General features: G+C 66.7%; 51 protein-coding genes and 2 tRNA genes (2 of these 53 running past the window's edge). 21 read left to right on the top strand and 32 right to left on the bottom strand.

Annotated features, from left to right (window positions below; genetic code table 11):
* The 9 genes from pgaC to H3005_RS08090 form a co-directional block, all read right to left on the bottom strand.
* Positions 1-353, bottom strand: partial view of a poly-beta-1,6-N-acetyl-D-glucosamine synthase gene (pgaC, locus tag H3005_RS08130; protein WP_100460680.1) — the 5' end (the start) only. It extends 901 nt beyond the left edge of the window; 353 of the gene's 1,254 nt are visible here — the first part of the coding sequence; it begins with the start codon at positions 351-353; its stop codon lies beyond the left edge, outside the window.
* Between the two features lies 1 nt (position 354).
* Positions 355-2,262, bottom strand: a complete 1,908-nt coding sequence (pgaB, locus tag H3005_RS08125) for a poly-beta-1,6-N-acetyl-D-glucosamine N-deacetylase PgaB (protein ID WP_191077884.1) — start codon at positions 2,260-2,262, stop codon at positions 355-357.
* A gap of 1 nt (position 2,263) precedes the next feature.
* Positions 2,264-4,303 carry a poly-beta-1,6 N-acetyl-D-glucosamine export porin PgaA gene (gene pgaA, locus H3005_RS08120; RefSeq protein ID WP_100553030.1) on the bottom strand — a complete coding sequence of 680 codons (2,040 nt, stop codon included), beginning with the start codon at positions 4,301-4,303 and terminating at the stop codon, positions 2,264-2,266.
* A 374-nt stretch (positions 4,304-4,677) separates the two neighbouring features.
* Entirely contained in the window at positions 4,678-5,883 is a 1,206-nt protein-coding gene (locus H3005_RS08115; RefSeq protein WP_100553029.1) for an MFS transporter, read from the bottom strand.
* 239 nt (positions 5,884-6,122) lie between these two features.
* Positions 6,123-6,199: transfer RNA gene (locus H3005_RS08110), tRNA-Pro, on the bottom strand.
* 138 nt (positions 6,200-6,337) lie between these two features.
* Positions 6,338-6,414 (bottom strand) — tRNA-Pro (locus tag H3005_RS08105).
* A gap of 56 nt (positions 6,415-6,470) precedes the next feature.
* Complete coding sequence (gene cydX, locus H3005_RS08100; protein WP_025876452.1) at positions 6,471-6,584, bottom strand: cytochrome bd-I oxidase subunit CydX; 114 nt, start codon at positions 6,582-6,584, stop codon at positions 6,471-6,473.
* Positions 6,585-6,638: 54 nt separating this feature from the next.
* Complete coding sequence (gene cydB / locus H3005_RS08095; protein ID WP_088101726.1) at positions 6,639-7,793, bottom strand: cytochrome d ubiquinol oxidase subunit II; 1,155 nt, start codon at positions 7,791-7,793, stop codon at positions 6,639-6,641.
* A 15-nt stretch (positions 7,794-7,808) separates the two neighbouring features.
* Positions 7,809-9,392: a cytochrome ubiquinol oxidase subunit I gene (locus H3005_RS08090; protein ID WP_099821188.1), complete on the bottom strand. Its 1,584-nt coding sequence runs from the start codon at positions 9,390-9,392 to the stop codon at positions 7,809-7,811.
* A gap of 285 nt (positions 9,393-9,677) precedes the next feature.
* On the opposite strand from H3005_RS08090, the gene cydD reads away from it, so the two are divergent.
* Together cydD and cydC are read left to right on the top strand one after the other, a co-directional pair.
* A complete protein-coding gene (cydD, locus tag H3005_RS08085; protein WP_223880143.1) occupies positions 9,678-11,366 on the top strand; it encodes a thiol reductant ABC exporter subunit CydD in 1,689 nt (562 codons plus the stop codon).
* Positions 11,363-13,042, top strand: coding sequence for a thiol reductant ABC exporter subunit CydC (gene cydC / locus H3005_RS08080; RefSeq protein ID WP_191077882.1), 1,680 nt, complete (start codon positions 11,363-11,365; stop codon positions 13,040-13,042). Before cydD ends, cydC begins: the two co-directional genes overlap by 4 nt.
* A gap of 50 nt (positions 13,043-13,092) precedes the next feature.
* Here cydC and H3005_RS08075 read toward each other — a convergent pair whose 3' ends face one another.
* The 11 genes from H3005_RS08075 to ccmA all read right to left on the bottom strand — a co-directional run bounded on the left by H3005_RS08075 (position 13,093) and on the right by ccmA (position 21,438).
* Positions 13,093-13,437 carry a DUF1294 domain-containing protein gene (locus H3005_RS08075; RefSeq protein ID WP_191077881.1) on the bottom strand — a complete coding sequence of 115 codons (345 nt, stop codon included), beginning with the start codon at positions 13,435-13,437 and terminating at the stop codon, positions 13,093-13,095.
* A complete protein-coding gene (locus H3005_RS08070) occupies positions 13,437-14,549 on the bottom strand; it encodes a homoserine O-acetyltransferase (protein WP_191077880.1) in 1,113 nt (370 codons plus the stop codon). Before H3005_RS08070 ends, H3005_RS08075 begins: the two co-directional genes overlap by 1 nt.
* 111 nt (positions 14,550-14,660) lie before the next feature.
* Positions 14,661-15,650, bottom strand: coding sequence for a tetratricopeptide repeat protein (locus H3005_RS08065; RefSeq protein WP_191077889.1), 990 nt, complete (start codon positions 15,648-15,650; stop codon positions 14,661-14,663).
* Complete coding sequence (locus H3005_RS08060) at positions 15,644-16,072, bottom strand: cytochrome c-type biogenesis protein (RefSeq protein ID WP_223880142.1); 429 nt, start codon at positions 16,070-16,072, stop codon at positions 15,644-15,646. Before H3005_RS08060 ends, H3005_RS08065 begins: the two co-directional genes overlap by 7 nt.
* Positions 16,073-16,106: 34 nt before the next feature.
* The gene (locus H3005_RS08055; RefSeq protein WP_025876469.1) at positions 16,107-16,724 is read right to left on the bottom strand and encodes a DsbE family thiol:disulfide interchange protein; all 618 of its coding nucleotides are present in this window, start codon (positions 16,722-16,724) and stop codon (positions 16,107-16,109) included.
* 9 nt (positions 16,725-16,733) lie between these two features.
* On the bottom strand, positions 16,734-18,653 hold the full coding sequence (locus tag H3005_RS08050) for a heme lyase CcmF/NrfE family subunit (protein ID WP_191077878.1): 1,920 nt from the start codon (positions 18,651-18,653) through the stop codon (positions 16,734-16,736).
* Positions 18,654-19,115, bottom strand: a complete 462-nt coding sequence (ccmE, locus tag H3005_RS08045; RefSeq protein ID WP_191077877.1) for a cytochrome c maturation protein CcmE — start codon at positions 19,113-19,115, stop codon at positions 18,654-18,656. It abuts the gene before it with no gap.
* On the bottom strand, positions 19,112-19,303 hold the full coding sequence (gene ccmD / locus H3005_RS08040; protein ID WP_100553022.1) for a heme exporter protein CcmD: 192 nt from the start codon (positions 19,301-19,303) through the stop codon (positions 19,112-19,114). The genes ccmE and ccmD overlap by 4 nt, the downstream gene beginning before the upstream one ends.
* Entirely contained in the window at positions 19,300-20,073 is a 774-nt protein-coding gene (ccmC, locus tag H3005_RS08035) for a heme ABC transporter permease CcmC (RefSeq protein WP_100460624.1), read from the bottom strand. The genes ccmD and ccmC overlap by 4 nt, the downstream gene beginning before the upstream one ends.
* A 43-nt stretch (positions 20,074-20,116) precedes the next feature.
* Positions 20,117-20,812 (bottom strand): heme exporter protein CcmB, encoded by a 696-nt coding sequence (ccmB, locus tag H3005_RS08030; RefSeq protein WP_100553021.1) that lies wholly within the window; start codon positions 20,810-20,812, stop codon positions 20,117-20,119.
* A complete protein-coding gene (gene ccmA, locus H3005_RS08025; RefSeq protein WP_191077876.1) occupies positions 20,809-21,438 on the bottom strand; it encodes a heme ABC exporter ATP-binding protein CcmA in 630 nt (209 codons plus the stop codon). Before ccmA ends, ccmB begins: the two co-directional genes overlap by 4 nt.
* Positions 21,439-21,646: 208 nt before the next feature.
* Here ccmA and H3005_RS08020 point away from each other — a divergent pair, with 208 nt between their 5' ends.
* The 3 genes from H3005_RS08020 to H3005_RS08010 all read left to right on the top strand — a co-directional run bounded on the left by H3005_RS08020 (position 21,647) and on the right by H3005_RS08010 (position 24,159).
* A complete protein-coding gene (locus H3005_RS08020) occupies positions 21,647-22,795 on the top strand; it encodes a pyridoxal phosphate-dependent aminotransferase (RefSeq protein WP_165377632.1) in 1,149 nt (382 codons plus the stop codon).
* Positions 22,796-22,809: 14 nt separating this feature from the next.
* Entirely contained in the window at positions 22,810-23,616 is an 807-nt protein-coding gene (locus H3005_RS08015; protein ID WP_100553018.1) for an amidohydrolase, read from the top strand.
* Between the two features lie 105 nt (positions 23,617-23,721).
* Positions 23,722-24,159 carry a hypothetical protein gene (locus H3005_RS08010; RefSeq protein WP_180166407.1) on the top strand — a complete coding sequence of 146 codons (438 nt, stop codon included), beginning with the start codon at positions 23,722-23,724 and terminating at the stop codon, positions 24,157-24,159.
* Here the strand turns inward: H3005_RS08010 and H3005_RS08005 are convergent.
* Positions 24,146-24,439: a hypothetical protein gene (locus H3005_RS08005; protein ID WP_100460594.1), complete on the bottom strand. Its 294-nt coding sequence runs from the start codon at positions 24,437-24,439 to the stop codon at positions 24,146-24,148. The genes H3005_RS08010 and H3005_RS08005 overlap by 14 nt on opposite strands.
* 95 nt (positions 24,440-24,534) lie before the next feature.
* The gene (locus tag H3005_RS08000) at positions 24,535-25,662 is read right to left on the bottom strand and encodes an MFS transporter (RefSeq protein ID WP_165377629.1); all 1,128 of its coding nucleotides are present in this window, start codon (positions 25,660-25,662) and stop codon (positions 24,535-24,537) included.
* A 90-nt stretch (positions 25,663-25,752) separates the two neighbouring features.
* Between H3005_RS08000 and H3005_RS07995 the strand changes: the two genes are divergently transcribed.
* On the top strand, positions 25,753-26,541 hold the full coding sequence (locus H3005_RS07995) for a helix-turn-helix transcriptional regulator (protein ID WP_100460585.1): 789 nt from the start codon (positions 25,753-25,755) through the stop codon (positions 26,539-26,541).
* 118 nt (positions 26,542-26,659) lie between these two features.
* On the opposite strand, the gene H3005_RS07990 is transcribed toward H3005_RS07995, so the two are convergent.
* From H3005_RS07990 to H3005_RS07980, 3 genes are read right to left on the bottom strand one after another with little or no spacing between them, the layout of a single operon-like run.
* Entirely contained in the window at positions 26,660-28,387 is a 1,728-nt protein-coding gene (locus H3005_RS07990) for a pseudouridine synthase (RefSeq protein WP_191077875.1), read from the bottom strand.
* Positions 28,380-29,264, bottom strand: coding sequence for an SMC-Scp complex subunit ScpB (scpB, locus tag H3005_RS07985; RefSeq protein WP_191077874.1), 885 nt, complete (start codon positions 29,262-29,264; stop codon positions 28,380-28,382). Before scpB ends, H3005_RS07990 begins: the two co-directional genes overlap by 8 nt.
* A 13-nt stretch (positions 29,265-29,277) precedes the next feature.
* The gene (locus H3005_RS07980; protein ID WP_089236191.1) at positions 29,278-30,183 is read right to left on the bottom strand and encodes a ScpA family protein; all 906 of its coding nucleotides are present in this window, start codon (positions 30,181-30,183) and stop codon (positions 29,278-29,280) included.
* Positions 30,184-30,555: 372 nt separating this feature from the next.
* Between H3005_RS07980 and H3005_RS07975 the strand changes: the two genes are divergently transcribed.
* The 10 genes from H3005_RS07975 (at position 30,556) to H3005_RS07930 (ending at position 44,402) form a co-directional block, all read left to right on the top strand.
* Positions 30,556-30,855, top strand: a complete 300-nt coding sequence (locus tag H3005_RS07975; protein WP_191077873.1) for a YciI family protein — start codon at positions 30,556-30,558, stop codon at positions 30,853-30,855.
* Complete coding sequence (locus H3005_RS07970; RefSeq protein ID WP_100460571.1) at positions 30,852-31,127, top strand: BolA family protein; 276 nt, start codon at positions 30,852-30,854, stop codon at positions 31,125-31,127. The genes H3005_RS07975 and H3005_RS07970 overlap by 4 nt, the downstream gene beginning before the upstream one ends.
* A gap of 149 nt (positions 31,128-31,276) precedes the next feature.
* Positions 31,277-32,314 (top strand): LacI family DNA-binding transcriptional regulator, encoded by a 1,038-nt coding sequence (locus H3005_RS07965; RefSeq protein ID WP_191077872.1) that lies wholly within the window; start codon positions 31,277-31,279, stop codon positions 32,312-32,314.
* A gap of 76 nt (positions 32,315-32,390) precedes the next feature.
* The gene (locus H3005_RS07960; RefSeq protein WP_191077871.1) at positions 32,391-35,447 is read left to right on the top strand and encodes a TonB-dependent receptor; all 3,057 of its coding nucleotides are present in this window, start codon (positions 32,391-32,393) and stop codon (positions 35,445-35,447) included.
* A 246-nt stretch (positions 35,448-35,693) separates the two neighbouring features.
* The gene (locus tag H3005_RS07955; protein ID WP_089236188.1) at positions 35,694-37,298 is read left to right on the top strand and encodes a glucoamylase family protein; all 1,605 of its coding nucleotides are present in this window, start codon (positions 35,694-35,696) and stop codon (positions 37,296-37,298) included.
* A gap of 4 nt (positions 37,299-37,302) precedes the next feature.
* Positions 37,303-38,643, top strand: coding sequence for a sugar ABC transporter substrate-binding protein (locus H3005_RS07950; protein WP_191077888.1), 1,341 nt, complete (start codon positions 37,303-37,305; stop codon positions 38,641-38,643).
* Complete coding sequence (locus H3005_RS07945; protein ID WP_089236186.1) at positions 38,640-39,521, top strand: sugar ABC transporter permease; 882 nt, start codon at positions 38,640-38,642, stop codon at positions 39,519-39,521. The genes H3005_RS07950 and H3005_RS07945 overlap by 4 nt, the downstream gene beginning before the upstream one ends.
* Positions 39,518-40,354 (top strand): carbohydrate ABC transporter permease, encoded by an 837-nt coding sequence (locus tag H3005_RS07940; RefSeq protein ID WP_089236185.1) that lies wholly within the window; start codon positions 39,518-39,520, stop codon positions 40,352-40,354. Before H3005_RS07945 ends, H3005_RS07940 begins: the two co-directional genes overlap by 4 nt.
* Entirely contained in the window at positions 40,351-43,518 is a 3,168-nt protein-coding gene (locus H3005_RS07935; protein ID WP_191077870.1) for a discoidin domain-containing protein, read from the top strand. The genes H3005_RS07940 and H3005_RS07935 overlap by 4 nt, the downstream gene beginning before the upstream one ends.
* A 2-nt stretch (positions 43,519-43,520) precedes the next feature.
* Positions 43,521-44,402: an endonuclease/exonuclease/phosphatase family protein gene (locus H3005_RS07930; protein WP_100553010.1), complete on the top strand. Its 882-nt coding sequence runs from the start codon at positions 43,521-43,523 to the stop codon at positions 44,400-44,402.
* A gap of 192 nt (positions 44,403-44,594) precedes the next feature.
* Here H3005_RS07930 and H3005_RS07925 read toward each other — a convergent pair whose 3' ends face one another.
* Complete coding sequence (locus H3005_RS07925; RefSeq protein ID WP_191077869.1) at positions 44,595-47,852, bottom strand: Rne/Rng family ribonuclease; 3,258 nt, start codon at positions 47,850-47,852, stop codon at positions 44,595-44,597.
* 406 nt (positions 47,853-48,258) lie between these two features.
* Between H3005_RS07925 and H3005_RS07920 the strand changes: the two genes are divergently transcribed.
* Positions 48,259-49,233, top strand: coding sequence for an RluA family pseudouridine synthase (locus tag H3005_RS07920; protein WP_100460541.1), 975 nt, complete (start codon positions 48,259-48,261; stop codon positions 49,231-49,233).
* A 548-nt stretch (positions 49,234-49,781) separates the two neighbouring features.
* Here H3005_RS07920 and zupT read toward each other — a convergent pair.
* The 3 genes from zupT to H3005_RS07905 all read right to left on the bottom strand — a co-directional run bounded on the left by zupT (position 49,782) and on the right by H3005_RS07905 (position 51,453).
* A complete protein-coding gene (gene zupT / locus H3005_RS07915; protein ID WP_191077868.1) occupies positions 49,782-50,591 on the bottom strand; it encodes a zinc transporter ZupT in 810 nt (269 codons plus the stop codon).
* A gap of 98 nt (positions 50,592-50,689) precedes the next feature.
* Positions 50,690-51,106 (bottom strand): energy transducer TonB, encoded by a 417-nt coding sequence (locus H3005_RS07910; RefSeq protein ID WP_100460537.1) that lies wholly within the window; start codon positions 51,104-51,106, stop codon positions 50,690-50,692.
* On the bottom strand, positions 51,103-51,453 hold the full coding sequence (locus H3005_RS07905; protein WP_089236179.1) for a 4a-hydroxytetrahydrobiopterin dehydratase: 351 nt from the start codon (positions 51,451-51,453) through the stop codon (positions 51,103-51,105). Before H3005_RS07905 ends, H3005_RS07910 begins: the two co-directional genes overlap by 4 nt.
* 90 nt (positions 51,454-51,543) lie before the next feature.
* Here H3005_RS07905 and H3005_RS07900 point away from each other — a divergent pair, with 90 nt between their 5' ends.
* Both H3005_RS07900 and H3005_RS07895 read left to right on the top strand, forming a co-directional pair.
* On the top strand, positions 51,544-52,143 hold the full coding sequence (locus H3005_RS07900) for an NfuA family Fe-S biogenesis protein (RefSeq protein ID WP_165377620.1): 600 nt from the start codon (positions 51,544-51,546) through the stop codon (positions 52,141-52,143).
* Positions 52,144-52,153: 10 nt separating this feature from the next.
* A complete protein-coding gene (locus H3005_RS07895; protein WP_191077867.1) occupies positions 52,154-53,908 on the top strand; it encodes a hypothetical protein in 1,755 nt (584 codons plus the stop codon).
* Positions 53,909-54,031: 123 nt separating this feature from the next.
* Here the strand turns inward: H3005_RS07895 and H3005_RS07890 are convergent, their stop codons facing one another.
* Entirely contained in the window at positions 54,032-54,445 is a 414-nt protein-coding gene (locus tag H3005_RS07890; protein ID WP_191077866.1) for a barstar family protein, read from the bottom strand.
* The gene (locus H3005_RS07885) at positions 54,442-54,897 is read right to left on the bottom strand and encodes a ribonuclease domain-containing protein (RefSeq protein ID WP_191077865.1); all 456 of its coding nucleotides are present in this window, start codon (positions 54,895-54,897) and stop codon (positions 54,442-54,444) included. The genes H3005_RS07890 and H3005_RS07885 overlap by 4 nt, the downstream gene beginning before the upstream one ends.
* A 223-nt stretch (positions 54,898-55,120) precedes the next feature.
* Here H3005_RS07885 and H3005_RS07880 point away from each other — a divergent pair, with 223 nt between their 5' ends.
* Positions 55,121-55,732, top strand: a complete 612-nt coding sequence (locus tag H3005_RS07880) for a superoxide dismutase (RefSeq protein WP_089236174.1) — start codon at positions 55,121-55,123, stop codon at positions 55,730-55,732.
* A gap of 142 nt (positions 55,733-55,874) precedes the next feature.
* On the opposite strand, the gene H3005_RS07875 is transcribed toward H3005_RS07880, so the two are convergent.
* Complete coding sequence (locus H3005_RS07875) at positions 55,875-56,711, bottom strand: endonuclease/exonuclease/phosphatase family protein (protein ID WP_100553004.1); 837 nt, start codon at positions 56,709-56,711, stop codon at positions 55,875-55,877.
* Positions 56,712-56,873: 162 nt separating this feature from the next.
* On the opposite strand from H3005_RS07875, the gene H3005_RS07870 reads away from it, so the two are divergent.
* Positions 56,874-57,158, top strand: partial view of an oligopeptide:H+ symporter gene (locus tag H3005_RS07870; protein ID WP_191077864.1) — the 5' end (the start) only. It continues 1,281 nt past the right edge of the window; the window shows 285 of its 1,566 coding nt (coding positions 1-285); its start codon is at positions 56,874-56,876; the stop codon falls past the right edge of the window.

Here is a 57,158-nt window from a genome sequence, read left to right as displayed (position 1 = left end):
TTGCGGTCCAGATGGACCACCCGCAGGCGTGGGTGCAGGGCCGCAAGCGCGTCCAGGCGGGCGCCGGTGTCGTCGCTGCTGCCATCGTTGATGGCGATCACTTCGAAGTCCGGATAGCGCTGGGCCAATGCCGCACCGAGGGTGTCGTCCAGGTTCGCCGATTCGTTGTGGCACGGAATCAACAGGCTGGCGAACGGATACTCCGCCATCGGGGGGGGATCGTTGCGCGGGCGCGACTTCCGCTCACGGCGGAAGAAATAGTACAGGCCACCGGACATCCAGAAGAACGCCATCACCATGGGGTAGAAGAAGGCGAACTGGAACATGGCGTTGAGCCACGGGTTCATGTCCACGTCACTTCTCCGGATACGGGAAGTTGCGCGCGGACATCGCCGCGCGTGCATCCTGGGTCGACGGCTTGTCGGCGATGAAATCGTCCGGGTACCACGCGAAATGACGCACGCCCTGCGCCTGCAGGCGGCGGATCTGCGCGCGCAGCTGTTCGCCGCTGATCGGCGTCTGCGTGCGCCAGTCCACGGTCTGCAGCTCGAACATCGTGTGCTTCAGGTCCGGGTCGTGCTCGCGCACTGCCACGACCAGGCGGTCCATCCAGCGCTGGGGACGGCGGCTGCCTTCCATCCACGGCATCGCCATCAGCGCGGTGCGGTCGTAGGCCTGATTGAAAAGGTCCAGGCGCTGGGCGAACCACGCTGCGCTCTGCGGTTCCAGCACCGGCTGCGCGTACAGGTTGCGCACGGTGCCCAGCTTGGGGCGCCAGCGTTGTGCGCTGTCACGCAGTTCCAGGGTGAAATCGATCAGCGCCTGGGTGCGGCCACCGTCGCTGCCTTCCTGTGGCAACTGCGTCAGTTCGGTATCGCGTACGTAGCCGTCATCGTGGAACAGCAGGCCTTCGAAGTACGAATTGATCGCCAGGTCTTCGTAGATGTCCTTGATGATCTGCCGTGCCTGCGGCTTGGTGAAATCCAGGCGGTACATGCCATCGCGTTCCGGGCTCTGGATGCCCAGCGCCGCACGCTGCGCGGCATCGGGCAGTTCATAGCCCAGCACCGGCAGCCACGCGTAGACCTTCACCCCGGCACGGGTTTTCAGCTGCCAGGCGACACGGTTGAACAGGTCCGCGCGCATCGGCAGGTGCCGGTTCGGGAAGTACAGGGCATCGGCGGTGTTGTTGCCGTCCGGGTCGGCGAAGGCCTGCAGGTAGACATGGGTCGGGCCGATCCGCTTCACGCGCTCGATCAGGGCGTCCAGGTTGCGCGCCTGCTGGGCAGGGACGCTGTCGTAGACCGAATCCAGGTCGATCTGCAGGGCACGGGTACCGTCCAGGTTGACGTTGCGACGCAGCTCGAAGGCCAGCGAGGTGACGTTCGGATTGCTGGTCACCAGCAGGCGTGCCAGGCCGTGCAGGTCGGCGGTTACCGGCGTGCTGCGTCCTTCCAGGTCGAAGGACACCGGCATGCCCAGCTGCTCGGCGATGTCGTTGCTCAACTGGTTGTAGGCGGCATACGGCCAGACGATCGCTTTCGGACGTACGCCCAGTTCCTTTTCGATGCGCTGCACGCTGCGGCCGAGATCGTCGCGCAGGCGCTTCTCGTACTCCTGCGCGCTTTCATAGCGCTGCGCCTTCGGGTCGTAGATGCGGGTGATCACCGCCGGGGTCTGGTTGCCCTGCGGGTTGGACTGCACGCCGTGGTGCAGGTTGTCGGTATGGCTGGCCAGTTCGATCAGGCCGCTGGCCTGCATCTCGCGCAGCTGGTCCCAGGTCAGGAAATCGTCGTGGCCGAACGGACGGTAGCCGTAGTCGATGGTGCGGCCCGGTGCCATGTCCACGTAGTCGGTGATCACCGCCACCAGCGCCGGATAGTTGTACGCGCGCAGCAGTGGATAGACACGGCTGTACACGCTGCGCAGGCCGTCGTCGAAGGTCAGCAGCACCGGCCGCGGTGGCAGCTTTGCTTCTCCGCGCGAGGCCTTGATCAGCTGCGACAGCGAGACCGGGTGATAGCCATGGGCGGACAGCCAGTCCAGGTGTGCGGCGAAGTTCTGCGTGCTGACCGCGTAGGCGTCGGCATCGGACTTCTCCAGCACATCATCGCGTACGTCGTGATAGCTGAGGACCAGCAGGCCGTTGTCGGCCGCGTCCAGTTCCGCGGCCGAGCGGGCGCGCTGGGCGGCGGCGGGCAGGGCCAGGAACAGCAGCGCCAGCAGCAGTACGGTCGTCAGGTTGCGAAGCATCCGTTCCATCTCATTCTCCCCAGCGCAGCGCGGCATCGAAGCCGATATGTCGTTCACGTTGGCCGTCGTAGACCGGCCGCGACCAACTCACGCCGTACTCGAGGATCCGCCCCTGATCGAACTGCCATTCGTGGCGATAGGCCACGGTCGGAATGATTGAACTGCCAAATCCTTCCTGCCAGTAGTTGCCAACGGACACCGTCAGGCGATGGCGGAAGTGGCGCTCATAGTGGCGCCACAACTGCTGGTCGATGCGCAGGCCCACTTCCACCGAGCGATCCCGCGAGGGGTTGAAGTACGGCGCATCGTCGCGGCTGCCACGGCTGGTGTAGACACTGCCCAGGCCATCGATCAACAGGCGGGGGCGGGTCAACAGCCGTTGTTCGATCGCGCTGTTCAGCGTGTCGCGGCGGTTGCCATCGTCGTAACGGAACTGGCTGCCACCGATGCTCCAGTGCGTGCGTTCGTTGCGCGTGTAATCCACGGCAACGGCGACGCTGTCGGCGGTGATGCCGGCCACGCGTGCCTGCATCGAGGCTTCCGGGTCATTGCGGGCGGCCGTTACGCCAGCGTGCCAGCGGTCGTTGAACTGCCAGCCGAAGCCGCCCCGCAAACCGGTGTCGCCGATGCTGTCGTTGGGGCGCAGCACCGCCGCCTCGGCATCGACGCGGTCGAAGCGGTAGCGCACGCCGGCACCGATCCACAGCGGATCGATATCCTGATCCTGGAAGGTGACCGAACGGCGGTCGGCGAAGGCGAACAGGCGCCAGCGGTCGTTGAGCACCGGCGAGGCGACTTCCATGCCGTAGTGCAGGTCGTCGTTGCCCAGCGGCGAGGTGCCGCCACCGCCGGAACTGCGGCCGCCCTCGACCTTGGCCAACAGCTGCCAGCCGCGATGGGCGCGCCAGTCGCGGTCCATGCGCTGCACCGACGGCTGGCTTGGATAGCGGGCCAGAAGATCGTCATGCAGCGGTCGCGCCAGGTCGTCGCGTTGCAGCTGCACGTAGGATTCGTACATGCCCAGCCGCGGCGCGATGTCACGCGGGTCCAGGGTGTAGGCCATCTGGTGACGTTCCAGTGCGCGCCGTGGCCAGCCGCGCATCTGGTAGACGCTGCCCAGCGAGGTCTGCAGGCTGCCATTGCCCGGGCCGACGTCGACCAGCGCTTCCAGCTCGCGCTGGGCCGTGGGCAGATCGCCGCTGTAGGCCCGCACCATCGCCAGGTTCAGGTCGGCTTCGTAGCGTGCCCAGTTCTGGAAGGGTGTCTTGCCACCGCCCCAGCGCCATGCCGGTTCATCCTTCTGCCACGCCTGAAGGTAGCCCACCGCCTTCTCCGCCTGCTCGGTTTCCAGGTAGGCATAGGCCAGCTCCGAGCGCGACTGGAAGCGCGAGGGATCGTTCTTCGCGGCGGCCTCCAGCAACGGGATGGCTTCTTCCGGATTCTGGGTGGACATCAGCGAGTCGCCCACCGCTGGCAGCACGTAGTCGGGCAGGGCATGGCCCTCGCGCTGCAGCGCCCGGGCTTCGTCGCGCACCTGCGCGTGACGGGCCAGGCGGTTGAGCAGGATCAGCCGGTCCATGCGGATCCGCAGCGGCGCCTGCGCCTGCGCGGTGCCATCGCGCTCGACGTACTGCTCCATTTCCGCCAGCGACGCCTCGGCCTCGTCCAGCCGGGTGTCTTCGGTTTCCCCGTAGGCCAGGCTCCAGTTGACCAGCTTGGCCACGTAGTTGGCTTCCAGCCGCGCCTTCTGGTCCTGGTCGAACAGGTTGGGCCGGGCCTGGTAAAGCCGCCAGGCGCGATGGGCATTGCCGATGTCGCCCAGGGTCAATACCTGCAGCTTGTACAGCAGGTCGTCGTTGGGCTCGCGCAGCTGCGCCCGCTCGATTGCCGCCAGGGCATCGACCCAGCGCGCCTGGTCACGGTAGTGGCCGATTTCGGCGAGCCGTTCGGCGCGCGTGGTCGCGGTGGGCGGCGGCGCTGCATCAGCCCAGGACGCCAGAGTGGCGCAGGCCAGGCCGACGCAGAACGCCAGCGGACGGTAGACAACCATGAGACCCCCTAAGCATCCATACCTGAACGATGCGCTCAAAGTGTGACGCACATCACATGCCAACTGTAGCTGACGCTTTGCCGATGCGGGCAGTTGCGGTCCGTACCAGATTGACGGAAAGTCCGTGACGGATCGGCCAACCCTTCTGCAACGCATTGTTGAAAAAGGTATTTTTTTATTGCTCCGGCGGCAAGGGGGCGGCAGCACGGCACGTCCCCGGGCTGTCCGGCACCCCAAGCCGCGCCCGGCTCTGGACGCGAACCGGGTCATCTTTGGACACGCTACGTCACCCGCTGCGGTGGCGGTGTGTAGGTCGCGGTAGTGGGGTGTGTGGGTCCAGCTTCACGGCGGCGGGCGTCAGGCAGCCGGGGCGGTCACCACAGGTCTTCCAGCTTGCGCGGCTTGCAGGCGACCCACGAGGCGCACAGCATCAGCACCGCGCAGCCGAACAGGAATGCGAAGGGCAGGGTCCAGCCCTCGCTGACGGTATGCAGCCAGCCGACCAGGAACGGGCCCAGGCAGCTGAAGCTGTAGCCCACGCCCTGCATGAAGCCGGACAAGGCGGCCGAGCCGGTGGGGGTGCGCGTACGTAGATTGATCAGGGTCAGCGCCAGCGGGAACGTGGACGGCCCGACGCCCAGCAGGCAGGCCCACAGCAACGGCGCCTTCATCGGCGCGAACAGCAGGCCAGCGAAGGCGATGACGAAAGCGGAAAAGCCGATCAGCACCAGCGGGAACGGGTTCTGCAGGCGGACCGCCAGCGATGGGATCACCAGCGAAGGCAGCAGGCCCAATGCCGAAAACACCGCCACCATCACCCCACCGAAGGCGGGCGTGGCACCGGCTTCGACCACGATGCGCGGCAGCCAGGTGAACATCGAGTAGGTCATCAGCGAAGTCATGCCGAACATCAGCGTCATGCTCCAGCCCAGTGACGTGCGCCAGACCCTGCCGTGCGGCTGCACGGTGGGGTCGTTGCTGTCCAGCACCGGTTTCGGTGCACGGCGCGCCAGCAACAGCCACGGCAGGGTCGCCGCCAGCGCCAGCAGGGCCCACATGCCCAGCGACACCCGCCAGCCTGCGGCGTTGGCCACCGGCACCGCCAGCAGTGCCGGCATCATCGTGCCCAGCTGCAGCACGCTGATGTACAGCGTGCTCATGGTGCCGACCTTGTTGGCGAAGTAGCGCTTCACCAGCGGCGGCACCACCACGTTGCCGATGCCCATGCCGGCCAGTGCGATCACCGAGCCCAGCAGCAGGGTGCCGACATTGCCGGCGCTGGAGCGCAGCAGCAGGCCGGTGGCGGCCATCAGCATGGCCAGCAGGGTGGTGCGCTCAAGGCCCAGGCGTCGTGCCAGTGCAGGGGTGGCGACGCCGAACAGTGCGAACGAGGCGGTCGGCAGCATGCCCAGCACGCCGGTCATGGTGGTGCCGAAGCCGAACTGCTGGCCCAGCACGTCCAGCAGCGGAGTGATCGAGGTGACCGCGGTACGCAGGTTGACCGCTGCCAGCAGGATCGCGGCGAACGCCAGCAGGCGACCGTGCAGCAACGATGGCGAAGGAGAGGTGGGGGACGTCATGCGGTGTTCCTTGCAGGTGGCGCACGCCGCGCAGATGGCGTGCAGCGCCCGCACCGGACGGAGCCGGTGTGGCAGGTGGGGGAGTGGCGGCCATTGTACGTGGCCGGCCGCGTCAGGTCCTCGACCCCGGTGCGGGGCGGCACGTTGCTGACGACGGCGTAGCCGGGTGTCCCGGAGTGCAGGCACAAAAAAACCCGGAGGACAGTGATGTCTTCCAGGCTTCTTGGTGACCACCGAAGTGGTCGGGGAGACAGGATTCGAACCTGCGACCTCTACGTCCCGAACGTAGCGCTCTACCAGACTGAGCTACACCCCGAAGGGAGCCGCCTATTCTAGCCATTTCCCCCGATGGCGGCAAGGGGGAAGACCGTTCTGCTTCGCTGCCGTGACAGCGACTCCTGCGGGAACAAAAAAGCCTGGAAGACTTCACCAGGCTTCAATGCGACCACCGAAGTGGTCGGGGAGACAGGATTCGAACCTGCGACCTCTACGTCCCGAACGTAGCGCTCTACCAGACTGAGCTACACCCCGAAGGAGCCGCCAAGAATACGGTGTGAAGGCCGTATCGGCAACCCTTTTTTACAGTTTCAACGCACTTCCTTGTCGGCGCGGGCGCTTTCGCGCGCTTCGAACCACATCCCGTTGAGGATGGCCACGACCGAAGCCAGGCCAGCGCCGAGAATCCAAGCGAAATACCACATGGTCAATCTCCTGTGTGCGAGGGGTGTGCCGACCCTGGGCCGGCACACGGGCAATCAGTACGCGTTGGGGTTGTCGTCCATGTCCTCGACCGTCGTCTTGCCCTTCAGCACGCGGTACACCCAGGTGGTGTAGGCGAGGATGATCGGCAGGAAGATGGCCGTGGCCAGCAGCATGACCCACAGCGTGAGGTGGCTGGACGAACTGTCCCAGACGGTCAGGCTGGAGGTGGGCTGGCTGGAGGACGGCAGCAGGAACGGGAAGATCGCAAAACCGACGGTGAGGATGATGCCGGCAATGGACGCGCCCGAGGCGATGAAGGCCAGGCCGCCACGACGCGCGCGCAGCAGCACCGCACTGGCAAGCGCACCCAGCAGGCCCAGCACCGGGAACACCAGCGTTGCCGGCATGCTGCTGTAGTTGCGCAGCCAGCCACCTGCGGCGGTGCCCAGTTCGGCGGTCTTCAACAGCGGATTGGTCGGCCCGTCGGTCACCACCTGCGAGGTGATCTGGTAGCCCGGCAGGCCGAAGGCCACCCAGGCGCCGGCAGCGGCGAACAACACGAAGCTGATGATGGCGGCGATGCTGCCGTAGCGCGCTGCACGTTCGGCCACCGGGCCGTCGGTCTTGAGCACCAGCATGGCCGCACCGTGCGACACCAGCATGGCCACGCTGATCAGGCCGGCGATGAGCGCGAACGGCGTGAGCAGGCCGAAGAACGAACCGGTGTAGGTCACGCGCAGCGTGTCATCGAAGTGGAACGGCACACCCAGCAGTACGTTGCCCACCGCGACGCCGGCAATCAGGCCCGGCAGCAGGCCACCAACGAACAGCACGCGGTCCCAGTTGTCGCGCCAGCGCTTGGACGGCAGCTTGCTGCGGTACTTGAAGCCGACCGGGCGCAGGATCAGCCCGAACAGCATCGCAAACACCGCCAGGTAGAAGCCGGAGAAGCTGACCGCATACAGCGGCGGCCATGCGGCGAAGATCGCGCCGCCACCCAGCACCAACCAGACCTGGTTGCCTTCCCACACCGGGCCGACGGTGTTGATCACCAGCCGGCGTTCTTCATCGGTCTTTGCCACGAATGGCAGCAGGGTGCCGACGCCCAGGTCGAAACCATCCATGACGGCCCAGCCGACCAGCAGGATGCCGAGCAGCAGCCACCAGATCACGCGGAGCGTGGTGTAATCAAGTGCAATGAATTCCATCTGGATTCTCCTGCCTCAGGCCTGGCCGGGGGCAACGGCATTGGGGGAAACAGGGCGGATGTCGGCCTGCAGCGTCGGCAGGATGTCGTCCGGACCCTTGCGGACCGCCTTCAGCATCAGCTTGATTTCGATGATCAGCAGCACCGTGTACAGGCTGGTGAACACCGCCAGCGTGGTCAGGATTTCATGCAGTGCCAGGCCCGATGCCGCATAGAAGGTGGGCAGCACGCCGTCCACCGCCCACGGCTGGCGACCGTACTCGGCCACGAACCAGCCGCATTCGATCGCGATCCACGGCGCTGGCAGGCTCCACACGGCCAGCTTCAGGAACCAGCGCTTGTCCTGGAAGTTGTTGCGGCACGAGTAGTAGAAGGCCAGCGCGAAGAAGGCGATCAGGTAGAAGCCCAGCCCGGCCATGATGCGGAAGGTCCAGAACAGCGGCGCCACGCGCGGCACGGTATCCATCGCGGCCTTGGAGATTTCCTCCGGCGTCGCGTTGAGGATGTCTTCGCGGTAGCGCTTCAGCAGCAGGCCATGGCCGAGATCCTGCCAATGGCGGTCGAACATTTCCCGGGCTTCGAGGTCGTTCTTGTCCTTCTTCACCCGTTCCAGCGCGCCGTAGGCGATCTGGCCACCACGGATGCGGTGCTCTGCACGGTCCACCAGTTCCAGGATGCCCGGAATCGGCTGGTCCAGCGAACGGGTGGCGATCAGGCCCATCAGGTACGGGATCTTGATCGCGTAGTCGTTGGTGTGGGTGTCCTGGTTGGGAATGCCGAAGGCGGTGAAGTCGGCGGGCGCGCGCTCGGTCTCCCACATTGCTTCGATCGCGGCCAGCTTCATCTTCTGGTGTTCGCTGGCGGCATAACCGCTTTCGTCACCCAGCACCACCACCGACAGCGACGACAGCAGGCCGAAGGCTGCGGCCACCGCGAACGAACGGCGGGCCATGTCCCTGTGCTTGTTGCGCAGCAGGTACAGGGCGCTGATCGACATCACGAAGATCGCACCGGTCACGTAACCGGCACTGACGGTGTGCACGAACTTGGCCTGCGCCACCGGGTTCAGCAGCACCGCAGCGAAGTCGACCACTTCCATGCGCATGGTTTCCGGGTTGAACACCGCACCGGTCGGGTTCTGCATCCAGCCGTTGGCGATCAGGATCCATACCGCCGACAGGTTGGTGCCCAGCGCCATCAGCCAGGTCACGGTGAGGTGCTTGACCGGGCTCAGGCGCTTCCAGCCGAAGAAGAACAGGCCGATGAAGGTGGCTTCCAGGAAGAACGCCATCAGGCCCTCGATGGCCAGCGGCGCACCGAAGATGTCACCCACGTAATGGCTGTAGTACGACCAGTTCATGCCGAACTGGAACTCCATCACCAGGCCGGTGGCCACGCCGATGGCGAAGTTGATGCCGAACAGGGTGCCCCAGAACAGGGTCATCTGCCGCCAGACCTGCTTGCGCGTCATGACGTACACGCTTTCCATGATGGCCACCATGAAGGACAGGCCAAGCGTGAGCGGTACGAATAGGAAGTGGTACATCGCGGTCAGAGCGAATTGCAGCCGCGACAGTTCTACGACTGTCTGATCAATCATGGCCTGGCTACCTCGTTGGATAGTGCCGTTGCAGGTGGCGGGAAGGGTGGTCTACGGGGTGAATGATGTGACCGACTACTTCAAACAGCCTTGATCCAGATCAATGTATGAACACGTGTTCAGGGGGATCGTATGCCAACCCGATGAAGACTGCGACCGCCGGCCGCAGGGGAAGGCTGTTGCCTGCGCCTACAATGCCGTCCATCCCCCTGCTGCCTGTGAAGAGCCTTGAGCGCTGCCGAACCGACCGCTGACGCCCCTGATCGGGATGACGAATCGACCCGCTTGCGGCGTGTCCGCACCGCGTGGCTGGCCGATCTGGCCCGCGCCGCGAAGGGACGGCAGCGGCTGGCGTCGCTGTGCATCAGCGTGTCCGGCGCGCTGTTGATCGGTCAGGCCGCCGCCATCGCCTGGCTGGTGCAGCAGGTGCTGGTCGAGCGCGCGCCGTTGGCCCAGGGCCTGCCGGTGCTGGCCGCGCTGGCGGTGATACTTGTCGTGCGCACCCTGCTGGGCGGTGTCACCCAGGCTGCGGCCGGTGACGTTGCCGATGCCGCACGCCTGTCCCTGCGCGAGCGTGTCTTCGCGCGCCTGCTCGGGCATGGCCCGCTGTGGCTGCGGCAGCGCCGCACCGGTGAGCTGGGTGAGCTGATGCTGCATCACGGCGATGCCATCGAGAATTACTACAGTGGTTTTCTGCCGGTACGCACCGAAGTGGTGGTGGTGCCCTTGTTGATCCTGGCCGCTGTGGCCTGGGTCGATTGGGTGGTTGCACTGATCCTGCTGTTCACCGCACCACTGGTGCCGTTTTTCATGATGCTGGTGGGCTGGGGCGCGGAAGCGGCCGGACGCGCGCAGTTGGGCGAACTGGCGCGGATGAGCGGGCACTTCGCCGATCGCATCAAGGGCCTGGGCCTGCTGCGCCTGTATGGCCGCGGGGAGGCCGAGCTGGCCGGCATCGAGGCTGCGGCCGAGGGCGTTCGCGTGCGCACGATGAAGGTGCTGCGCATCGCCTTCCTGTCGTCCACCGTGCTGGAATTCTTTGCGTCGGTCAGTGTGGCGATGGTCGCGCTGTATCTGGGCCTGAGCTATCTGGGCCTGATGTCGTTGCATGCGACCGTGCCGACGCTGGGGGCTGGCCTGTTCTGCTTGCTGCTGGCACCGGAGTTCTACGCGCCGTTGCGGCGCCTGGCCGCGCACTATCACGACCGTGCCAATGCACTGGCCGCTGCCGCCGAGGTGGAGCGCCTGCTGCAGGTGCTGCCGGAAGACGAGGCCACGATTGCAGAGGATGGCGTGCCGCTGGCACCGGAGCCGGCCGAGGCCGCCTTGCCGCCGCTGCAGGCGCACGGTCTGATACTGCGTCCGTTGGGCGCTACCCACGACGTGCTGCAGAACCTCGACCTGCAGCTGGAACCGGGCCAGCGTCTGGCCCTGGTCGGCCCCAGTGGCAGCGGCAAGAGCACGTTGCTGGAAGCGCTGGCCGGGTGGCTGCCGCCGCGCGCTGGCCGGGTGCAGCTGCGGCCGGGACTGCAGGTGGCCTATGCCAGCCAGCGTCCCTATCTGTTCCACGGCACTATTGCCGAGAACCTGCGCCTGGCCGATCCCGGTGCCAGTGACGCGCGCCTGCGCGCCGTTGCCGAAGCCGCACAGGTGCTGCAGTTCGCGCAGCGCCTGCCAGAGGGGCTGGATACGCTGATCGGCGAGCGCGGCTTCGGCCTGTCCGGTGGCGAAGCACGTCGCATCGGCCTGGCGCGCCTGCTGCTGCGCGATCCGCAGGTGCTGCTGCTGGATGAGCCTACGGCCTTCCTCGACGCCGAAACCGAAGCGGCGCTGCTGCGCAGCCTGGCCGCGTATGCGCGCGGACGCAGCGTGGTGGTGGCCACCCACAGCCCGGCGGTGATCGCCTGGGCCGACCGCTGCCTGCTGCTGCCCGAAGGGCGCCTGGTTGAACCGGCGCAGGCGGTACGCGCATGAGCCGCTCTTCCGATTCACTGCCCGCGGTGTTCCTGCGCCATCGCCCGCGCCTGCTGCTGGCGGTGCTGCTGCTGTGGACCACGATGCTGGCCGGCACCGCGCTGCTGGGCCTGTCCGGCGGCTTCCTGACCGCTGCAGCGCTGGCCGGTGCAGCGGGCCTTGGCCAGGGCTTCAATTTCTTCACTCCATCGGCCGGCATCCGCGGGCTGACCATGGCGCGCATCGCATCGCGCTACTTCGAAAAACTGGTGGGGCATGACGCCACCCTGCGCATCGCCCGCGACCTGCGCGTGTGGTTCTTCCGCCGCGCGCTGCCGCTTGCTCCGGCACGGCTGGGCGCGACCCGCACCGGCGATCTGCTGGCGCGGTTGCTGGGCGACATCGGCGAAATCGACGGCCTGCTGGTGCGTGCCATCGGCCCGTTGCTGGCGCTGGCTGCGTTGACGCTGGTGGGCGTGGGCTCGGCGGCGTTGATCCTGCCATCGGCGGCGCTGCTGCTGGCGGTACTGGGGCTGCTGATCGGTGTCAGCGTGCCGTGGCTGGGCGTGAGGGGACATGACAGCGAAGAGGCCGACCGCGCTGCACATCGAGCGGCGTTGCGCACGGCGGCATTCGAAGGGCTGGAAGGGGCGGCCGATCTGGCCGCGCTGCATGCCGGCAACGCCTGGCAGTTGAAGGTGCGGGTGGCGGCCAAGCAGGTGGCCTCGCGTGATCGTCGTCGACGCCTGCGGCTGATTGCTGCATCAACGCTGCATGGCGTGCTGGCCGGGCTCGGCCTGGTGGCGATGCTGGCGCTGGCGCTGCACGCGGCCGAACAGCAGCGGATCGCACCGGAAATGGCCGCCGGCCTGGTGTTCCTGACGGTGGCGATGATTGAGCTGTGGGCGGGCATGGGCCTGGCCTGGCAGTCGCTGCAATCGGGCCGCATTGCGGCCGCGCGTCTGCAGTCCATCGTCGAGCAACCGCCTTCGGTGGAAGAGCCTGCATCGCCGCAGCCACTGGCGCCGGCCGCGACCGTGCACTGGGACGACGTGCACTTCCAGTGGCCGGGCGCCGCACGGCCGGTTCTGTGTGGCCTGCAGCTGACGCTGGCGCCGGGCGAGCGCATCGCCATCCGTGGCGACAGCGGCAGCGGCAAGACCACGTTGTCGAGCCTGCTGCTGCGTCTGTGGGATCCGCAGCACGGACGGCTTACCTACGGTGGCCAGGACCTGCGCGATGTTGCCCAGGCCGATTGGCACCGGCATCTGGCATGGCTGCCGCAGAACGCACCGGTATTTGCCGGCAGCGTGGCCGAAAACCTGCGACTGGGCGATCCCGAGGCCAGCGACGAGGCGTTGTGGGCGGTGCTGCAACGGGTACGGCTGGGCGAATGGGCCGAGCGCAACGGCGGCCTGCAGGCCTGGGTGGGCGAGAACGGCGCAACGATGTCGGCCGGCCAGGCGCGGCGCCTGGCGCTTGCCCGCGCGCTGCTGCGCAATGCGCCGATCCTGCTGGTGGATGAGCCCACCGAAGGCCTGGACGTGGATACCGCGCGCGCACTGTTGCAGGACCTGCCAGCCCTGCTGGAAGGACGCAGCCTGTTGATGATCACCCACGATGACCTGCCCGCAGGTGTGGTGGATGTGCAGTACCGGTTGCGCGATGGGGTATTGGTTCGCGAACCGCTTCGGTAGATGCCGACCTTGGTCGGCATATCCACGCGTGGCGTGGATCTACAGGGCGGCTACCAGGAAAATTCGCGCAGCATCACCGCGATCGAGGCCACGTTGGCCAGCACGCACAGCCAGAACACCCACTGGAACTGCATCTTGCGATGTTTGTGGCGGAACACCGCCTGGCCGAGCAGGGCACCAGGCCAGCCGCCAGCAAATGCCAGCAGCTGCAGCGTGCGTTCCGGCGTCCGCTGCTGTTTTCGCTGCGCTGCCCGCTTGTCGTGTCCATACAAGCCGAACGACACCGCGCTGGTCAGCGCGCACCACGCGCCCAGCCACAGTGGAAACACGTCGGTTGCGGTCAAGCCGATCAACGCACCGCACGCGGCCAGTGCGAGATTGCGCCGCCACACCATCACAGTTCGTCGAGGAAGCCGCGCACGGCCGGGCCGAAACGTTCGAAGTCGACCAGGAACGCGTCATGGCCCTGCGGTGATTCCAGGCCGATGAAACGCGCATCCGCGCCGCCAGCGCGCAGGCCATCGGCGACCTGTTGCTGCTGCTGTACCGGGAACAGGATGTCGGTGTTCGCGCCGATCGCCAGCGCCTTGTCGACGCGGATACTGGCGAGTCCGGCCAGCACATCGCCATCGCCATATTCGGCCAGGTCGAACCAGTCCATCGAGCGGCTCAAGTACAGATAGCAGTTCGGATCGAAGAAGCGCACGAACCGGCGTGCATGTCCTTCCAGATAGCTTTCGACCTGGAATTCCAGACCGAACGGGTCGTCGTCGGCCTGGTCTGAATCCAGCCGTACGCGACCGAAGCGGCCATCCCATTCCAGCGCCGAGCGGTAGGTGATCACACCCAGCTTGCGTGCCATGCGCATGCCCGATTCCGGGTATGCCTCATTGTCGTAGTGGCCACCGTTCCAGCGCGGATCCAGGCGGATGGCTTCGCGCTGCAGCGAACGGATCGCGATGGAGAAGGGCAATGCCTGCGCGCTGCCGGAAATGTTGATATGGCTGCGGGCGATGCCTGGCTGCAGCAGCAACACCGCCAGCGCCGTCATCCCGCCCATTGAATTGCCGATCACGCAGGCGAGCTGCTCGATGCCCAGCGCGCGTACCACGTCAACCGCCGCGCGTGCGCCGTCTTCGATCGACAGTTCCGGGAAATCCAGGCGATACAGTTCGCCGCTGGCTGGATTGATCGATGCAGGGCCGGTGGAGCCCTTGCAGCTGCCCAGCGAGTTCACGCAGACCACGAACCAGCGGTCGGTATCGATCGGCTTGCCGGGGCCGATCATGGCTTCCCACCAGCCCGGCGCAGGATTGGCTTCGTTGGCCGCTGCATGTGCGTCGGGCGACAGGCCGGTGACGATCAGGATCGCGTTGCCGGCGTCTGCGTCCAGCGCACCCCAGGTCTCGTAGGCCACGCGCGCACCGTGCAGGGCGCCGCCGCGTTTGCACGGAAAGGGCGAGGGCAGGGCATGGAAGCGGGTGCCGGGCGGAATGAATTCGGTCATGTGGGCATTCTAGCGGGGCGGCATGTGCAGCTGGCGACACGCTGGTTTCCATCGACGGGCTGAGCGTGGGTCCGCCGGGCCATGCCTGGCGAGCGCAGCGGCGCGGGTACGTTACGGGAACCGCAGCTCGACCATGCCGTCATGCGGCAGGCTGACCTTGACCGGCGCGGTCTGCAGGTCGTCTTCGCTGCGGTTGGCGCTGCCGCTGCGCGAAATGCGCGCCAGTACTTCCACTTCGCGATGCGCCGACAAGGGTGCGGTCGGCATCGGGCTGTCGCCGTCGCCGAGGCTCACCGTTGCGGGGAAGCCGGCGAGGGGCAGCTTGCGTGCAGCCACCGGCATCGGCGGGCCGCCCACGGCACGCGCCAGCACGAACACCTGGGTGCTGGCCGGCCAATCACTTGCTTTCAACGATGCGGGCAGGTGCACCCGCACCTGCAGCAGCGGCGATGCCGCTGCCGGTGTGTCCGACGGCTGGCCGGCCGCCTCCCGGGCGATGGCGATCTGCGCCTGCAGCGCCTGCGCCGCACCCGGCTCCAGGCGAGGCAACAGCGTGCTCCAGAGATCAGCAGCCTCGGCGTTGCGGCCACGCTGGCGCAGCGCGATGCCAAGCAGCCAGCTTGCGCGCTCGGCATCGGGCGACAAGGTATGTGCACGCTGCAACCATGCCAGCGCGGTGTCATCGAACTGCTTGCCCGGATCCGCCTGCGCGCGTGCCTGCGCAGCCTCGACCAGCACGCCCGGTTCGTCCGGTGCCAGTGCTGCGGCACGGTTGAAGGCGTCGGCCGCAGCGGCGGCATTGCCGAGCTCGGCCTGCGAACGGCCCAGCAGCGCCCAGCCATCGGCGCGTTGCGGGTCACGCTGCAACGCCTGCTGCAGTGCTTCCACGCCGTCACGCAGGGTGGCGACCGAAGGCGCGGGTTGCACCTGTGCAGCGCGCGGATTGCCGACCAGCAGGTACAGGCAGGCGCCGGCCACGCCGAGCGCTACCACCCCCAGCACGAAGCTGCGACGGCCTTGCTGGCGCAGCGGCCATAGCACTACTGCCGCCAACAGCGCAGCCGCCACTGCGGCGACCATCGGCAACCAGTGCGTCACCAGTCCTCTCCCTCGGTTGGGTTCACCGTAGCGGCTGCGTCCATCTGCCGGCTGCGACGACGGACGATGCCCATCACCACCAGCGCGCCGCCACCCAGTATCAGCAGCGGACCGCCCCACAACAGCCAGGTGCCGGGTTGCAGCGGCGGTTGATAGAGCACGAATTCGCCATAGCGGGCGACCAGGAACTGCTTTATCGCCGCATCGTCGAGGCCCTGCTGCATCAGCTGCAGCACTTCACGGCGCAGGTCCTGCGCGATCTGTGCATTGGAATCGGCCAATGACTGGTTCTGGCACTGCACGCAGCGCAGCTGCGCGGCCAGGTCGTGGAAGCGCGCTTCCTCGGCCGCATCGCGGAACACAAGCGGCCGCGCATCATGCACCGGTTGTTGGGCGAGGCCGGCGTTCGGCAGCGCTAGGGTCATCGCCAGCAGCAGGGGCAGCAGCCAGCGCATGTGCTTACGGCGAGGCGTGCAGGGTGTTGCCGGCATCGCCTTGGGCCTTTTCAAGCTTCTCCAGCGCCGGAATCAATTTCTCGTCGACCACCTGCTGGGTCATCGCACCGCTGTACTTCCAGCGCACGATGCCACTGCCGTCGACCAGGAAGGTCTCCGGTGCTGCGGTCACGCCCCAGTCGATGGCGGTGCGGCCTTCGATGTCGCTCAGCACGACCATGAACGGGTTGCCCAGCTGTTCCAGCCAGTGCAGCGCGTCGGTCGGTTCATCCTTCCAGTTGTAGCCGATCACGCGCACGCGCTTGCTCTCGGCAAAGCGGGTCAGTACCGGATGTTCTTCGCGGCAGGCCGCGCACCAGCTGCCCCAGACGTTGAGCAGGTAGGGCGCACCACGCAGTTCCTCGCTGCGCACGATCATCTGCGGGTCATGCAGCACCGGCAGCGCGAACGCCGGCGCCGGCTTGTCGATCAGTGCCGAAGGCAGCACATCGCGCTGCGGATCGCCCGATTTCATCACCCCGTAGATCATCAGGCCGAGCAGGCCGAAGAAGAACAGGACGCCAATCACGATGGCTACCGGCGGCAGCGGGCGGGACGGGCGTGGGGCGGGTGACTCGGACATGGGGAACTCCTACGGACGACGAAAGCGGCGATCGGCGGCGGCGATGAATCCGCCCAGGGCCATCAACAGCGCGCCCAGCCAGATCCAGCGCACGAAGGGCTTGATGTGCACCCGTACCGCCCATGCATTGTTGCCCAGCGGCTCGCCCAATGCCACGTAGACATCACCGATGAGGCGTGCATCGATGCCGGCTTCGGTCATCACCTGGCCGCCGCTGGCGTACTGGCGCTTCTCCGGATGCAGCAGGGCCAGTTCGCGACCATCGCGCAGCACCCGCAGATGGCCGCGGTCAGCGATGAAATTGGGGCCTTCGCGGTGGTCCACACCCTCGAAGCGCACTTCGTGGCCGGCGACCACCACCTGCTGGCCCGGCGACAGCGCGACTTCGCGCTGCACATTCAATGCTTCCACCAGCAGCGCGCCGGCCAGGAACACCGCGACACCGGCGTGGGCGACGATCATGCCAAGCATCTCGGCGGTGAAGCGGCCATTGCCACGCAGGCGCTGCCAGACGAAACGGGCGGTGCCCAGACCGACCCAGGCTGCGGCCGCGACGCCGATGCCTGCCTTCCAGCCATTCTGCGGCGCCTGCCACCATGCCCAGGCGCCGAGCAGCACGGCCAGGCCCGCCCATGGCAACAGCAACGCCAGTGCGCGCGAGGGTTGGTCGCGCTGCCACTTCACCAGCGGACCGAACGGCAGCAGCATCACCATCGGTGCCATCAACAGCAGGAACAGGCTGCCGAAGTACGGTGGACCCACCGAGATCTTGCCCAGCGACAGCGCATCGGCCAGCAGCGGGTAGAGGGTGCCGAGCAGGACCATCGCGCAGGCGCTGGCCAGCAGCAGGTTGTTGGCCAGCAGCAGGGTTTCGCGCGAGGTCGCGGTGAAGCCACGGCGCGGATCGCCGGCATCCACTGTCAGCCGCGGCGCACGCAGCGCATACAGCAGCAGGCTTCCACCCACCAGCACCGACAGGAAGATCAGGATGAACAGCCCACGCGAAGGATCGGCCGCGAACGAATGCACGCTGGTCAGCACGCCGGAGCGGACCAGGAAGGTGCCCAGCAGCGACAGCGCGAACGCCGCGATGGCCAGCAGCAGCGTCCAGCTGCCGAAGGTGCCGCGTTTTTCGGTCACTGCCTGCGAATGGATCAACGCCGCGCCAACCAGCCACGGCATGAAGCTGGCGTTCTCGACCGGGTCCCAGAACCACCAGCCGCCCCAGCCCAGCTCGTAGTACGCCCACCAGCTGCCCAGTGCGATGCCCAGCGTGAGGAAGCCCCAAGCGATATTGGTCCAGGGCCGCGTCCAGCGTTGCCAGCGCGCATCGACGCGGCCTTCCAGCAGCGCCGCCACGGCGAAGGCGAACGGCACTGCGAAGCCGACGTAGCCCAGGTACAGCATCGGCGGATGGATGATCAGCCCCGGATCCTGCAGCAGCGGGTTGAGGTCACGGCCTTCCAGCGGCACCGGGTTCAAGCGCAGGAACGGATTGGAGGTGAAGATCAGGAACGCGAGGAAGCCGACACTGACCACGCCCATCACCGCCAGCACACGCGCCTGTACCGGTGCCGGCAGATGCCGCGAGAACAGCGCCACCGCGCCGGTCCACAGCGCCAGCACCAGCGCCCACATCAGCAGCGAGCCTTCGTGCGCACCCCACACCGCCGAATAGCGGTAGATCAGCGGCAGCAGTGAATTGGAGTTCTCGGCCACGTAGCGCACCGAGAAGTCCTGCTGCACGAAGGCCGCCGTCAGTACGGCGAAGGCGCCGGCCAGCAGCACCAGCTGGGCAAAGGCTGCCGGGCGGGCAACCGACATCCATGCGTCGTTGCCGCGCTGCGCACCGACCAGTGGCAGCACCGCCTGCAGCAGCGAGGCCAGCAACGCGCAGAGCAGGAGGATCTGACCGAATTCGGGAAGCACTCAGCGCACCTCGGGCGCCGTGACCGGCACATCATGCTTGCGATGGGCCTGGCCCATCTTGTCGGCCACTTCCTTGGGCACGTACTTTTCATCGTGCTTGGCCAGTACCTCGTCGGCGACGAACGTACCGTCCTGCAGGCGACCACTTGCGACCACGGCAGTGCCTTCGGCGAACATGTCCGGCAGGATCCGCGAGGTGGATACCGGCAACTGCGCATCGCCGTCGGTGACCTTGAAGTGCGCTTCCAACGAGCCGAGCGGGCGGTTGAAGGAACCCTTCACCACCATGCCGCCGAGGCGGAACCGGGTCTGTGCATCGACATCGCCGCGCAGTACTTCCGAGGGTGTGTACAGGTAGGCGATGTTGCGTTCCAGCGCCATCGCCACCAGCGCGGTGGCCAGCCCTGAGGCGAGCAGGGCCAGCAGCACCCAGACCAGACGGCGGCGTTGGATCGGCGTCATCGCTCCAACTCCGCCGACAGCGCAGGCGCGGCGACCTGCTGTGCGGCCTGACGGGCCTGCTGCCGCTGCTGGCGCGACTGCGCCTGGCGGCGTGCCGCGCGCAGGCGCAGCCACGACCCAAGGGCATCGGCGCCGAGCACCAGCACGAACACGGCGTAGGCGCCGATCACGAAGGGCAGGTGAGTCATGGCCGCGATTCCTCCACCTCGGTTGCCCGGGCATCGACGCGGTCGCCAACCCAGGCCTTGCCGGCTTCGCGGTACAGGTTGTCGGCGCGTGCCTTGGCCAGCAGCGAACCACAGAACCAGAGTTTGGTGGCGATCACCATCCACCACAGCGGAGCAATCAGCTCGGTACGGATGGCCGATTCACCGAACACGCTGATCGACTGGCGCTGGTGCAGGCCACCCCACCAGTCCACCGAGTAACGGATCACTGGCAACAGGCTGACGCCGACGATGGCCAGCAGGCCGGCGGCACGCGCGGCACTGCGGCGGTCTTCGATGGCGTGGTAAAGCCCGATCACGCCCAGGTACAGGAACAGCAGCACCAGCTCACTGGTCATGCGCGGGTCCCAGTCCCACCACGTGCCCCAGGTGCCTTTGCCCCAGATGCTGCCGGTTACCAGGGTGATCAGGGTGAAACCGGCGCCCATCGGCGCGCACGCCATGGCCAGGATCTCGCAGATCTTGATCCGCCAGATCAGTGCGATGGCGGCATACAGCGCCATCAGCGCGAACACGAACAGGCTCATCCAGGCGCTGGGCACGTGGATGTAGAGGATGCGGAAGCTGTCCAGCTGGCGGGCTTCCGGCGGCACCACCAGCAGCGCCTGCCACATGCCGACCAGCAGCACCGGTACCGCGGCGATGTAGAACAGTCGCGACCAGCGGGCAGCGAAACGATCGAACGTGGGAGGCGAGCCGAGTTGATGGAACCAGCGGACAATCGGATTCATGCGTGGCGGCTATCCAGCAGGGGTGGATTGGCTCTCAGCTCGGTCAACTCAGAGAAATACGAATCGCAGCAGCGGTCGCCAGCGGTGCCAGCACCAGGGCGATCACCAGTCCAGCGCCCAGCATCAGCAGCGCACCGACCGGATCCTGTCCGCGGCTGGCTGCCGCCAGGCTGCCGGCACCGAAGACAAGCACCGGTACATACAACGGCAACGACAGCAACGCCACGAGAATACCAGAGCGCCGGATGCCCACGGTCAGTGCAGCGACCACGCCACCGATCAGGCTCAACAACGGTGTTCCCAACAGCAACGATGCCAGCAACATCGGCAGCTGGTCATGCGGCAGATGCAGCATTTCCGCCAGCAGCGGGCTCAGCAGGATCAACGGCAGGGCGGTGGTCGCCCAATGCAGCAGCACGCGTACCAGCACCAGCCACGCCAGTGGCACCGGCGCCAGCAGCCATTGTTCGAGCGAACCGTCTTCGGCATCGGAGCGGAACAGCGAATCCAGCGCCAGCTGCCCGGCCAGCAGCACCGCCAACCACAGCACCGCACCGGCGGTGGCAGCCAGCGGCTGCGGATCCCGGCCCTGGGCGAGGGCGAACAGCACCACCACCAGCAGGGCGAACAGCAGCGGCTGCAGTGCATCGCCGCGACGGCGCCAGAGCAGACGCAGGTCGCGCGCAACCAAGGCGCGGGCGGTCTGCCACAGGCCCGGTTCAGTGCCCGGCGCGATCATGCGGCACCGCCGAGATCGAGCTGGCGGGTGCGTACCGGCGGGGCGGCATAGGCGCCATGGGTAGTGACCAGGGCGGCGCCGCCGCTGCGCAGGTGTGCGGAAATCATCCGGTTGACCAGGTTGATGCCTTCCAGGTCGAGGTTGGCATAGGGTTCGTCGAGCAGCCACAGCGGTGCTGGCGACAGCCAGATGCGGGCCAGTGCCAGGCGCCGTTTCTGTCCGGCCGACAGGTGCCGCACCAGGGTGTCCTCGTAGCCGGCCAGACCAACGATGGCCAGCGCATTGCCCGGCATCTGCCGTGCGCGGCGGCCGTGCAGGCCACACAGGAAATGCAGGTTCTCCAGCGTGTCCAGGTCCGGCTTCAGCGCCGGCAGGTGGCTGAGGTAGGCGACATAGCGCGCACGCTCGGCGTTGCTGGCCGGCTTGCCGTCGATCAACACCTGGCCCGCGCCCGGGCGCGCCAGGCCCGACAGCACGCGCAGCAGGGTGGTCTTGCCGGCACCGTTGCCGCCCTGCACCAGCAGCGCTTCGCCGGCATCCACGTGGAAGTCCAGCGGGCCGAACACCGGCTCGTCATTGCGGGAGAAGCTCAGGCCGCTGGCAGCCAGCAATGCAGGGGTGTTCAAGGCGCAGGGGTCTTCATGCAGGAGTGCGGCGGCAATTGTAGCGGTGAAACCGCATCGGGTAGTGCCGGCCGCTGGCCGGCAGCTCTGCCAGGCGCCGGTGTGGCATGTGCAAAGAGCCGCCGGGTATGACCCGGCGCTACCGTCGGCGCCGCAGGCCGGGTCGGGATTTCGTACACTTCCAGCCCTTGTTTCCCCACAGCCCAGGCCGATGCAACCGAACACCAAGCTGCCCAAGGTCGGTACCACGATCTTCACCGTGATGTCCCAGCTCGCCGCCGAACATGGCGCGGTCAACCTCGGCCAGGGGTTCCCGGATTTCTCCGCGCCGCAGCGGCTTATCGACGAAACCACCAAGGCGATGGCCGCCGGCCTGAACCAGTACCCGCCGATGACCGGCGTGGCGCCGCTGCGCCAGGCCATCGCACAGAAGTCGCTGGACCTGTACGGCGCGCAGATCGATCCGGACACCGAGATCACCGTCACCAGCGGCGCCACCGAGGCGATCTTCAACGCCATCCACGCCGTGGTGCGTGCCGGTGAGGAAGTGATCGTGCTCGACCCGGCCTACGACTGCTACGAACCGGCGATCGAGCTGGCCGGTGCTACGGCGGTGCATGTGCCGCTGGACCCGCAGACCTTCGCGGTGGACTGGGACCGCGTGCGTGCGGCGATCACCCCGCGCACCCGCCTGCTGATGGTCAACACCCCGCACAACCCGTCCGGCGCGATGCTGGACGAAGCGGACATGCAGGCGCTGGCCGATGTGCTGCGCGGCACGCAGATCTACCTGATCTCCGATGAGGTGTACGAGCACATCATCTACGACGGCCGCCGTCATGAATCGGCACTGCGCTACCCTGAGCTGCGCGAGCGCACCTTCGTCATCTCCAGCTTCGGCAAGACCTACCACTGCACCGGCTGGAAGATCGGCTACGCGGTGGCGCCGCCGGCGATGACCGCTGAATTCCGCAAGGTGCACCAGTACAACACCTTCACCAGTTTCGGCCCGGCGCAGTACGGTTTTGCCGCGATGATCCGCGACGAACCGCAGCATCATCTGGAGCTGGGCGCGTTCTATGAAGCCAAGCGCGACCGCTTCCGCGAGCAGCTGGCCGGTACCCGCCTGAAGGCGCTGCCGGTGCCGGGCGGCTACTTCCAGCTGGTCGATTATTCGGCCATCAGTGACCTGCCGGACCACGAGTTCGTGAAGTGGCTGACCATCGAGAAGGGCGTCACCGCCATCCCGCTGTCGCCGTTCTACGAAACCGCGCCGGCCGGCCAGCGCCTGGTGCGCCTATGCTTCGCCAAGAACGAGGCCACCCTGGACGCGGCGATCGAACGCCTGCGCCTGCTGTGAGCCGAGTAGACGACATGCAGGATCTGCGCATTTCCCTCGTTCAGGGCGACACGCGCTGGCACGACCCGGCCGGTAACCGCGCCTACTACGGTGCGCTGCTGGCGCCGCTGGCGGGGACCACCGATCTGGTCATCCTGCCGGAGACCTTCACCAGTGGCTTTTCCAACGAGGCCATCGCCCAGGCCGAAGGCATGGACGGCCCGACCGTGGCCTGGGTGCGCGAACAGGCCAAGGCCTTGAACGCGGCGGTGATCGGCAGCGTGCAGCTGCGCGATGGCGAGGGTGTCTACAACCGCCTGCTGTTCGCCACCCCCGACGGTGGCCTGCAGTACTACGACAAGCGCCATCTGTTCCGTTACGGTGGCGAGCACGAGCGCTATGCCGCCGGCCGCGACCGCCTGTGCGTGGAATGGAAGGGCTGGCGGATCAATCCGCAGGTCTGCTACGACCTGCGTTTCCCGGTGTTCTGCCGCAACCGCTACAACGTCGAGCGTGTTGAACAGCTGGACTTCGACCTGCAGATCTTCGTCGCCAACTGGCCGTCGGCTCGCGCCTATGCGTGGAAGACCCTGCTGCGCGCGCGGGCGATCGAGAACCTGTGCTTCGTCGCTGCGGTCAACCGCGTAGGCGTGGACGGCAACCAGCTGCATTACGCCGGCGATAGTGCGGTCATCGACTTCCTCGGCCAGCCGCAGGTGGAGATCCGCGAGCGCGAGCAGGTGGTGACCACCACCATCTCGGCCGAAGCGCTGGCCTCGCACCGTGCACGCTTCCCGGCGATGCTCGATGCCGACGCCTTCCATCTGGATGTGCAGGCCTGATACGGCGGCTGAACGCCTCCTGCCTCACCGCGCGCGCCTGCATCCAACGTGCACGCGCGCGCTGCTAGATTCGCCCACATTCCGACCGATGTGGACGTTCTGCCGATGAATACCAAGCCGTTTGCCCTGCTGCTGGCGCTGGCCACTGCCTCCCTGGCCCCGACCGCGCAGGCCGGTGGCAATCTTGATTGCCAGCTGCGCTACAACCTGTCGGGCTGGTCGCTGATCTACAAGACCGCCTCGGGCAACGGCACCATCCACTGCACCAACGGCGCCAGCATGCCTGTGCGGATCCAGCTGAAGGGTGGCGGCCTGACCGTCGGCAAGTCGAAGATCACCGATGGCCGTGGCAGCTTCACCGGCGCCAGCAGCGTCGGCGAGCTGCTGGGTACCTACGCCTCGGTAGGCGCGCACGCCGGTGCGGTGAAGTCCAGCAACGCGCAGGTGATGACCAAGGGCGATATCTCGCTGGCCCTGTCCGGCACCGGCAAGGGCTGGGACCTGGGCGTGGACGGCGCGGCGTTCACCATCAGCCGGCGTTGAGCCGGGCCGGCGCGGCTCCTTCCCAGCTGATGCGGATGTAATGCTGCTCGGCATCGCTGGGCAGTCGTTCGACCTCGAAGCCATTCTTCTGCAACTGCGCGACGACGCCCTCGACGAGCCGCTCGCTGGCCAAAGCCTGGCTGAAGCCGAACACGATGTAGCGGCGGCCATTTTCCGACCCCGCCTGGATCGATGTGTCGAGATCGCGGTAGTACTGGTCGACAGGACGCGTAGCGGCATCTGCGTTGGCGCGGGCCTGTTCGGCGGTGATGGTGATCATGGGCATCTGCCTCGTTGGGGAGAGTGCGCACGATAGCCAGTGAATAGGGGGCGATTCCGGAAGCAGCGCACAGCGCATGGCCTTTGCAATAATTCCTAGGCCACAACGGCGCGCGGCCGCTGCAGCCAAAGTGCAAGCAGCCCGCATGCGATGAGCGTCGGTGCCAGCAGCTGCAGTGCACCGACCACGGCCATCGCCACGCCGATCAACAGGTAATAGAGCAGGCCGAACAGCGCGCCTGCGCTGCCGAGGCAATGCGGATAGCCGCGCAGGGCCTGGCCGAGCACATTGGGAATGGCCAGGCCGAAGCCGGTCACCACCGGCACCATCGCCACGACCAGAGCGGGTCGATCATGCAGCAGTACAGCCAACAGGCCACCGGCCAGCACCAGCCCCGCAGCGAGTTGGATGCGGGTGGTGGCGCACGCGCCTGCGCGTAGCAGGCGGCCATTGCCCCAGGCGCCCAGCGCCGAACCCAGCGCCAGCAGCGCTCCGCTGGCACCGAACCAGGCCAGCGGCCAGTGCAGTCGCTCGAACACGAAGGGCCCCAGGGCGTACCAGCTGTACATGGCCACGTTGAATGCCATCACCAGCAGCGCCTGTGACCAGATCCAGCGGTCGCAGAGCAGTTGCCGCAGCAGTGGCAGCAGAGGGGTGTGCCCGACGTTGGCAGGGCGGCTCTCGTGCAGGCCGGATGTGCATCCGAGCATCAGCAGTAGGGCAATCAGCAGCAGGCCTGCCTGCACGCCGGCATAGCCATGGGTGGCAACCAGCAACGTCCCCAGTGCCAGCCCGATCGCCGGGCTCAATGCCAGCGCCATGCCGATCCACGAGAACGCCTGCGCCAAGGCCGGCCCCTGCAGGTGATCGCGCAGTACCGTCTGGGTCACCACCGAGGCCGTCGCCGCGCCCAGCGCGGCCAGTGCCTGGGCCAGCAGGACCTGGCCGAACGTGCTGGCCAGCAGGCCTCCGCAGGCCGCCAGTGCGAACACGGCCAGGCCGCCGAGCAGGGCTGGGCGGCGGCCGATACGGTCGGCCAGCCATCCCCACAGCGCGACACCGGCGGCGAAACCGAACAGGTAAAGGCTCATCGCCTGGCTGGCGGCGCCCGGTGGCAGTACGAAGCGCCCGGCGAGATCGGCCAGGGCGGGGCTGTACAGGGTCTGGGCCAGCTGCGGGAACATCAGCAGCGCGATGGTGAGCAGCAACAGGCGACGCGACATGCGGGCGCTCCGGAATCGGGGCCGCGCATTGTGGTGGCCGGCGCGCTGACGCAATCTGTCGGTCCTGACAGAAAGTGTAGGAAATCGGACATGGCCTGGCTGCAGCCGGATGCGCACTTCGATGCCGATGCCTGGGACGCGCCGGTGCTGGGCATTGCCTCGTCGCTGGCTGATCACGATTCGGGCTGGCATCAGCACGCACGTGCGCAGCTGCTGTACACGCGGCAGGGCTGCACGCGGCTGACTTTTGGTGACCGCATCAGTCTGCTGCCGCCGTCGCGCGCGGCCTGGATCCCTGGCGGCCTGCGCCATCGCGCGCAGATGCGTCAGGCGGTGGACTACCGCTCGCTGTACTTCGATACCACGCTGTCGGCACAGCTGCCGCAGCAGCCGGCAATCATCGGGGTGGGGCCCTTGCTGCAGGCGCTGCTGGAGCCGATCGCGCAGGCACCGTTCGATCACGACTGGCAGGCGCCACGTGCGCACCACCAGCTCGCGCTGTGCTTGCTGGAGATCGCCGCCGCACCGGTAGCGCCGATGGACCTGCCATTGCCGCACGATCCACGCATCGCACGTTGCCTGCCGCTGGCCGAACACCTGCCGCCCGAACTGGGGGAGCTGGCCGCACGCACGGGCTTGAGCGTGCGCACCGTGGGCCGGCTGATGCAGCGCGACACCGGCATGGGCTACCAAGCCTGGCGCCAGCAATGGCGCCTGATGCGGGCGATGGAACTGCTGCTGCTTGGCCATCGCGTCGCACACGTCGCGCAGGACACCGGCTTCTCGGCAGAGAGCCCGTTCATTGCCTTCTTCCGCAGCATGGCTGGCACCACACCCGCCGCCTTCCAGCGCCACGCGAAAGGGGACGGAGGGGATTAAGTCGCTTTCGCCCGTTCGACACACAGTCTGGCAAAAACGACTTGATCCCCTCCGTCCCCTGTTTAAAGAAAAACCCCGGCCGGAGCCGGGGTTTTTCATGTGTCAGCAGTACGGCCGATCAGCCGCCGCGCGGGCCGCTGCGACGCGGGCCACCCGGGCCACGGTTGCCGCCGGGGCCACCCGGGCCGCGGTTGCCACCCGGGCCGCCCGGACCACGATTGCCACCGGGGCCACCCGGACCGCGATTGCCGCCCGGACCACCCGGACCACGGTTACCACCCGGACGTGCATTCGCATTGCCGCCCGGACGACCGTTGCCGGCCGGACGCGAGGTGCCGTACGGACTGAAGCCGGGATTGGCGTGGTCGGACGGGAAGCTGGGGGCATTGCCCGGATGGCCGTACGGATGCTTGTTGCCCTGGCCCTGCGAGCGGTTGCCCGCACCGGCCGGACGACCCTGGCCGCCGGCGCCACCACGACCTTCTCCACCGTAGCCACCACGACCTTCACCGCCGTAACCGCCGCGACCCTGGCCGCCACCGGCGCCGGCGCCCGGACCCTTCGGCTTGCCGTACGGACGGCCCTGGCCGCCTGCACCTGCACCTGCACCCGGACCACGGGCACCCGGGCCACGTGCGCCCGGACCGGCATTGCGGTGGCCGCTCGGGCCGGTGCTGACGCCATCAGGCACGTACCAGGTACGGAATGCGGCCGGGTTGCCTTCCGGCAGCGAGCGGTCGTTCTTCGGCGCGCGCTGTTTGAACGGGCGCTGCGCCTGCTTGGCTGCGGCTTCACCGCTGACCGTCAGGCCGCCCTTGAAACCGCCGCCACCCTTGCCGCCGCGACCGCGGCCGCGGTCTTCGCGCACGTTGTCGAAGCGACGCAGTTCGCGACCTTCATCGGCGGTGTTGTGCCCGTTGACGTAGGCGTTGCCGCGGCCACCTTCGCGCACGCGCACGGTGGTCTTGGCGGCACGACGCTGGCCGATCACCGGCTGCAGGGTCAGGGCCGACGGCGCGCCTTCTTCCAGCTTCAGTTCGGCGCGCAGCGCTTCGACCTGGCTGCCCGGCAGTTCGACGGACTGGCCGCGGGCCAGTTCGCGCGGCAGGCTGACCTTGCCGTAGCGGGTGCGCTTGAGGCGGCTGACCTGGCAGCCCTGCGATTCCCACAGGCGGCGCACTTCGCGGTTGCGGCCTTCCTTCACCACGACGCGGAACCAGTCGTGCGAATCGGTGCCGCCGATGCGTTCGATCTCATCGAACTTGGCCGGGCCATCTTCCAGCGCGACACCACGGGTGAGGCGGTCGACGACGGCGTCAGGCACCTTGTCCTCGCCTTCCGGGGCACGCACGCGCACCACGTACTCGCGCTCGACCTCGAACGAGGGGTGCATCATGGCGTTGGCCAGCTCACCGTCGGTGGTCGCCAGCAGCAGGCCGGTGGTGTTGATGTCCAGGCGGCCGACGGCGATCCAGCGGGCACCCTTCAGCGCCGGCAGGGATTCGAACACGGTCGGGCGACCTTCGGGGTCTTCGCGGGTGGTCACTTCGCCTTCCGGCTTGTTGTAGACCAGCACGCGCGAGGGTTCGGCCAGCGCGGTGGCGACGAAGCCGCGACCGTCGAGCTCGATCTTGTCGCCGCTCTTGACCGACATGCCGGTCTGCGCGACTTCACCGTTGACCTTGACCAGGCCTTCAGCGATGCGCTGTTCCAGCGCACGACGCGAGCCGAGGCCGGCCTGGGCCAGGACCTTGTGCAGGCGTTCTTCCAGCTTGAACTGTTCGGACGTGGCTTCGCGCTTGAGCGAAAGCTTGTTCAACGAGGGCTTGCGGGGGGTGTCACTCATCAGTTTTGCTCCGGCCGACGGTTTCGAGGTCGGCCTCTGGTTCGGAATCGGCTTGGTCAACAGCCACGGTCGTCTTCGCGACGGCGTTGTCTTCGCGTTCGTTCACTGTCACCGCGCGCTCGCCCGGCGCGGAATCGGGGTGCCCATCATCGGAGGGCGAAGGTGCTTGCTCATCGTCGGCCGCCGCAGGACGTGCGTCGGCAGAATCAGGGGTGTCGCCAGCGGTGATGCCGGCGTCGTCATTTGCAGCGGTATCTGCAGCGGTATCCGGGTCGGCGCTCACGTCCGGGCCGTCGGCACTGGCGGCGAGGGGGGCGTCGCGATCCAGCGCCAGCTGCGGTTCCAGGTCGCCCAGGTCCTTCAGCTCGGAAAGGGGCGGCAGTTCGTCCAGGCGTTTCAGCCCGAAGTAGTCCAGGAAGCCCTTGGTGGTGCCGAACAGGGCGGGCTTGCCGGGTACGTCGCGGTGGCCGACCACGCGGATCCACTCGCGCTCTTCCAGTGCCTGGATGATGTTACTGCTGACCGCCACGCCGCGCACCTGCTCGATCTCGCCACGGGTGATCGGTTGCCGGTAGGCGATCAGTGCCAGCGTTTCCAGGGTGGCGCGGGTATAGCGGGTCTTGCGTTCGGTCCACAGCCGGCTGATCCAGCCATGTACTTCGGCAGTCACCTGGTAGCGGAAGCCGGAGGCCACCTCCACCAGTTCCACGCCACGGTCCTGGCAGCTCTCGCGCAGCCGTTCCAGCGCACGTTCGATGCTGCCCGGCGGCGCCGGCTCATCTTCCGGGAACAGGTCCTTCAGCTGGGCCAGGGTGAGCGGCTGGCTGGAGGCCAGCAGCGCACCTTCGACTATGCGGTTGATCAGCGTTTGATCCATCGGCAGTCAGCGCTCACTCGTTTTCATTGGCGGCGTCGTTGTCGTCGAATTCGCTGCTGAACTGCAGCGGGGCATTGGTATTGCCGGCGGCCAGGGACTTCACGTAGATCGGCGCCAGCGGTTCTTCCTGCACAAGGTCCAGCAGCTGCTCCTTGGCCAGTTCCAGCACGGCCAGGAACGTGACCAGCACGCCCAGCTTGCCTTCTTCGGCGGTGAACAGGTTTTCAAAACGATAGAACCTGCCGTCTTCAAGCCGTCCCAGCACTTCGCCCATGCGCTGCCGGACACTCAGCGCCTCGCGCTTGATCGCGTGGCCGGTGAACAGCTCGGCGCGCTTGAGCACGTCGTGCAGCGCCATCAGCATTTCCTTCAGGTCCACCGGCGGCGGCAGCTTCACTGCGGCGCGCTCGGGCATGAAGGCATGCGCCACGCTGGTGTCACGGTCCTGCCGGGGCAGGGCGTCGATGTCCTCGGCAGCCTGCTTGAAGCGTTCGTACTCCTGCAGCCGTCGCACCAGCTCCGCACGCGGATCGGCTTCCTCGCCCTCCACGCTGGGGGGGCGGGGCAGCAGCATGCGTGACTTCACTTCGGCCAGGATCGCCGCCATCACGAGGTACTCGGCGGCAAGCTCGAAGCGCAGCTCGCGCATCACGGTGATGTATTCCACGTACTGCCGGGTGATCTCGGCCACGGGGATGTCCAGCACGTCCAGGTTCTGCCGGCGGATCAAATACAGCAGCAGGTCCAGCGGTCCTTCAAAGGCGTCCAGGATGACTTCCAGCGCATCCGGCGGGATGTACAGGTCCTGCGGAATCTGCAGGACCGGTTGCCCATGCACCACGGCCAACGGCATTTCCTGCTGCTGGGGGGCGGGCGGCCGGGTTGGCGTGTTCGCGTCGAGCGCGAGTTCGGAAGTCATCTAATGGAGATCAGGATTGCAACGGACCAGTCGCGGCAGCTGGCATACCGGGCAACTGCCACGGACCGCCAGGACACCAGGCACGCCTGTCTCGGCGCGGTTCCACACATCAAACAACAGGACGCTCCGCAGGACACGGCAGCGACAGGACTACGGGAGGTCGTCTACGGGGCCCGGTCGGATGGACCGGTTCGAAGCAGCAGGTCGGTCGTCGGGGGCTGCGTTGGCCGCAAAAACCGACGGGCTGCTGCATCCAGCCACGTGCAATGGTCCCTAGGGTAAGCCTTTGCCGCGCCAGTGTCCAGCCGAGGCCGGGCAGGGTGTTGGATTGGCTAGAATCGCTTCACCAGCAACGCGAGCGAGGAAATGCCGGTGTGGTATGTGATTGAAGGATATGACGGCCAGGATGTACTGGCCCAGCGGCTGCAGGCGCGGCCCGAGCACCTGACGCGGCTGACCGCATTGCGCGATGAAGGCCGCCTGCTTCTGGCTGGACCGTGTCCGGCGATCGACAGCGAAGACCCGGGCCCGGCAGGATTCAGCGGCTCGGTGGTGATTGCCGGCTTCGACTCGCTGCAGCAGGCCCAGGCCTGGGCCGATGCCGACCCCTACGTCGCCGCGGGTGTCTACGTGCGGGTGCAGGTGCGTCCGTTCCGCAAGGTGCTGCCGTGAACGCGAAACGGATCGAGCAGATTCGTGATGCGCTGCAGCAAGCGCTGGCCCCCAGCGTGCTTGAGATCGAAGACGACAGCCATCGCCATGCAGGCCACGCCGGAGCGCGCGATGGTCGTGGCCATTTCAACGTACACGTGGTCAGCGAGCGCTTCGCGGGAATGGCGCCGCTGGCCCGTCATCGCGCGGTCTACGCGGCGTTGGGCACGCTGATGGAAACCGACATCCACGCGTTGTCCATCCGCGCACACACCCCGTCAGAGCAGGGCTGAAACCCTGTCCCGAGCTGTCCTGGCAGGTCCGTCGAGGGGCCTGCCAAGGACAGATTTCTGTGTCCGTTTAGGGACATTCGCCTAACGGACTGTTTACAAGCGCAGATGGAAACGCTTACATTCCGCGCCATTGCTGGTAGATCCAAGCCGTGGAGGGCGGCTTCGTGAACAAAGCAGCCATAACAATCAAAGACGTCGCCCGTGAAGCCAAGGTCTCTGTGGCCACCGTTTCGCGCGCGCTCAACGGGCATGAAAATGTCGCCGAACCGGTCCGCCAGCTTGTGCTGGAGGTGGCCGCACGGCTGCGTTACACCCCGCACGCCGCCGCCCGCAGCCTGAGCAGCCGCCGCACCAATACGGTGGGCGTAGTGCTTCCAGACCTGTACGGCGAATTCTTCTCCGAGCTGATGCGTGGCATCGACAACGTCGCCCGCAGCCGGCGCCAGCACCTGCTGGTGTCGAGCTATCACGGCGACCAGGAGCAGCAGGGCGCAGCCCTGCGTGCCATGCGTGGCCGGGTCGACGGTCTGCTGGTGCTCTCGCCCTATGCCGAGAGCCCGGGGTTCCTGACCGACAACCTGCCGCAGGCATTGCCGACGGTACTCATCAACACCTACCTGCCTGGGCAGGACCATCCGGTGTTGAGCATCGATGACCATGCCGGGGCGATGGCGATGACCCGCCACCTGCTCGACGCCGGCCATCGGCGCATTGCATTCATTTCTGGCCCGGACCTCAACTTCGACGCGCGTGAGCGCCTGCGCGGCTTCCGTGATGCGCTGGCGGCTTTTTGCGGTGGCGCCGAGGGGATCGAGTTGCCCGGTGATTTCGACGAAGCTTCCGGCCATCGCGCCGGTCAGGAGTTGCTGGCAGCCGGCACGCTGCCCGATGCCGTATTCGCCGCCAACGACATGATGGCCCTGGGCTGCCTGTATGCCTTCGCGCAGGCAGGTGTCCATGTGCCGTCCGATGTCGCCCTGGCCGGTTTCGATGACATTCCGCTTGCGCGTTTCGTCCACCCGTCGCTGACCACCATGCAGGTCAGCATCGCCGAACTGGGCGATCGGGCGATGTCGCGCTTGCTGCAGTTGATGGACGGCACCTCCACGGATGGGACAGGGGACAAACAGACCCTGGTCCCGCGCCTGATTGTTCGCGATTCCACCACTCCGCCATCCGGCCATTGAAGCCAGAGGCGTTCCTTCTTTTTTGATTGATCGCAGGTGCCGCGCAAGCGGTCACCGCCACCCGGAGATTGAGTTGATGATGCATTCCACGATCCGCACGCCGGCGCGCCGGCTGCTGAGCACCGCCCTGGTCAGCTGCCTGATGCTGGCCGCCGCCCCGAACGTCATGGCGCAGTCGGCCAACGCCAGCCTGCGTGGCCAAGTGTCCGGCGCGCAGGCCGGCGCCGAAGTCACCGCCACCAACATCGCCACCGGTACCGTGCGTCGCGGCACCGTGCGCGCCGACGGCAGCTATTCGCTGATGGGCCTGGACCCGGGCACCTATGACGTGGTGGCCAACGGCCAGACCCAGAAGGTGACCGTCACCGTCGCCTCGACCTCGACGCTCAACTTCGCTGGCGCCGCCGCCGGTGGCACCGGTACGACCGCCGCCACCAACCTGGACACCGTCAACGTCGTCGCGCCGACCCTGCTGCAGGAAGTGCGTACCTCCGAAGTCGGCAAGACCGTCAGCCTGCAGCAGATCCAGACCACCCCGCAGGTGTCGCGCAACTTCCTGGAGTTCGCCGACGCCGTGCCGGGCATGATCTTCACCCGCGATGCCAAGGGCAACACCTCGCTGCGCGGCGGTGCCACCAACTCCGACGGCACCAACGTCTACATCGACGGCGTGGGCCAGAAGAGCTACGTCAAGGGTGGCGGCGTGGCCGGCCAGTCCGGCAGCGCCGGCAACCCGTTCCCGCAGTTGGCCATCGGTGAATACAAGGTCATCACCGGCAACTACAAGGCCGAGTACGGCCAGGTGTCCAGCGCTGCCGTCACCGCTGCGACCAAGTCGGGTACCAACGAGTTCAAGGGTGAAACCTTCTACCGTTACACCAACGACAGCATGCGTGCGATGACCCCGGCCGAGCGTCAGCCGAACAAGGGCAAGGAAGATTCGGCCGAGAAGGAATACGGCTTCGCCCTGGGCGGTCCGATCATCCAGGACAAGGCCCACTTCTTCGTGACCTATGAAGCCAAGCGCTTCGACCTGCCGGTGACCATCGCTCCGCACGGCTCGGTGACCAACAAGGCCGACCGTGTGCCGGCCGATGCGCAGGCGGGCCTGGGCCCGGCCAGCCAGCCGTTCCAGCAGGATCTGATCTTTGCCAAGATCGACTTCGAGCCGACCGACAACGACCGCCTGGAGTTGACCTTCCAGGACCGTGACGAAACCCAGCAGCAGTTCTCGGACCAGACCGCGCCGATGGCCGGCAAGGAAACCAAGAACACCGACCGTCGTTACGCGCTGCGCTGGAACCACAGCGGTGAGCGTTACTACAACGAGCTGATGGTCACCCACGAGGAGTCGTTCAACAATCCCAAGCCGCTGAGCCTGGGCAACGGTTTCAATTACACCGCTCCGGACGGCGCCAACGAAGAGCGCCCGATCGTCTCCATCGGTGGCTCCTCGGCGATGTCGTCGCAGGTGAAGGGCCAGAAGGGCTGGTCGATCGAAGACAACCTGACCCTGGACGGCATCGAGTGGGCCGGTGACCACACCATCAAGATGGGTGCCAAGTACAAGCAGATCGACCTGTACGCCTCCGACGCGGCGCAGATCAATCCGCAGTTCTACTACACCATCGACAACCCGACCTTCCCGGACAGCATCCCGTACAAGGCGCAGTTCGTGAAGCCGGTCACCGGCGTATCCGGCGTGTCCGGCGAAGTTCGTTCGAAGGTCAAGCAGATCGGCCTGTTCATCCAGGACGACTGGCAGGTCAACGACCACCTGCAGCTGAACCTCGGCCTGCGCTGGGACTACGAGAAGAACCCGTCCTACCTGGACTTCGTGACCCCGCCGGAAGTGGTCAACGCACTGTTCGCGCAGGACCCGCGTGCCGCAGCCGGCCAGAGCTACGCCGATACGCTGGCGCTGAGTGGCCTGAACATCAACGATTACATCAGCAACGGCCACAACCGCAAGGCATTCAAGAATGCCTGGCAGCCGCGCCTGGGCTTCTCGTATGACATCAATGCCGACGAGCAGCACGTGATCCACGGTGGCGCGGGCCGTTCCTACGACCGCGACCTGTTCGACTACCTGCAGCTGGAAACCACCAAGCTGGCCCTGCCGCAGCCGACCATCTACTTCCGCAACCCGGCCACCGGCCAGTGCTTCCAGGGCAATGCGGCCTGCTATGACTGGAACCCGAACCTGCTCAATGGCATCGGCAACCTGCAGAGCCTGGTCGGTTCGACCAGCAACGCCGGCCTGGAAGTCGACCTGCTGAACAACAACCTGAAGGTGCCTTACGCTGACCAGTTCAGCCTGGGCATGAGCAACCAGATCGGCGACTGGCTGACCGACGCCACCATCGCGCGCACGCTGACCTACGATGGCTTCGCCTTCACCCTGGGCAACCGTTACCCGACCGGCAACTTCTTCGATGACCCGCGCCTGTGCGGTGGCACCGAACCCGGCCTGGGCCAGGCCTGGAGCTGCAACGTGCCGGGCTTCGGCAGCCTGATCATCGGTCAGCAGGGCATCAAGACCCGCGCCACCCAGATCCTGCTGTCGGCGCAGAAGCCGTTCACCCAGGAAAGTGGCTGGGGCACCTCGATCGCCTATACCTGGACGACCGCCCGTCACAACCGCGACATCAACGAGCACTACGCCTTCGACCGCGGCGTGATCGGTGACTACCCGACCATCCGCTCCAACGGCGCGCCGCGCCACCGCCTGGTGGTGACCGGTTCGTACGCGGGCTTCTGGGGCATCACCTTCGGTGGCAAGATCACCCTGGCCACGCCGACCGCGATCAATGACTGGTACGGTGTGCCGCAGGCCAACGGCTTCGATCTGCCGACCCCGATGGCGGCGGTTCCGGGTGGCAATGGCAAGTTCCTGCTGGGCGGCAAGATCTTCGGCTACCGTTCGGTCGACCTGCAGGCCACCAAGACGTTCAAGATGGCGGGCGATACCGAGCTGTATGCGCGTATCGACATCATCAACGTGTTCAACTTCGACAACTTCTCGAACTACAACTACTACAAGAACGGCAAGTTGACCGCGAGCTACAACGAGACCGGCGACATCGTCGGTACCCCGCGCCAGGTCAAGGCGGAAGTGGGCTTCCGCTTCTAAGCGGAATGCCTGGTGCAGCATCACGGAGCCATCGGATCGCCGATGGCTCCGGTTTCAACGGCAATGGCCGGCCTCCGGGCCGGTCCATTGTCCAGGCCATTGCCAGACAGGGGGCAATGGCGTGGGCAATGACTGCGGTGTCATCGACCACGTTTCCGTGGTTTTTTAAGACCGCACTTTGTAAACGATTTCAGGTCATTGGACGTTATGCTCTTTCATCGATCAGCCCACCGGAGGAACCGCGCCATGCAGGCACGCCACCTGATGACCGCCGCTGCGATGACCCTGGCCATCGCCGCCTGCAAACCGGCCCAGCAGGAGCCTGCCAAGCCGCGCCCGCCGGTGATCCTGATCGAGGCGGACGCACCGCCTCGGCCGATGAAGCCCGAGCTGCCGCCGCTGTTCGATGACCTCGAGCGCCGCACCTTCCAGTTCTTCTGGGATACCACCAACGAGATCAACGGCCTCACCCCGGACCGTTATCCGTCGCGGCCGTTCGCCAGCATCGCCTCGGTCGGCTTCGCCCTGACCGCGTATCCGATCGGCATCGAGAACGGCTGGGTCAGCCGCAACCAGGCGATCGACCGCACCCTGACCACCCTGAAGTTCTTCCGCGACGTGCCGATGGGCCCGCAGCGCACCGGCAAGGCCGGCTACAAAGGCTTCTACTACCACTTCCTGGACATGCAGGAAGGGCGCCGCTACGACAGCTGGGTGGAACTGTCCTCGGTGGACACCGCGCTGCTGATGATGGGCGTGCTGTTCGCCCAGTCGTACTACGACGGCGACGATCCGCGCGAGAAGGAAATCCGGCAGATCGCCGACACCCTGTACAAGCAGGTCGACTGGCCGTGGCTGCAGCAGCGTGCGCCGCTGATCTCGATGGGCTGGTTCCCCGAGAACGGCTTCATCGACCATGACTGGATGGGCTACAACGAGGCGATGATGGTCTACATCCTTGCCCTGGGTTCGCCCAGCCATCCGGTCAGTCCGGATGCGTGGACGGTATGGACGCGGACCTACGACAACGACTGGGGTGTCTACCAGGGCCAGGAATACCTGTCCTTCGGCCCGCTGTTCGGCCACCAGTACAGCCACGTCTGGATCGATTTCCGCGACATCCAGGATGCCTACATGCGCGAGCGTGGCAGCACCTACTTCCTCAACAGCCGTTCGGCCGCGCTGGCCCAGCGCGAGTACGCCATCGCCAATCCGATGAACTGGAAGGAGTACGGCGAGAACGTGTGGGGCCTGACCGCCAGTGATGGTCCGCAGAACACCACCCAGGAATACCGCGGCGAGCAGCGCCAGTTCCGCCATTACTCTTCGCGCGGCGCAGGCCTGCGCGAGAATTTCGATGACGGCACGATCGCGCCAACCGCCGCGATCTCCTCGGTCGTGTTCGCGCCCGAGGAAGTGATCCCGGCCACGCTGGAGATGCACAAGCGCTACGGCGACTACATCTACTCCAGCTATGGCTTCCTGGATTCGTTCAATCCCAGTTTCAACTACGACATCCCGATCAAGACCGGGCGCGTGGTGCCTGATCGCGGCTGGGTCGCCAGCGACTACATCGCCATCGACCAGGGCCCGATCCTGACCATGATCGCCAACTACCGCAATGACTTCGTCTGGGATGTGATGAAGAAGAACCCGTACATCCGCAAGGGCCTGGAACGGGCGGGCTTCAGTGGTGGCTGGCTGGCGCCGGAAGGTTCCTTCCAGCCGCTGGAGCTGCAGAAGGATGAGAAGGCCGCGGCGGCACGTGCGGTCGGTATCGCTGAATCACGTGCGGCCGCCGCGCAGGAACAGAAAAACAATGCCAACCGCAACACCGGCCAGGGGAAGTAACAAGGTGCACGACTGGAAACACCGCCTGCGACGCTGGGCATTGCCTGCACTGGCCGTGCTGGTCATGGCTGGCTGTGCCCGCCCCGAGCAGGGCACCACCACCGTGCGCTTCTGGGCGATGGGGCGCGAGGCCGAAGTGGTCAGCGAGCTGATCCACGAATTCGAAGCGGAGAACCCCGGCATCAAGGTCGATGTGCAGAACATCCCGTGGACGGCAGCGCACGAAAAGCTGCTGACCGCGTTCGCCGCCGATGGCCTGCCCGATGTGTGCCAGCTCGGCAACACCTGGGTGCCCGAATTCGCCGAACTCAACGCACTGACGCCGTTGCAGCCGTTCGTGCAGCGCTCGACGGTGGTCGATCCGAAGGACTACTTCCAGGGCATCTGGGATACCAACGTGATCCACGACGAGCTGGTCGGCGTGCCGTGGTACGTCGATACCCGCCTGATCTACTACCGCAAGGATCTGTTGGCCAAGGCCGGCTTCGACCACCCGCCGCGTACCTGGGCGGAATGGAACGAGCAGATGGCCGCGATCAAGCGCATGCAGGGCCCGAACCGCTATGCCGTGCTGATGCCGATCAACGAGTTCGAGCAGCAACTGTCGCTGGCGCTGCAGCAGCCCGATCCGCTGCTGCGCGACGATGACACCCGCGGCAATTTCTCCAGCCCCGGTTTCCGTCGCACGCTCGGTTTCTACGCCAACATGTTCGAGCAGGGCTGGGCGCCGAAGATGTCCGAGACGCAGATCTCCAACGTCTGGGATGAATTCTTCCGCGGCTTCAACGTGTTCTACATCTCTGGCCCCTGGAACATCCGCGAGTTCAAGAAGCTGCAGCCGAAGGAACTGGAAGGGCAGTGGGGCACCGCCGCGCTGCCGGGTCCGGATGGCCCGGGCGCGGGCATCGCCGGCGGCACCAGCCTGGTGATCTTCCGCAAGTCGCAGCGGAAGGAAGCGTCCTGGAAGCTGATCGAGTTCCTGTCGCGGCCGGCAATCCAGGCGCGTTTCCACGCGATCATCGGCGACCTGCCGCCGCGCCGCAGCACGTGGGACGCGCCGTCGCTGGCGAACGATCCGCTTGCCGCCGCGTTCCGCGACCAGCTGGAACGGGTCAAGCCGACCCCGAAGGTGCTCGAATGGGAGCGCATCGTGCAGGAAATGCGCATCGTCACCGAACAGGTGGTGCGTGGCGGCCTGCCGCAGGACAAGGCCGTGGCCGAACTGGACCAGCGCGTGGACAAGGTGCTGGCCAAGCGTCGCTGGATGCATGAACAACAACGCCTGCAGCGCAGCGCACCCCCCTCGGGTTCGACCAGTGCAGTCGCGGCCGGGAGCCCGCAATGAAACGTTCTTCCCTTGCCGGCTGGATCTTCGCCGGCCCCTCGCTGATCGTGCTCGGTGTGTTCTTCGGCCTGCCGGTAGCCTCGGCGCTGGCGCTGAGCGTGACCGACTTCGACCTGTATGCGCTGGCCGACAGCAGCAACCTGCGCTTCGTGGGTCTCGGCAACTACATCGACCTGCTGCAGACGCCGATGTTCTGGAAGTCGCTGTGGAACACCACGTATTTCGTGGTGATCGGCGTGCCGTTGTCGATCGGCGTATCGCTGGGCGCGGCGATGCTGCTCAATGCCCCGGCGGCACGCTTCAAGGCGCTGTTCCGCACGGCGCTGTTCGCGCCGGTGGTGACCACGCTGGTGGCAGTGGCGGTGATCTGGCGCTACCTGTTCCACACCAGCTACGGTCTGGTGAACTACGGTCTGGGCCACCTGGGCATCAGCCCGATCGACTGGCTGGGCGACCCCAACTGGGCGATGCCGACCATCATGCTGTTCGCGGTGTGGAAGAACTTCGGCTACAACATGGTGATCTTCCTGGCCGGCCTGCAGGCGATCCCGCATGACCTGTACGAGGCCGCGCGCATCGATGGCGCCTCGCGCTGGAAGCAGTTCCTGCACATCACCCTGCCGATGCTCGGCCCGGTGCTGCTGGTGGTCGGGGTGATCACCGTGTCCGGTTACTTCCAGCTGTTTGCAGAACCTTACGTGATGACCCGCGGCGACCCACTGCAGAGCACCGTCAGCGTGCTGTATTTCATGTTCGAGGAAGGCTTCAAGTGGTGGAACCTGGGACGCGCCTCGGCTGTGGCGTTCCTGCTGTTCCTGATCATCCTGGCGGTGACCACCGTGATGCTGCGCTTTGGCCGCAAGAGGCAGTTGGTATGAGTCGTGAAATCGGCCAGTCACGCTGGCACCCGTGGATGATCAACGGCGCGCTGCTGGTGCTGGCCCTGGTCAGCCTGGCACCATTGCTGTGGATGCTGTCGGTCTCGTTCATGCCGCAGGGCGAGGCCACCCACTTCCCGCCGCCGCTGCTGCCGTCCAGCATCACCACGCACAACTACACGGAGCTGTTTGCGCGCACCGGCATGGGCGGCAACTTCGCCAACAGCCTGCTGGTGTCGCTGGCGATCACCCTCGGTTCGCTGCTGCTCAACACGATGGCCGGCTACGCCTTCGCCAAGCTCAACTTCGTCGGTCGTGAGCGCCTGTTCCAGGTGCTGATGGCGGCGCTGGTGATCCCGGCTCAGGTGGCGATGCTGCCGCTGTTCCTGCTGATGAAGCAGCTGGGCCTGGTCAACAGTTTCGGCGGCGTGATCGTGCCGGCGCTGGCCAGCGTGTTCGGCATCTTCCTGGTGCGCCAGTACGCCCGCTCGATTCCCGATGAGCTGCTGGAAGCGGCGCGCATCGACGGGGCAGGGGAGCTGCGGATCTTCTTCCAGATCGTGCTGCCGATGCTGAAGCCGGTGCTGGTGACGCTGGCGATCTTCACCTTCATGGGCGCATGGAACGATTTCATGTGGCCCCTGATCGTGTTGACCGACCAGGAGCACTACACTTTGCCGGTGGCCCTGGCCACCCTCTCGCGCGAACACATCATGGACGTGGAAATGATGATGGCCGGCGCAGTGGTCACCGTGGTTCCGGTGCTGGCGCTGTTCCTGGTGCTGCAGCGGTACTACATCCAAGGATTGTTGCTGGGGAGCGTGAAGGGATGAAGCGTGCGATCGCCGTTGGACTGGGCCTGTTGTGGTCTTCCCTGGCGATCGCCGCACCACCGGCGCTGCCCGCGCCGAAGGTGCTGGATGATTTCGACGACATCAGCGCATGGAAGCTGGTGCTGTCCGACCAGGTCAGCGGCTCGCTGCGGCCGGTCAGTGGTGCCGGCGGTGGCCGCGCGCTGTGCCTGGATTACGACTTCCATGAGGTCTCCGGCTACGTCGGCATCCGTCGCCCGCTGAACATCGAGTACCCGGCCAACTACCGTTTCGGCTTCCAGCTGCGCGGTGATTCGCCCGCCAACGACCTGCAGTTCAAGCTGATCGACGCCAGCGGCGACAACGTGTGGTGGGTCAACCGTCCCGGCTACGCCTTCCCCAAGGCGTGGACGCCGGTGGAGTACCGCCGCCGGCAGATCGACAAGGCCTGGGGGCCATCGCCAGAGAAGGACATGACGCGCAGCGCGTCGATGGAGTTCACGATCTACAGCAAGGTCGGCGGCCGTGGCACGGTGTGCTTCGACAAGCTGACCCTGCAGGGCCTGCCCGCGCAGGATGATTCGGCGCTGCGGCCCTCGGTGATCGCCGATACCGCAACCGCGCTGCAGGACCGGATGATCGACGGCAAGTCCGATACCTTCTGGATCAGTGGCGGGGTCAAGCAGCAGACCATCAGCCTGGACCTGCACAAGAGCCGCGAGATCGGCGGTGCGGTGATCGACTGGCTGCCCAGCCTGGAAGCGAACCGCTACACCGTGCGCACCTCCGAGGACGGTCGTGACTGGCGTACCGTGCGCGAAGTGACCGCCGGTGCCGGCGGCCGCGACTGGCTGGCACTGCCCGACACCGATGCACGCTACGTGCGTTTCGACCTGCAGGGCGGGCCGAACTGGCGCTATGGCATCCGTGACATCACCCTGAAGCCGCTCGCGTTCGCCGCGACCCCCAATGCCTTCCTGTCCTCGGTGGCGGCCGACCTGCCGCGTGGCAGCTTGCCGCGTGCCTACGTTGGCGAGCAGCCGTACTGGACCCTGCTTGGCCTGGACGGTGGCCAGGAACAGGCGTTGATCAGTGAGGACGGCGCACTGGAGCCGGCCAAGGGCAGCTTCAGCATCGAGCCGTTCATCCGCCTCGACGGCAAGCTGCTGGAATGGGCCGACGTTGCCATCACCCAGTCGCTGCAGGATCGCTACCTGCCGATCGCCACGGTCGACTGGGTGCACGAGAAGGCCGGCCTGTCGGTGACCAGCTTCGTGCAGGGCACGCCCGAGCGCGCGCAGCTGATCGGGCGCTACCGGTTGAGCAATCCGGACAAGGTCGCGCACGAATACACCCTGGCACTGGCGATCCGTCCGTGGCAGGTCAATCCGCCCACCCAGTTCCTCAACACGGTGGGCGGCTTCAGCCGCATCGACAGCCTGGACGTGGGCGAGCAGCTGGTGCGCATCAATGGCGAACCGCGGCTGTATCCCCTGCAGGTGCCGGATGCGCGCTTTGCCAGCAGCTTCGACGGCAAGCTGGATGCGATGCACCTGGCCAGCGGCAAGCTGCCCGGCACCACCGCCGTGAAGGATCCGACCGGCATGGCGTCCGGCGCGCTGCTGTACACGATCAAGCTCGAACCCGGGCAGAGCCGCGAAGTGGCGATCGTGCTGCCACAGACCGGCAGCTGGGCGCCGCAGGCGCTGGACGTGGCCAAGGCGCAGCAGCAGGTCGCGGCAATGTGGCGCGACAAGCTGGGTGCTGTGACCCTGCAGGTGCCGGCTGCCGGCCTGCCGCTGGTGGAAACCATGCGCACGGCGGTGGCACACATGCTGATCTCACGGGTCGGCCCGCGTCTGCAGCCGGGTACGCGCTCGTACGCACGCAGCTGGATCCGCGACGGCGCGATGATCTCCGAAGGCCTGCTGCGGATGGGCCGCAGCGATGCCGTGCGCGACTACGTGACCTGGTATGCGCCCTATCAGTTTGAGAACGGCAAGGTGCCGTGCTGCGTCGATGCGCGTGGCAGCGATCCGGTGCCGGAGAACGACAGCCACGGTGAGCTGATCTACAACATCGCCGAATACGGCCGTTACACCGGCGACACTGCCTTCCTCGAGCAGATGTGGCCGCACGTGCTGGGCGCCTATAGCTACATGGAACAACTGCGCGGCAGCGAGCGCACCGAGGAGAACCGTGCGCGCAATCCTGCCTTCTACGGGATGATGCCGGCCTCGATCAGCCACGAGGGCTATTCGGCCAAGCCGATGCATTCGTACTGGGACAACTTCTGGGCGCTGCGTGGTTACAAGGACGCCGCGCAACTGGCAGCGCAGCTGGGCAAGGTCGAAGCGATGCAGATCAGTGAATCGCGCGATCAGTTCCGTGATGACCTGCAGGCCTCGCTGCTGGCGGCCGTGCAACAGCATCGCATCGACTATCTGCCCGGCTCGGCCGAGCTGGGCGATTTCGATGCCACGTCCACCACGATCGCGCTGGCGCCGGGCGGCGAGCAGGGGCGGTTGCCGCAGGAGGCGCTGGACGCGACCTTCCAGCGCTACTGGAACGAATTCGTCGCGCGCCGCGATGGCAAGCGCGAATGGAAGGACTACACGCCGTACGAATGGCGCAACGTCGCCGCGTTCGTGCGCCTGGGCTGGCGCGATCGCGCCTGGCAGGCCACCGAGTTCTTCTTCAAGGATCGCGCGCCGCAGGCCTGGAACCAGTGGGCCGAGGTGGTCTCGCGTACGCCGCGCAAGCCGTTCTTTGTTGGTGACCTGCCGCATGCATGGGTGGCCTCGGACTTCGTCCGTTCGGCGCTGGATATGTTCGCCTACAACCGCGATGCAGATGAGGCACTGGTACTCGCTGCGGGTATCCCGGTGTCGTGGCTGCAGGGCGAGGGCATCGCCGTGCAGGGCCTGCGCACGCCGCAGGGGCAGCTCAACTATCGCCTGCAGCGCAGCGACAAGCAGCTGGTGCTGGACGTGCAGCCCGGCCTGGTGCCACCAGCCGGTGGTGTGGTGCTGCCATGGCCGTATGCCGGCGAGCCGGGCCAGGCGACGGTCAACGGCGAGGCGGTGGAATGGATCAACAACGAGCTGCATGTGCACCAGTTGCCGGCACGGGTCGAGGTCGACGTGCCCAGCGCAGTGCGCCGCGCCGAACGCAAAGGGCAGTAACCATGCGTCAACCGATCGGGATCGGCCGCCGTCTCCGCGTGCTGGGGCTGGCGATCGCGCTGGCCCTGCCGGGGCTGGCCGCAGCCGCTGAGCCGGTCGCCGCGGCGAACGCGGCGGCCGTCAGCGAGCCTGGCATGAGCATGGTGACGTTCAACCTGCACCATGACCGCGAGGATTGGCCCAGCCGCCGTCGCACGATCGTGGCTGAGCTCAAGCGCCTGCAGCCCGATGCCATCGCGCTGCAGGAAGTGATCCAGAAGCGCAACGTGCGCAACCAGGCGCAGTGGCTGGCCAGCCAGCTCGGTTACCGCTACGTATTCGTGTCCACCGATCCGGTGGGAGCGCCCAAGCGGTATGGCAATGCGCTGCTGACCCGGCGCCCGATCCTGGCCCGTGGCGAGCACCTGCTGCTGCCGCTGGATGACTACCGCACCGTGGCCCATCTGCGCATCGACGTGGACGGCAAGCCGGTCAATGTCTATGCCACCCATCTCAACGAGCGCAGTGACGACGCCGGCCAGCGCATCCGCCGCAGCCAGGTCGAGGACCTGCTGCGTTTCATTGCCGGCAGCGCTGCGGGTGCGCCGGTGGTGATTGCCGGCGACTTCAATGCACTGGTCGATGCCGGCGATCTGAGCGAGCTGCGCAGCCACTACGGCGACAGCTACGGCAGCGTGCACGTCAACACCGACCTGGCCGGTGTCAGTACGCTCAACCGTCACTACTACCAGGCGCCGTCGCGGATCGACCACATCTTCTTCCAGCAGGACGAGATGGTCGCGCGCGAAGCGAAGATCCTGTTCGACCAGCCGGATGACGGCGGCCGTTGGGCGTCGGATCACTACGGGGTGTGGACCCGGCTGCAGTTCGCGCCGGCAAACTGACGCACGCCTCGGTAGATGCCAACCTTGGTTGGCACAGGCGCTGCCGCGTGCATGAAACCCACGGCGCCAACCAAGGTTGGCCTCTACCAGAGCGTGCCCTCTTGATAGCAGGGGACGGTGGGCGCCAGACGCACAAAAAAACGGCGGGGATCATCGATCCCCGCCGTTTCGTTGTTGCCGATCAACGATCGATCAGGCGGCAGGCGGCGTGCGCTTGCCGGCGTCTTCGTCTTCTTCCGAAGCCTGCGCGTCGGCGGCCTGTGCGGCAGCGTCGGCGTGGCCATCGGCGATCGGGTCGACCGCCGCCGGTACGACCGGCTCGGCGACCGGTGCAGCGGTTTCCACCGGTGCGGCTTCGACAGCCACCGGCGTTGCCGGCTGCTCGACGACCGGGGCGACTTCAACCGCGGCCTTCGGTTCGACTGCCGGAGCAGCTTCCACCACCGGCGCGACGTCGGCTACCACCGGCTTCGGCTCGGCCACCGGAGCGGCTTCGACCACCGCGGTCGGTTCAGCGACCGGGGCTGCTTCGATCGCGACAGCGGTCTCGACCACCGGCGGCTTCGCCTCGATCACCGGAGCCGCTTCAGGCGCGGGCTGCACGGGCGTCGCCGCGTCGATGGCATCCAGCATGCTGGTCTGCACCGGCGACGGGGTCGGTTCGACCTTGGCGACGGCTTCCAGCGGAGCCGGGGTCTGCACCGTGGCTGCCACCGGCGCGGCTGCTTCGACCACGGCGCTGCTGACGGCGGCGACCGGAGCAACTGCGGCGGCTACCGCAACCGGTGCACGTGCCGGCTTGCCGGCATCAGCGGCGGCCGGCTCGACTTCGTCATCGAAGTCGAATTCCGGCTGCGAACGCGACGGCTGCGCGGCGGCAACCGGGGCGTCCACCGAAGCCTGGGCACTGTGCTCGACGGAATCGCCGTCGTTGTCATCGCCCTCGGCATCATCGCCGTCGTCCAGGTCATCACCCAGCACGTCGCCTCCGGCGGCGTTCTCGGCACCACCACGACGACGACGGCGACCACCGCGACGACCACGGCGGCGGCGCGTTGCGCCTTCGCCGGTCTGATCGCCTGCGGCATCGGTCGTTGCGTCTTCGACAGCGCCGGTCGCAACCACGACCTCGGCGGCGTTCTCGGCGGCGGCGGTATCCACGGCCGCGACAGTGTCGACCACGTTTTCAGTAGCAACGGCCGGTGCCAGTGCCTTCTCTTCCTGCACCGCGACCGTGGCCGCAACCGCGGTCGTGGTGGCCACGGCAGCTGCTGCGGTCACGACGTCGGCCGGGGCTTCGGCAGCGGCACGCTGCGGCTTCTCGGCCGGCTTGTCACCGTCCTGCGGGCGCGGCTGCTTCGGCTGCTTCAGCTTCGGCTGCTGCTGGCTTTGGCCCTGGCCCTGACCCTGGCCCTGTTCGTTACGCGGCTTGTTCTGCTGCGGCTGCTGCTGGGCGTCCTTCGGCTTGCCCTGCTGCTGCGGCTGCTGCTGGCCATTGCCATTGCCATTGGCCTGGTTGCCGCCGTTGCGGCCATCCTTGCGCTGCTCACCGCGGTCCTTGCGGTTGCCGCCGTCCTTCTGCTGCTGCGCATTGCCATTGCCGCCGTTGCCACGGCTGTCCTCGCGACGGTCCTTGCGGTCCTTGTTGCGATCCTTGTTGCGGTCACGGCGGCCGCCATCCTGCTGCTGGCGCGCGGCCGGTGCCGGTGCAGGAGCGGGAGCGGGCTCGCCGCCAAAGATGCGCTTCAGCCAGCCAACCACGCCACCGCTGGCGGCGGCAGCCGGAGCCACTGCGGCCACCGGCGCGGGTGCCGGCGCTGCGGTCGGTTCCACTTCGTCCCGCACCGGGGCGGGGGAGTTGTGCTTGACCTGGGTCACCATCGGCGGCGGGATGTTCAGCTGGCCCTTGGTCAGCGCGTGTACCGGCAGCTTGCGCGGGGTACCGCGCTGGTAGCTCGGCTTGCCGCTTTCCTCGCCCAGTTCGTTGTCGCGCAGACGGGTGACGGTGTAATGCGGGGTGTGCAGCTGCTCGTCGGCAACGATCACGATCGGCGCCTCGTGGCGCTTCTCGATTTCGCCCAGCGCGCCGCGCTTTTCGTTCAGCAGGTAATTGGCGATCTCCACCGGGGCCTGTACCAGCACCTGCCCGGTGTTCTCCTTCATCGCATGCTCCTCAGCGACGCGGATGATCGACAGCGACAGCGACTCGACGCTGCGCATGCGGCCATGGCCGTCGCAACGCGGGCAGACGATCTGACTGGATTCGCCCAGGCTCGGTCGCAGACGCTGGCGGCTCATTTCCAGCAGGCCGAAGCGCGAGATGCGGCCGACCTGCACGCGTGCACGGTCGTACTTGAGCGCATTCGCCAGGCGGTTCTCGACTTCGCGCTGGTGCTTGTTGGACGCCATGTCGATGAAGTCGATCACCACCAGGCCGCCGAGATCGCGCAGGCGCAGCTGGCGGGCCACTTCTTCGGCCGCTTCCAGGTTGGTCTGGAACGCGGTGTCCTCGATGTCGCTGCCCTTGGTGGCGCGCGAGGAGTTGACGTCGACGGCAGTCAGCGCTTCGGTCTGGTCGACCACGATCGAGCCGCCCGACGGCAGGCGCACGTTGCGCTCGTAGGCGCCTTCGATCTGCGATTCGATCTGGAAGCGGTTGAACAGCGGGATGTCGTCCTTGTAATGCTTGAGCTTGCGCAGGGTCTGCGGCATCACCTGCTGCATGAACTCCTTGGCGTGCTCGTACATCTCCTCGGTGTCCACCAGGATCTCGCCGATGTCGGCGCGCAGGTAGTCACGCAGGGCGCGCACGATCAGGCGCGATTCCTGGTAGATCAGGAACGGGGCCGGCTTGCTCAGGGCAGCTTCGGCGATGGCGCGCCAGACATTCAGCAGGTAATCCAGATCCCACTGCAGCTCTTCCGCATCGCGGCCGACGCCGGCGGTACGGATGATGACGCCCATTTCGTCGGGGATGTTCAGCTTGTCCAGGGCGTCCTTCAGGGCGGCCCGGTCTTCACCCTCGATGCGACGGGAGACACCGCCGGCGCTGGGCGAATTCGGCATCAGCACCATGTAGCGGCCGGCCAGGGAGATGAACGTGGTCAGGGCAGCGCCCTTGTTGCCACGTTCTTCCTTGTCCACCTGGACGACGATTTCCTGGCCTTCCCTCAGCAGCTCGCGGATGCCGGCCTTGTTGTGGTCGACACCGGCCTGGAAGTAATCGCGGGAGATTTCCTTCAGCGGCAGGAAGCCGTGGCGGCCGCCACCGTATTCAACGAAGGCCGCTTCCAGCGAGGGCTCGATGCGGAAGATCCGGCCCTTGTAGATGTTGGACTTCTTCTGTTCCTTGGACGGCTGCTCGATGTCGATGTCATACAACGACTGGCCATCCACGATGGCAACACGCAGCTCTTCAGCCTGCGTGGCGTTGATCAGCATTCGCTTCATTGTTGCGTTCCTCGCAAGCGGCTACCGCGCGGAACGCCATGGAGTTTCGCCTCTGGACACGGCTCGCCGCCCATTCGCGCAAGCGCGGGGAGGGCGGCTTGGGTTTCCAGCGCTACGACACCACGGCAGGCCGCGGGAGCGCTTCAATTTTCTGGTTTTGGGTGTTGCAGGGCCGGAGGCAGCTGTCAGCCAGGCTGGAGCGCCGCACGGGACATGTTCAGCGCGACTGCGTGTCAGGCAATCGGCGATGGCCGGGAACGCCGGTGAGCCGCTAACATGGCCGCCCCGCGGGCGGTGGTCGCGCACTGTGCCGGATTCGTCGGAAGCGGGGCTTCTGGCCCTAAGTAACTTCCAACGAAATCAATCCCTTATCTCGCCCCCCGAGTGTAACAGAATAAACAGGCTGATGACTGCACAAGACCCTACCAAGCCGGCCGGCGACAAGCCTTCCGTGCGCATGATCACCGTTCCGGCCGACCGTGCCGGCCAGCGCCTGGACAATTTCCTGCTCGGCCAGCTCAAGGGTGCCCCGCGCAGCCTTGTCTACAAGCTGGTCCGCAGCGGCCAGGTGCGCGTCAATGGCGGCCGCGCCAAGGCCGAGCGCAAGCTGGAGGCTGGCGACGAAGTGCGGATACCGCCCGTTCGTCTCACTGAAGAGGGAGACAAGGCGGGTCCACCCGAGGCGTTCATGCGTCGGCTGGAGCAGGCCATCGTTTTCGAAGACGCCCGCCTGCTGGCGCTGAACAAGCCGACCGGCGTCGCCAGCCATGGCGGCAGCGGCATCAGCTTCGGCGCCATCGAGACCCTGCGCGCCCTGCGCCCCGGGCAGACCCTGGAGCTGGTCCACCGGCTGGACCGTGACACCTCGGGCCTGTTGATCGTGGCCAAGAAGCGTTCGGCGCTGAGCGAGCTGCAGGCGCTGCTGCGTGAAGACCACGGCTCCGGCATCCGCAAGCGCTACCTGACCCTGCTTGCCGGGCGCATGCCGGATGGTGTGATGACGGTCGATGCGCCATTGCACGTAGGCCTGCGCCAGGGCGGCGAGCGCCATGTGCAGGTCAATGCGATCGGCAAGGAATCCATCAGCCATTTCCGGGTGCTGGAGCGCAAGGGTGGCCATTCCTACTGCGAAGTACGCATCGAAACCGGCCGCACTCACCAGATCCGTGTGCATGCCCAGCATCTGGGACATCCTGTGGCCGGAGACGACAAATACGGCGATCCTGCAGTCAACAAGCGGCTTCGTGAGCAGATCGGGCTGAAGCGCCTGTTCCTGCATGCTGCGTCACTGGAGTTCGCGCTGGACGACGGCAAGAGCCCATATGTGCTGAGTGCGCCGCTGGCGGATGAGCTGGTCGAGGCGCTGGACAGACTCCGCTGACGGCAGTTCGGCGGCGCCGGGGGCCTGGTCGGTGTCGTCGTTCCCCCGCGATGAGTGGGCTTGTCACTTTCTTTGCTCGTGCAAAGAAAGTAACCAAAGAAACACGCCGCCATCCGCGAGCCGGCGCTGCGCGCCGGTACCCTGTGCTCCTCGCTCCGCCGAGGGGCGGCGCGGAACTCGCTGCGCTCAGACATCCGCGCCTCTTCGCCCTCGCCGGACCTGCGGTGCTCGGCTCGCTGCAAGGCGGACCCGACAGCCGCAGCGTAGACCCATGGCCGCTCGCAGCCTTTGTGGAGTCGAGCGAGCCTCGACACACGCGCGCAGCGCGGGCTTCGCTTTTCATTCTTTCATTGCGCGGCTGGCACGCACGGAAAAATGAAGGGGCGCGGGCGGGGGCGGTTCGCGGGGGTGTCCGCGGCATGGATGCCGCGGCCAAGCCCCCAGGGAAGGGTTTACGGCGTCCCCCGCGAATCGACCCCGCCCGTGACCTCTCGATACTGTGGAATGCGCCAGCCGCGAGGGGGCTCAGCCCGTTGGCCGGACACCCTTCACCACTTGAACAGCACCAGGCTGATCGCCAGCGTGCCCATGCCCGCCACCAGCCCGTACACGGTCTCGTGCCCTTCGGCGTAGCGCTTCGCCGCCGGCAGCAGCTCGTCCAGCGCCAGGAACACCATCACCCCCGCGATCAGGCCGAACACCCAGCCGAATGTGGCGTGGGACAGGGAGCCGGACAGCAGTACATAGCCGATCGCTGCGCCGACCGGTTCGGCCAGGCCTGACAGCAGGCTGGCGGCGAACGCGTAGAACTTGTTCTGCGTGGCGAAGTACACCGGCACTGCAATGGCGATGCCCTCGGGGATGTTGTGGATGGCGATGGCGAAGGCCAGTGGCATGCCCACCGACGGGCTCTCCAGCGTCGCGAAGAACGTCGCCAGCCCCTCCGGAAAGTTGTGCGCGGTGATCGCCACCGAGGTCAGCAGGGCGACCCGTTTCAGGTATTCGCGGCTGTTCTCGCGGAACGCCGGGTCCTGTTTGTCCAGGCTGTCATGCGGGTTGGGAATGAAGTGGTCGATCAACACGATCACCACTACGCCCAGCAGGAAGGCGAGGGTGCCGTAGGTGAAGCCGGTGCGCTCACCATAGGCCAGCGCGAACGAGGCGATGGATTTGTTGAGGATCTCCGACAGCGAGACGTACACCATCGCGCCGCCGGCAAAGGCCAGGCCGAAGGCCAGCAGGCGCGGGTTGGGGCGGCGCGAGAACAGCACCAGCAGGCTGCCGATGGCGGTGGCAAGGCCAGCAGCGAGGGTGACCGCCAGGGCGATCCAGATGTTTTCGGGGGGAATCTGCAGCATGTACCGACGCGTTCCTTGTCATCAAGCAATCGCCCCGGCACGGGCCGGGGCGGCAAAGGCGAGGCGGGCGTCGGCTGGCCTCGTCACCGGGCAGGCGATCAGCCGCCGCGGCGCAGGCTTTCTTCGATGGCGAAGCACTGGTCCGGCTTGGGCTGCGGCGGATTGAAGCTGACCGGCACCTGGATCGTGGCCGGCACCGCCTCGCCATTGCGGGTGGCAGCCTTGAACTGCCAGCCCTGCACGGCGGTCTTGGCCAGATCGTCCAGCTGCGGGTTGCCCGCGCCGGTCAGCAGGGTGACCTCGCTGGGTTTGCCGTCGGTGCCGATCACCACCTTGAAGGTGCTGGTGCCGCCCACGCCGGTGCAGGCCAGTTCAAGCGGGTATTGCGGCGGCGGGGTCTTCACCGCAGCCACTTCGGTGGGGGCCGCAGCCGGCGCTGCCGGCGGCTCGGAGGTGCCACAGCCGGCCAGGCTGGTCGCGGCAAGCAGGGACAGGCTCAGCAATCGCACGTTCATTTCAGTTGCTCCGTCAGGGCCGAAGTCTTCGCTGCGCAGATGAAGTCGTTCTCGCTCAGGCCGCCCACGTCGTGGGTGGAGTAGCGGACGACGGCACGGTCGTAGTGGACGCCGAGGTCCGGGTGATGGTCCTCGCCGTGGGCGATCCAGGCCAGCGCGTTCACGAAGGCCATGGTGGCGTAGTAATCCTTGAAGCGGAACGTGCGCACCAGCGCCTGGCCGGCCTCGGCCAGCTCCCAGCCGGGAACCTGCGGCAACAGTTCGGCCAGGCGGGCCTCGCCCAGCTTGTGGTCGCTGCCTTTGCGCGGCACGCAATGGGCCTGCGCCAGCGGAATCAGGTCGGCCATGGGTTCCTCCACCTCGTGTTGACTGAACAATGCGCCGGCCGGTGTATAAAACGAATGAGCGGCTGACGCTTACTTGGCTAGAATAGCCTGATGATCCAGATCTCCGACACTGCCCAGACCCATTTCCGCAAGCTGATCGAACGCGAGGGCGTGCCCGGCATGGGCGTGCGCTTGAGTGCGGTCGAACCCGGAACCCCGCGTGCCGACGCCCGGCTGGAGTTCGCCGAGCCGACCGACCTGCTCGGCGACGAGTGGGCGGTGGACTGTGATGGCTTCACGCTCTATGTCGACGCCACCAGCGTTGGCTGGCTCGACGGCGCGGAGATCGACATCGTGCCCGGTACGGCCGGCACCCAGCAGCTGACGATCAAAGCGCCGCGGATCAAGGGCGAAGCGCCCGGTGATGCCGCCTCGCTGGTCGAGCGCGTGCATTGGGTGGTGGAGAACGAAGTCAATCCGCAGCTCGCCTCGCATGGCGGCAAGGTGGCCGTGCAGGAAGTCTCGGCCGACGGCGTGGTGCTGCTGCGCTTCGGTGGTGGCTGCCAGGGCTGCGGCATGGCCGACGTCACCCTCAAGCAGGGCATCGAGAAGACCCTGATGGGCCGTGTGCCCGGAGTGACCGCCGTGCGTGACGCCACCGATCACGACAGCGGCCACGCCCCGTATATTCCGCGCGGCAACGCCGCCTGATCGCCAACGCGTGCCTCTGCCCAGAGCCGAGCAACTCATCGACCTGCTGCTGGCGCGCCAGCAGCGACCGCCCATCCTCGAGAAGAACACCGGCCTGCCGTACGGCTGGGCGATCTGGCTGCGGACGCTGACGCCGCTGCCACGTCCGTTGCACGCGCGCGAAGTGATCGCGGTGCTGCTGCCGCGACCGCTGCCAGGCCCCCCGGGGCAATTGCCGGCGCTGGGACCATGGGCGTCCCTGCGCCGCCTGTTCTGGCAGGACTGGGATCCGGCGCCTCGCGACCAGCGCTGGATGCGCTGGACCTCGGCGCTGCTCAGCGCGCTGCTGCATCTGTTGTTCTTCCTGTTGCTGCTGTGGGTAGCGGTGATCCGCACGTCTTCGCCGGACGAGCAGGGCAGCGAGGGTGAGCGCGTGCAGATTGAATTCGTCGGCCGTGCTGCGCAGGAAGGCGGCGGCGACCAGGCCGGAGCCGAGGCGGCTGCTGCTGCAGCAGCCGGTGCCGTAGCCGCAGGCCAGGAAGCGGGGGGCGCAACTGCACCTCGCCCGCAACCGGCGTCGCCTGCGCCGTCTTCCGCTGCCGCTGCCACGGCACCGACTGCCAGCGTGCCGCCGCCGGCCGAGGTCGAGCCTGCGCCGGTGGCCGCACCACCGCCCTCACCGGTGCAGGCCACCGAAGTGGCGCAGGCCACCAGCGATTTCGTGGTGCCGCCGATGGCGCCGCCGCGAACCGAAGTCAGCATCGTTCCGCGAGACACCGTCCCGACCGTGCGCGAGCGCAGCGTGCAGCCGGTGCAGGCTGCGCCGACACCAACGCCAGTGCGCACGCCGGAGGTGGCAGTGCAGGCGCCGCGGGTGCGCGATGTACAGGTGCAGGAGCGCGAAATCAGCACGGTTGAAGCGCCGGTGGCGCCGCAGCCGATGCGCACCACCGACATCCAGGTGCGCGTGCCGCAGCGTGAGGTGCAGGTGCGCGAACGCGAAGTGCAGGCCATCGCCGATCCGCAGGTGCGCATGGCCGCCGTCGCAGGGCGCGAGCCCACGGTGCGTGCGCCTGCCGGGCGCGAGGTGCAGGTGCGCGAACGCGAGGTTGCAGCCGCCCCGCTACCGGCAGCGTCGACCTCGGCCGGCAGTGCGCCGACGTCTACGCCAGCGCCCGCAGGCAGCGCGGCCCAGAACAGTGCCAATGTGGCGCGTCCTGCGGCGACCAGCGCCACCGCCGCGCAGGCGGGTGCGCGCCCGGCGCCGACCCCGGGCAACTGGGCGACACCTGCACGCGGTGACGACTGGGGTGCCTCCAGCCGCAATCGCGAAGGCGCCAATCAGGGCGCCGCGCAGGCCAGCGCCGGCAAGGGCGATGGTCTGTTCAATGCTGACGGCAGCGTGCGCGTGACCGGCCAGGACGGTGCCGGCAAGGCCGAGCGTGGCGCACCTGGTGGAGCCAACGACGGCTGGAGCAAGGAACGCATCGCCGAGTCCGGCAAATGGCTGAAGCGACCGCCGTACGACTACACGCCCACCTCGTTCGATAAGTACTGGGTGCCGCAGGAGTCGCTGCTTGCCGAATGGGTGCGAAAAGGCGTCAAGGCGATGGAGATTCCGTTGCCGGGCACCAGCACGAAGATTTCCTGCGTGATCTCGATCCTGCAGGCCGGTGGCGGCTGTGGCCTCACCGATCCGAACATGCAGGACCAGCCCGCCGTGGCACGTCCACCGCCGGATATCCCGTTCAAGAAAGAGCTGCAGGAAGATAACGGCAGCCGGTAGGGTGCCGCATCCACGCATGGCGTGGATCTACTGAGCATCCAGCTGCACCGGGTAGATCCACGTCATGCATGGATGATCCATGCGCTTGCGCGTGCATGCCGACCAAGGTCGGCCTCTACCAGGTCACGCGCTCTGCGACAGGAATACCCAGAACGGGACGTCGCGGCCCACCCAGTCACGGCTGGCTTCATCAAGGATGTCCAGCAGCGTGTCGAACTCCTTGCCTGCACCGGCGCGCAGGGCATCGACATCGGCCAGGAACAGCGCGTACCCGTTGGCCGGTAGCCATTGCAGGTCGCGCAGGTTGTCGGCCAGTGCATCCCAGTTGCCACCGAAGCCGGCAGGGAAATCAAGCTGGGCGGCCAGCCGCGCCAGCAGGGTGCGCTTGTCGCTCACGCCATCCAGGTCGATCCGGATCACCTTCAGGTCGGCATCGCGCATCGCTGCCGACAGCGCGCTGATATCCAAGGTGTCGATCGCGTAGACGCCGGCATTGTTGATGTCATGCAGGCCGAGGCCGAAATCATCGTGGCTCATTGACGTTCTCCGGAGGCCGGTACGGTGAAGCTGCGGAACGATTCGTAGTGGTCATCGGTGTAGTACCAGGCATCGGGCGGGTTGCCACCGGTGACGATGCGCCGCGCGCCGCGGTTGCCCGCGCCAGGCGTGTCGACGGTGTACTCGCGGTAGTAACCGCGCGGACGCTGTGGCAGTTGTTGTTCGCGGTTGCCGAAGGTGCTGCCGTCCTGGCGATGCGGGAACGGGCCGCCGCGCTGGATCAGCGCGATGGTCTGGCGGGCTTCGGCCGGCAGGAAGGCGGGCAGGCCGCTGTCAGTGCCGTTGCTGCGCACCGCGGGTGCACTGGCGGCCGGCGCGCTCCGCAGGTCAGGCGCGAACTGCGGCGGCGGCGGCCGCTGCAGGAAATGATTGACGACCAGGCCGAGCAGCAGCAGGGCGATGGCGGTGATCAACAGCCGGGGGTTGCGCATGGGCAGTGGCGGGCGAGGGTGGTGCGCCCACTGTAGCGCCTGCGCGCTGCACCCTGCATGAGGGCACGCGCTGCGTCACTGCTGCGTAACAATTGCCGGCATGCTCACCTGCAGGACGCAATTTCCTTTACATCCCCCTTGGTAATCTTGCGGTCTGTCCCCATCATTCACCGCGCACCGCCCGACGATGCCGTCGGGTGCCCTCGCTATCAGGAGATGCATCATGGCCTACACCCTGCCCAAGCTGCCCTACGCCTACGACGCGCTGGAACCGCATATCGATGCGGCGACGATGGAAATCCATCACACCAAGCATCACCAGACCTACATCAACAACGTCAACGCTGCGCTGGAAGGCACCGAGTACGCCGACCTGCCGGTCGAAGAACTGGTGAAGAAGCTGAAGTCGTTGCCGGAGAACCTGCAGGGTCCGGTGCGCAACAACGGTGGCGGCCACGCCAACCACTCGCTGTTCTGGACCGTGATGGCCCCGAACGCTGGCGGTAATCCGGTCGGTGATGTGGCCAAGGCGATCGACAAGGACCTGGGCGGTTTCGACAAGTTCAAGGATGCCTTCACCAAGGCCGCGCTGACCCGTTTCGGCAGTGGCTGGGCGTGGTTGAGCGTGACCCCGGACAAGAAGGTCGTGGTCGAAAGCAGCGGCAACCAGGACAGCCCGTTGATGGAAGGCAACACCCCGATCCTCGGTCTGGACGTGTGGGAACACGCGTACTACCTGAAGTATCAGAACCGCCGTCCGGAATACATCGGCGCGTTCTTCAACGTCATCGACTGGAATGAAGTCGAGCGTCGTTACCAGGAAGCGATCGCCTGATCGCAGTGCCTGCGTGAACGCGAAAAGGCCGGGGGAGACCCCGGCCTTTTTGTTTGTCTGTGACCGCACCCGCCGGGCATGGCCCGGCGCTACCGGAAACGGGGGTAGCGCCGGGCCGTGCCCGGCGAGCGCAGCGGCGCGCTCATTCGGTGGTGGCGGGCACGTCCTGCAGCCGCAGCGTCGCCATCACACCCAGGCGCAGCCCGGGCAGGTCGCCATCGGCGGGCAGCAGGATCGCCTGTTGGCGGATGCCGCCGAAGTGCTTGACCTGGAACAGCACATCCAGCCCATGGCCACTGGCACCACCGCCGCTGGCCGTCGGTGCGCCAGGATTGCGCCGAGCCGGCTGGAAGCCGGGCGTGCTGCGCACCAGCTCGACGGTGCTGGCGGAGAAATCTCCGGCGATCAGGCTCGGCATGCCCTCGGCCGTGGCGCCGATCCAGGTCATCAGGTCGCTGGTCTGATGTTGCCGGGCATTGACCTCGTCGGGATCCGGGCGCAGGCGCGCGATGTAGACGTTGACGTCGTTGTCGCCCAGCCGCAGGCGCATCATGCCGGCGGCGCTGAAGGTGCCCGGCGGATGCAGCAGGGTGACCCCGTCCTCGCTGACCGGCAGCCGGCTGAGCATCGCGTTGCCGTGCCGGACCGGCTGGCTCGGCGGGTCAGCGGTGACGAAATCGCAGCTGTAGCGCAGCCGGCTGGCCAACCAGCAGGCCGGATTGCGCCCCTGCTGCTGCAGCACCTGCTGCACCGAAATCACATCCGGCTGCAGATCGGTCAGCAGCTGCAGCACCTGTTCGCGGCGCTGCTTCCATTGGCCTTCGTCACGGCTGGGCAGTTCCAGCGCGGCGACAGTCAACTGCCGCACCTCTGTGGCAAGGCCTGTGGCCGGCGGCGCCTGTGGCCGGGCCAGCGCAGGCACGGCCAGCATGAGGGCAAGGCAGCTGGGCAGAATGCGGGCAAAGGGCAGGGGGCGCATAACGATAAGTTTACGCTTTTGCCGTGCAGGTTCCGTGACTTCCGGCAGGGCCGCACATGCCTGCCATGCTTTGGCGCGGCTGTCATGCAGCCCTGCAGCGTGCTTCGCACGCACAGGTTCCGGTACTCTTGCGCCTTTCGTTTTGCAGGAATGCCTTACAGGATGAGCCACGACGCAGTCGCCCCCATCGCCGGCCAGGGAAAGATGCCGCGCCAGATCCCGTACATCATCGGCAATGAGGCCTGCGAGCGGTTCAGTTTCTACGGGATGCGCAACATCCTGGTGCAGTTCCTGATCACCTCGCTGCTGCTGCAGGAACTCACTGCGGAAGGCCGTGCCGGTGAAGCCAAGGACATCATGCACAGCTTCATGATCGGCGTGTATTTCTTCCCGCTGCTCGGTGGCTGGCTGGCCGACAAGTTCTTCGGCAAGTACCACACCATCCTG

This window comes from Stenotrophomonas sp. Br8, from assembly GCF_014763005.1.
GTDB classification, from domain to species: domain Bacteria; phylum Pseudomonadota; class Gammaproteobacteria; order Xanthomonadales; family Xanthomonadaceae; genus Stenotrophomonas; species Stenotrophomonas lactitubi.
Note: the sequence above shows the minus strand (reverse complement) of the source record. Positions and strands in the feature narration are given on the sequence as shown.

Excerpts from the sequence above, each read along its gene's own strand:
- pgaB (WP_191077884.1), bottom strand. The coding sequence starts at position 2,262 with ATGGAACGGATGCTTCGCAACCTGACGACCGTACTGCTGCTGGCGCTG.
- pgaA (WP_100553030.1), bottom strand. The coding sequence starts at position 4,303 with ATGGTTGTCTACCGTCCGCTGGCGTTCTGCGTCGGCCTGGCCTGCGCC.
- H3005_RS08115 (WP_100553029.1), bottom strand. The coding sequence starts at position 5,883 with ATGACGTCCCCCACCTCTCCTTCGCCATCGTTGCTGCACGGTCGCCTG.
- cydX (WP_025876452.1), bottom strand. The coding sequence starts at position 6,584 with ATGTGGTATTTCGCTTGGATTCTCGGCGCTGGCCTGGCTTCGGTCGTG.
- cydB (WP_088101726.1), bottom strand. The coding sequence starts at position 7,793 with ATGGAATTCATTGCACTTGATTACACCACGCTCCGCGTGATCTGGTGG.
- H3005_RS08090 (WP_099821188.1), bottom strand. The coding sequence starts at position 9,392 with ATGATTGATCAGACAGTCGTAGAACTGTCGCGGCTGCAATTCGCTCTG.
- cydC (WP_191077882.1), top strand. The coding sequence starts at position 11,363 with ATGAGCCGCTCTTCCGATTCACTGCCCGCGGTGTTCCTGCGCCATCGC.
- H3005_RS08075 (WP_191077881.1), bottom strand. The coding sequence starts at position 13,437 with ATGGTGTGGCGGCGCAATCTCGCACTGGCCGCGTGCGGTGCGTTGATC.
- H3005_RS08070 (WP_191077880.1), bottom strand. The coding sequence starts at position 14,549 with ATGACCGAATTCATTCCGCCCGGCACCCGCTTCCATGCCCTGCCCTCG.
- H3005_RS08060 (WP_223880142.1), bottom strand. The coding sequence starts at position 16,072 with ATGACCCTAGCGCTGCCGAACGCCGGCCTCGCCCAACAACCGGTGCAT.
- H3005_RS08055 (WP_025876469.1), bottom strand. The coding sequence starts at position 16,724 with ATGTCCGAGTCACCCGCCCCACGCCCGTCCCGCCCGCTGCCGCCGGTA.
- ccmE (WP_191077877.1), bottom strand. The coding sequence starts at position 19,115 with ATGACGCCGATCCAACGCCGCCGTCTGGTCTGGGTGCTGCTGGCCCTG.
- ccmD (WP_100553022.1), bottom strand. The coding sequence starts at position 19,303 with ATGACTCACCTGCCCTTCGTGATCGGCGCCTACGCCGTGTTCGTGCTG.
- ccmC (WP_100460624.1), bottom strand. The coding sequence starts at position 20,073 with ATGAATCCGATTGTCCGCTGGTTCCATCAACTCGGCTCGCCTCCCACG.
- ccmB (WP_100553021.1), bottom strand. The coding sequence starts at position 20,812 with ATGATCGCGCCGGGCACTGAACCGGGCCTGTGGCAGACCGCCCGCGCC.
- H3005_RS08020 (WP_165377632.1), top strand. The coding sequence starts at position 21,647 with ATGCAACCGAACACCAAGCTGCCCAAGGTCGGTACCACGATCTTCACC.
- H3005_RS08015 (WP_100553018.1), top strand. The coding sequence starts at position 22,810 with ATGCAGGATCTGCGCATTTCCCTCGTTCAGGGCGACACGCGCTGGCAC.
- H3005_RS08010 (WP_180166407.1), top strand. The coding sequence starts at position 23,722 with ATGAATACCAAGCCGTTTGCCCTGCTGCTGGCGCTGGCCACTGCCTCC.
- H3005_RS08005 (WP_100460594.1), bottom strand. The coding sequence starts at position 24,439 with ATGATCACCATCACCGCCGAACAGGCCCGCGCCAACGCAGATGCCGCT.
- H3005_RS08000 (WP_165377629.1), bottom strand. The coding sequence starts at position 25,662 with ATGTCGCGTCGCCTGTTGCTGCTCACCATCGCGCTGCTGATGTTCCCG.
- H3005_RS07995 (WP_100460585.1), top strand. The coding sequence starts at position 25,753 with ATGGCCTGGCTGCAGCCGGATGCGCACTTCGATGCCGATGCCTGGGAC.
- H3005_RS07990 (WP_191077875.1), bottom strand. The coding sequence starts at position 28,387 with ATGAGTGACACCCCCCGCAAGCCCTCGTTGAACAAGCTTTCGCTCAAG.
- scpB (WP_191077874.1), bottom strand. The coding sequence starts at position 29,264 with ATGGATCAAACGCTGATCAACCGCATAGTCGAAGGTGCGCTGCTGGCC.
- H3005_RS07980 (WP_089236191.1), bottom strand. The coding sequence starts at position 30,183 with ATGACTTCCGAACTCGCGCTCGACGCGAACACGCCAACCCGGCCGCCC.
- H3005_RS07960 (WP_191077871.1), top strand. The coding sequence starts at position 32,391 with ATGATGCATTCCACGATCCGCACGCCGGCGCGCCGGCTGCTGAGCACC.
- H3005_RS07955 (WP_089236188.1), top strand. The coding sequence starts at position 35,694 with ATGCAGGCACGCCACCTGATGACCGCCGCTGCGATGACCCTGGCCATC.
- H3005_RS07945 (WP_089236186.1), top strand. The coding sequence starts at position 38,640 with ATGAAACGTTCTTCCCTTGCCGGCTGGATCTTCGCCGGCCCCTCGCTG.
- H3005_RS07940 (WP_089236185.1), top strand. The coding sequence starts at position 39,518 with ATGAGTCGTGAAATCGGCCAGTCACGCTGGCACCCGTGGATGATCAAC.
- H3005_RS07935 (WP_191077870.1), top strand. The coding sequence starts at position 40,351 with ATGAAGCGTGCGATCGCCGTTGGACTGGGCCTGTTGTGGTCTTCCCTG.
- H3005_RS07930 (WP_100553010.1), top strand. The coding sequence starts at position 43,521 with ATGCGTCAACCGATCGGGATCGGCCGCCGTCTCCGCGTGCTGGGGCTG.
- H3005_RS07925 (WP_191077869.1), bottom strand. The coding sequence starts at position 47,852 with ATGAAGCGAATGCTGATCAACGCCACGCAGGCTGAAGAGCTGCGTGTT.
- H3005_RS07920 (WP_100460541.1), top strand. The coding sequence starts at position 48,259 with ATGACTGCACAAGACCCTACCAAGCCGGCCGGCGACAAGCCTTCCGTG.
- zupT (WP_191077868.1), bottom strand. The coding sequence starts at position 50,591 with ATGCTGCAGATTCCCCCCGAAAACATCTGGATCGCCCTGGCGGTCACC.
- H3005_RS07910 (WP_100460537.1), bottom strand. The coding sequence starts at position 51,106 with ATGAACGTGCGATTGCTGAGCCTGTCCCTGCTTGCCGCGACCAGCCTG.
- H3005_RS07905 (WP_089236179.1), bottom strand. The coding sequence starts at position 51,453 with ATGGCCGACCTGATTCCGCTGGCGCAGGCCCATTGCGTGCCGCGCAAA.
- H3005_RS07900 (WP_165377620.1), top strand. The coding sequence starts at position 51,544 with ATGATCCAGATCTCCGACACTGCCCAGACCCATTTCCGCAAGCTGATC.
- H3005_RS07890 (WP_191077866.1), bottom strand. The coding sequence starts at position 54,445 with ATGAGCCACGATGATTTCGGCCTCGGCCTGCATGACATCAACAATGCC.
- H3005_RS07885 (WP_191077865.1), bottom strand. The coding sequence starts at position 54,897 with ATGCGCAACCCCCGGCTGTTGATCACCGCCATCGCCCTGCTGCTGCTC.
- H3005_RS07880 (WP_089236174.1), top strand. The coding sequence starts at position 55,121 with ATGGCCTACACCCTGCCCAAGCTGCCCTACGCCTACGACGCGCTGGAA.
- H3005_RS07875 (WP_100553004.1), bottom strand. The coding sequence starts at position 56,711 with ATGCGCCCCCTGCCCTTTGCCCGCATTCTGCCCAGCTGCCTTGCCCTC.